The sequence below is a fragment of the Mesorhizobium sp. genome (assembly GCF_004962245.1).
Taxonomy (GTDB): domain Bacteria; phylum Pseudomonadota; class Alphaproteobacteria; order Rhizobiales; family Rhizobiaceae; genus Mesorhizobium.
On record NZ_SUHQ01000021.1, the window covers coordinates 1 to 55,727 of the forward strand.

Annotated in this window: 52 protein-coding genes, 1 tRNA gene and 2 pseudogenes (1 of these 55 running past the window's edge); 28 read left to right on the plus strand and 27 right to left on the minus strand. The window is 63.2% G+C overall.

Annotated elements, in window-relative coordinates:
* Positions 1 to 47: 47 nt before the first annotated feature.
* Both E5X88_RS21465 and E5X88_RS21470 read right to left on the minus strand, forming a co-directional pair.
* Positions 48 to 533, minus strand: coding sequence for a hypothetical protein (locus E5X88_RS21465; RefSeq protein WP_292164858.1), 486 nt, complete (start codon positions 531 to 533; stop codon positions 48 to 50).
* Positions 534 to 590: 57 nt separating this feature from the next.
* Positions 591 to 1,349, minus strand: a complete 759-nt coding sequence (locus E5X88_RS21470; protein WP_292164859.1) for an SDR family oxidoreductase — start codon at positions 1,347 to 1,349, stop codon at positions 591 to 593.
* 277 nt (positions 1,350 to 1,626) lie between these two features.
* On the opposite strand from E5X88_RS21470, the gene E5X88_RS21475 reads away from it, so the two are divergent.
* Together E5X88_RS21475 and E5X88_RS21480 are read left to right on the plus strand one after the other, a co-directional pair.
* Positions 1,627 to 1,992 (plus strand): RidA family protein, encoded by a 366-nt coding sequence (locus tag E5X88_RS21475; protein ID WP_145719799.1) that lies wholly within the window; start codon positions 1,627 to 1,629, stop codon positions 1,990 to 1,992.
* 23 nt (positions 1,993 to 2,015) lie between these two features.
* Positions 2,016 to 3,251 carry an amidohydrolase/deacetylase family metallohydrolase gene (locus tag E5X88_RS21480; RefSeq protein WP_292164860.1) on the plus strand — a complete coding sequence of 412 codons (1,236 nt, stop codon included), beginning with the start codon at positions 2,016 to 2,018 and terminating at the stop codon, positions 3,249 to 3,251.
* A 102-nt stretch (positions 3,252 to 3,353) separates the two neighbouring features.
* Here the strand turns inward: E5X88_RS21480 and E5X88_RS21485 are convergent, their stop codons facing one another.
* The 7 genes from E5X88_RS21485 to E5X88_RS21515 form a co-directional block, all read right to left on the minus strand.
* Positions 3,354 to 3,575: a hypothetical protein gene (locus tag E5X88_RS21485; protein ID WP_292164862.1), complete on the minus strand. Its 222-nt coding sequence runs from the start codon at positions 3,573 to 3,575 to the stop codon at positions 3,354 to 3,356.
* Positions 3,576 to 3,602: 27 nt separating this feature from the next.
* Positions 3,603 to 3,995: a VOC family protein gene (locus E5X88_RS21490; RefSeq protein ID WP_292164863.1), complete on the minus strand. Its 393-nt coding sequence runs from the start codon at positions 3,993 to 3,995 to the stop codon at positions 3,603 to 3,605.
* A 76-nt stretch (positions 3,996 to 4,071) separates the two neighbouring features.
* Positions 4,072 to 4,482, minus strand: a complete 411-nt coding sequence (locus tag E5X88_RS21495; protein WP_292164865.1) for an SRPBCC domain-containing protein — start codon at positions 4,480 to 4,482, stop codon at positions 4,072 to 4,074.
* Positions 4,479 to 4,802 carry a metalloregulator ArsR/SmtB family transcription factor gene (locus tag E5X88_RS21500; RefSeq protein ID WP_292164866.1) on the minus strand — a complete coding sequence of 108 codons (324 nt, stop codon included), beginning with the start codon at positions 4,800 to 4,802 and terminating at the stop codon, positions 4,479 to 4,481. Before E5X88_RS21500 ends, E5X88_RS21495 begins: the two co-directional genes overlap by 4 nt.
* A gap of 189 nt (positions 4,803 to 4,991) precedes the next feature.
* The gene (locus E5X88_RS21505; RefSeq protein ID WP_292164867.1) at positions 4,992 to 5,378 is read right to left on the minus strand and encodes an ester cyclase; all 387 of its coding nucleotides are present in this window, start codon (positions 5,376 to 5,378) and stop codon (positions 4,992 to 4,994) included.
* Positions 5,379 to 5,409: 31 nt separating this feature from the next.
* On the minus strand, positions 5,410 to 7,191 hold the full coding sequence (locus E5X88_RS21510; RefSeq protein WP_292164869.1) for an NAD(P)/FAD-dependent oxidoreductase: 1,782 nt from the start codon (positions 7,189 to 7,191) through the stop codon (positions 5,410 to 5,412).
* 202 nt (positions 7,192 to 7,393) lie between these two features.
* The gene (locus E5X88_RS21515) at positions 7,394 to 8,353 is read right to left on the minus strand and encodes a MurR/RpiR family transcriptional regulator (RefSeq protein WP_292164870.1); all 960 of its coding nucleotides are present in this window, start codon (positions 8,351 to 8,353) and stop codon (positions 7,394 to 7,396) included.
* A 272-nt stretch (positions 8,354 to 8,625) separates the two neighbouring features.
* Between E5X88_RS21515 and E5X88_RS21520 the strand changes: the two genes are divergently transcribed.
* The 5 genes from E5X88_RS21520 (at position 8,626) to E5X88_RS21540 (ending at position 14,336) form a co-directional block, all read left to right on the plus strand.
* A complete protein-coding gene (locus tag E5X88_RS21520; protein WP_292164871.1) occupies positions 8,626 to 9,453 on the plus strand; it encodes an ABC transporter ATP-binding protein in 828 nt (275 codons plus the stop codon).
* Positions 9,450 to 10,298 (plus strand): ABC transporter permease, encoded by an 849-nt coding sequence (locus tag E5X88_RS21525; protein WP_292164873.1) that lies wholly within the window; start codon positions 9,450 to 9,452, stop codon positions 10,296 to 10,298. Before E5X88_RS21520 ends, E5X88_RS21525 begins: the two co-directional genes overlap by 4 nt.
* Positions 10,299 to 10,366: 68 nt before the next feature.
* Positions 10,367 to 11,533: an ABC transporter substrate-binding protein gene (locus E5X88_RS21530; protein ID WP_292164875.1), complete on the plus strand. Its 1,167-nt coding sequence runs from the start codon at positions 10,367 to 10,369 to the stop codon at positions 11,531 to 11,533.
* A 70-nt stretch (positions 11,534 to 11,603) separates the two neighbouring features.
* A complete protein-coding gene (locus E5X88_RS21535; RefSeq protein ID WP_292164877.1) occupies positions 11,604 to 12,695 on the plus strand; it encodes a Gfo/Idh/MocA family oxidoreductase in 1,092 nt (363 codons plus the stop codon).
* 198 nt (positions 12,696 to 12,893) lie between these two features.
* On the plus strand, positions 12,894 to 14,336 hold the full coding sequence (locus E5X88_RS21540; RefSeq protein ID WP_292164879.1) for an amidase: 1,443 nt from the start codon (positions 12,894 to 12,896) through the stop codon (positions 14,334 to 14,336).
* A 58-nt stretch (positions 14,337 to 14,394) separates the two neighbouring features.
* Here the strand turns inward: E5X88_RS21540 and E5X88_RS21545 are convergent, their stop codons facing one another.
* The 5 genes from E5X88_RS21545 to E5X88_RS21565 form a co-directional block, all read right to left on the minus strand.
* The gene (locus E5X88_RS21545; RefSeq protein WP_292164881.1) at positions 14,395 to 16,425 is read right to left on the minus strand and encodes an aldo/keto reductase; all 2,031 of its coding nucleotides are present in this window, start codon (positions 16,423 to 16,425) and stop codon (positions 14,395 to 14,397) included.
* Positions 16,426 to 16,459: 34 nt separating this feature from the next.
* Complete coding sequence (gene ugpC / locus E5X88_RS21550) at positions 16,460 to 17,533, minus strand: sn-glycerol-3-phosphate ABC transporter ATP-binding protein UgpC (RefSeq protein WP_292164882.1); 1,074 nt, start codon at positions 17,531 to 17,533, stop codon at positions 16,460 to 16,462.
* Between the two features lie 13 nt (positions 17,534 to 17,546).
* A complete protein-coding gene (locus E5X88_RS21555; protein ID WP_292164884.1) occupies positions 17,547 to 18,398 on the minus strand; it encodes a carbohydrate ABC transporter permease in 852 nt (283 codons plus the stop codon).
* A complete protein-coding gene (locus E5X88_RS21560; RefSeq protein WP_292164885.1) occupies positions 18,395 to 19,255 on the minus strand; it encodes a carbohydrate ABC transporter permease in 861 nt (286 codons plus the stop codon). The genes E5X88_RS21555 and E5X88_RS21560 overlap by 4 nt, the downstream gene beginning before the upstream one ends.
* 221 nt (positions 19,256 to 19,476) lie before the next feature.
* Positions 19,477 to 20,748, minus strand: a complete 1,272-nt coding sequence (locus E5X88_RS21565) for an ABC transporter substrate-binding protein (RefSeq protein ID WP_292164886.1) — start codon at positions 20,746 to 20,748, stop codon at positions 19,477 to 19,479.
* A 106-nt stretch (positions 20,749 to 20,854) separates the two neighbouring features.
* Here E5X88_RS21565 and E5X88_RS21570 point away from each other — a divergent pair, with 106 nt between their 5' ends.
* Positions 20,855 to 21,724: a helix-turn-helix domain-containing protein gene (locus tag E5X88_RS21570; protein ID WP_292165091.1), complete on the plus strand. Its 870-nt coding sequence runs from the start codon at positions 20,855 to 20,857 to the stop codon at positions 21,722 to 21,724.
* Between the two features lie 436 nt (positions 21,725 to 22,160).
* Here E5X88_RS21570 and E5X88_RS21575 read toward each other — a convergent pair whose 3' ends face one another.
* The gene (locus tag E5X88_RS21575) at positions 22,161 to 22,526 is read right to left on the minus strand and encodes a hypothetical protein (RefSeq protein WP_292164888.1); all 366 of its coding nucleotides are present in this window, start codon (positions 22,524 to 22,526) and stop codon (positions 22,161 to 22,163) included.
* Positions 22,527 to 22,840: 314 nt separating this feature from the next.
* Positions 22,841 to 22,915: transfer RNA gene (locus tag E5X88_RS21580), tRNA-Gly, on the minus strand.
* Between the two features lie 229 nt (positions 22,916 to 23,144).
* Here E5X88_RS21580 and E5X88_RS21585 point away from each other — a divergent pair.
* The 4 genes from E5X88_RS21585 to E5X88_RS21600 all read left to right on the plus strand — a co-directional run bounded on the left by E5X88_RS21585 (position 23,145) and on the right by E5X88_RS21600 (position 25,787).
* Positions 23,145 to 23,642 (plus strand): prolyl-tRNA synthetase associated domain-containing protein, encoded by a 498-nt coding sequence (locus tag E5X88_RS21585; protein WP_292164890.1) that lies wholly within the window; start codon positions 23,145 to 23,147, stop codon positions 23,640 to 23,642.
* A 55-nt stretch (positions 23,643 to 23,697) separates the two neighbouring features.
* The gene (gene trxA / locus E5X88_RS21590) at positions 23,698 to 24,684 is read left to right on the plus strand and encodes a thioredoxin (RefSeq protein ID WP_292165093.1); all 987 of its coding nucleotides are present in this window, start codon (positions 23,698 to 23,700) and stop codon (positions 24,682 to 24,684) included.
* Positions 24,685 to 24,844: 160 nt separating this feature from the next.
* The gene (locus tag E5X88_RS21595; RefSeq protein ID WP_126036152.1) at positions 24,845 to 25,516 is read left to right on the plus strand and encodes an LON peptidase substrate-binding domain-containing protein; all 672 of its coding nucleotides are present in this window, start codon (positions 24,845 to 24,847) and stop codon (positions 25,514 to 25,516) included.
* A gap of 28 nt (positions 25,517 to 25,544) precedes the next feature.
* Entirely contained in the window at positions 25,545 to 25,787 is a 243-nt protein-coding gene (locus tag E5X88_RS21600; protein ID WP_292164893.1) for a Trm112 family protein, read from the plus strand.
* A 65-nt stretch (positions 25,788 to 25,852) separates the two neighbouring features.
* On the opposite strand, the gene E5X88_RS21605 is transcribed toward E5X88_RS21600, so the two are convergent.
* From E5X88_RS21605 to E5X88_RS21615, 3 genes are read right to left on the minus strand one after another with little or no spacing between them, the layout of a single operon-like run.
* Positions 25,853 to 29,134, minus strand: a complete 3,282-nt coding sequence (locus tag E5X88_RS21605) for an error-prone DNA polymerase (protein WP_292164895.1) — start codon at positions 29,132 to 29,134, stop codon at positions 25,853 to 25,855.
* Positions 29,131 to 30,606 (minus strand): DUF6504 family protein, encoded by a 1,476-nt coding sequence (locus E5X88_RS21610; protein WP_292164897.1) that lies wholly within the window; start codon positions 30,604 to 30,606, stop codon positions 29,131 to 29,133. Before E5X88_RS21610 ends, E5X88_RS21605 begins: the two co-directional genes overlap by 4 nt.
* Positions 30,548 to 31,564, minus strand: a complete 1,017-nt coding sequence (locus E5X88_RS21615; RefSeq protein ID WP_292164899.1) for a hypothetical protein — start codon at positions 31,562 to 31,564, stop codon at positions 30,548 to 30,550. The genes E5X88_RS21610 and E5X88_RS21615 overlap by 59 nt, the downstream gene beginning before the upstream one ends.
* A gap of 171 nt (positions 31,565 to 31,735) precedes the next feature.
* Between E5X88_RS21615 and E5X88_RS21620 the strand changes: the two genes are divergently transcribed.
* Positions 31,736 to 32,158, plus strand: a complete 423-nt coding sequence (locus tag E5X88_RS21620) for a metallopeptidase family protein (RefSeq protein ID WP_292164901.1) — start codon at positions 31,736 to 31,738, stop codon at positions 32,156 to 32,158.
* 161 nt (positions 32,159 to 32,319) lie between these two features.
* Here E5X88_RS21620 and E5X88_RS21625 read toward each other — a convergent pair whose 3' ends face one another.
* Positions 32,320 to 32,526 carry a DUF1737 domain-containing protein gene (locus E5X88_RS21625; RefSeq protein ID WP_292164902.1) on the minus strand — a complete coding sequence of 69 codons (207 nt, stop codon included), beginning with the start codon at positions 32,524 to 32,526 and terminating at the stop codon, positions 32,320 to 32,322.
* 26 nt (positions 32,527 to 32,552) lie between these two features.
* On the minus strand, positions 32,553 to 33,431 hold the full coding sequence (locus tag E5X88_RS21630; RefSeq protein WP_292164904.1) for a CoA ester lyase: 879 nt from the start codon (positions 33,429 to 33,431) through the stop codon (positions 32,553 to 32,555).
* A gap of 298 nt (positions 33,432 to 33,729) precedes the next feature.
* Between E5X88_RS21630 and E5X88_RS21635 the strand changes: the two genes are divergently transcribed.
* The 4 genes from E5X88_RS21635 to E5X88_RS21650 are packed head-to-tail and all read left to right on the plus strand — an operon-like array spanning position 33,730 to position 38,745.
* A complete protein-coding gene (locus E5X88_RS21635; protein ID WP_292164905.1) occupies positions 33,730 to 35,286 on the plus strand; it encodes a DUF4173 domain-containing protein in 1,557 nt (518 codons plus the stop codon).
* A gap of 3 nt (positions 35,287 to 35,289) precedes the next feature.
* Positions 35,290 to 35,985: a response regulator transcription factor gene (locus E5X88_RS21640; protein WP_292164907.1), complete on the plus strand. Its 696-nt coding sequence runs from the start codon at positions 35,290 to 35,292 to the stop codon at positions 35,983 to 35,985.
* Between the two features lie 59 nt (positions 35,986 to 36,044).
* Positions 36,045 to 37,541 carry a HAMP domain-containing sensor histidine kinase gene (locus E5X88_RS21645; protein WP_292165097.1) on the plus strand — a complete coding sequence of 499 codons (1,497 nt, stop codon included), beginning with the start codon at positions 36,045 to 36,047 and terminating at the stop codon, positions 37,539 to 37,541.
* A gap of 37 nt (positions 37,542 to 37,578) precedes the next feature.
* Positions 37,579 to 38,745 (plus strand): FAD-binding oxidoreductase, encoded by a 1,167-nt coding sequence (locus E5X88_RS21650; protein WP_292164909.1) that lies wholly within the window; start codon positions 37,579 to 37,581, stop codon positions 38,743 to 38,745.
* Between the two features lie 88 nt (positions 38,746 to 38,833).
* Here E5X88_RS21650 and E5X88_RS21655 read toward each other — a convergent pair whose 3' ends face one another.
* Complete coding sequence (locus E5X88_RS21655; RefSeq protein WP_292164910.1) at positions 38,834 to 39,259, minus strand: GNAT family N-acetyltransferase; 426 nt, start codon at positions 39,257 to 39,259, stop codon at positions 38,834 to 38,836.
* A gap of 152 nt (positions 39,260 to 39,411) precedes the next feature.
* Between E5X88_RS21655 and leuD the strand changes: the two genes are divergently transcribed.
* Together leuD and E5X88_RS21665 are read left to right on the plus strand one after the other, a co-directional pair.
* Entirely contained in the window at positions 39,412 to 40,017 is a 606-nt protein-coding gene (leuD, locus tag E5X88_RS21660; protein WP_292164912.1) for a 3-isopropylmalate dehydratase small subunit, read from the plus strand.
* 82 nt (positions 40,018 to 40,099) lie between these two features.
* Positions 40,100 to 41,035 (plus strand): hypothetical protein, encoded by a 936-nt coding sequence (locus E5X88_RS21665; RefSeq protein WP_292164914.1) that lies wholly within the window; start codon positions 40,100 to 40,102, stop codon positions 41,033 to 41,035.
* A 192-nt stretch (positions 41,036 to 41,227) separates the two neighbouring features.
* Here the strand turns inward: E5X88_RS21665 and E5X88_RS21670 are convergent, their stop codons facing one another.
* A complete protein-coding gene (locus E5X88_RS21670; RefSeq protein ID WP_292164916.1) occupies positions 41,228 to 45,049 on the minus strand; it encodes a tetratricopeptide repeat protein in 3,822 nt (1,273 codons plus the stop codon).
* Positions 45,050 to 45,360: 311 nt separating this feature from the next.
* On the opposite strand from E5X88_RS21670, the gene E5X88_RS21675 reads away from it, so the two are divergent.
* The 4 genes from E5X88_RS21675 to E5X88_RS21690 all read left to right on the plus strand — a co-directional run bounded on the left by E5X88_RS21675 (position 45,361) and on the right by E5X88_RS21690 (position 47,776).
* The gene (locus E5X88_RS21675) at positions 45,361 to 45,747 is read left to right on the plus strand and encodes a RidA family protein (protein ID WP_292164918.1); all 387 of its coding nucleotides are present in this window, start codon (positions 45,361 to 45,363) and stop codon (positions 45,745 to 45,747) included.
* Positions 45,744 to 46,094 carry a VOC family protein gene (locus E5X88_RS21680; protein ID WP_292164919.1) on the plus strand — a complete coding sequence of 117 codons (351 nt, stop codon included), beginning with the start codon at positions 45,744 to 45,746 and terminating at the stop codon, positions 46,092 to 46,094. The genes E5X88_RS21675 and E5X88_RS21680 overlap by 4 nt, the downstream gene beginning before the upstream one ends.
* An 85-nt stretch (positions 46,095 to 46,179) precedes the next feature.
* The gene (gene leuB, locus E5X88_RS21685; protein WP_292164920.1) at positions 46,180 to 47,283 is read left to right on the plus strand and encodes a 3-isopropylmalate dehydrogenase; all 1,104 of its coding nucleotides are present in this window, start codon (positions 46,180 to 46,182) and stop codon (positions 47,281 to 47,283) included.
* Between the two features lie 4 nt (positions 47,284 to 47,287).
* Complete coding sequence (locus E5X88_RS21690) at positions 47,288 to 47,776, plus strand: GNAT family N-acetyltransferase (RefSeq protein ID WP_292164921.1); 489 nt, start codon at positions 47,288 to 47,290, stop codon at positions 47,774 to 47,776.
* Here the strand turns inward: E5X88_RS21690 and E5X88_RS21695 are convergent.
* Together E5X88_RS21695 and E5X88_RS21700 are read right to left on the minus strand one after the other, a co-directional pair.
* Complete coding sequence (locus E5X88_RS21695) at positions 47,766 to 48,437, minus strand: DUF805 domain-containing protein (protein ID WP_292164922.1); 672 nt, start codon at positions 48,435 to 48,437, stop codon at positions 47,766 to 47,768. The genes E5X88_RS21690 and E5X88_RS21695 overlap by 11 nt on opposite strands.
* A 65-nt stretch (positions 48,438 to 48,502) precedes the next feature.
* Positions 48,503 to 49,201 (minus strand): DUF805 domain-containing protein, encoded by a 699-nt coding sequence (locus tag E5X88_RS21700; protein WP_292164923.1) that lies wholly within the window; start codon positions 49,199 to 49,201, stop codon positions 48,503 to 48,505.
* Between the two features lie 408 nt (positions 49,202 to 49,609).
* Here E5X88_RS21700 and E5X88_RS21705 point away from each other — a divergent pair, with 408 nt between their 5' ends.
* Positions 49,610 to 50,785, plus strand: a complete 1,176-nt coding sequence (locus tag E5X88_RS21705) for a glycosyltransferase (protein ID WP_292164925.1) — start codon at positions 49,610 to 49,612, stop codon at positions 50,783 to 50,785.
* A 13-nt stretch (positions 50,786 to 50,798) separates the two neighbouring features.
* Here the strand turns inward: E5X88_RS21705 and E5X88_RS21710 are convergent, their stop codons facing one another.
* A complete protein-coding gene (locus E5X88_RS21710; protein WP_292164927.1) occupies positions 50,799 to 52,673 on the minus strand; it encodes a DEAD/DEAH box helicase in 1,875 nt (624 codons plus the stop codon).
* 37 nt (positions 52,674 to 52,710) lie between these two features.
* Here E5X88_RS21710 and E5X88_RS21715 point away from each other — a divergent pair, with 37 nt between their 5' ends.
* From E5X88_RS21715 to E5X88_RS21725, 3 genes are all read left to right on the plus strand, one after another.
* Positions 52,711 to 53,022 carry a hypothetical protein gene (locus E5X88_RS21715; protein WP_292164928.1) on the plus strand — a complete coding sequence of 104 codons (312 nt, stop codon included), beginning with the start codon at positions 52,711 to 52,713 and terminating at the stop codon, positions 53,020 to 53,022.
* 105 nt (positions 53,023 to 53,127) lie between these two features.
* Complete coding sequence (locus tag E5X88_RS21720; RefSeq protein ID WP_292164930.1) at positions 53,128 to 54,162, plus strand: aspartate-semialdehyde dehydrogenase; 1,035 nt, start codon at positions 53,128 to 53,130, stop codon at positions 54,160 to 54,162.
* Between the two features lie 189 nt (positions 54,163 to 54,351).
* Positions 54,352 to 54,804 (plus strand): GNAT family N-acetyltransferase, encoded by a 453-nt coding sequence (locus tag E5X88_RS21725; RefSeq protein ID WP_292164932.1) that lies wholly within the window; start codon positions 54,352 to 54,354, stop codon positions 54,802 to 54,804.
* Positions 54,805 to 54,807: 3 nt separating this feature from the next.
* Here the strand turns inward: E5X88_RS21725 and E5X88_RS21730 are convergent.
* A pseudogene (locus E5X88_RS21730) lies at positions 54,808 to 55,214 on the minus strand (ACT domain-containing protein).
* A 236-nt stretch (positions 55,215 to 55,450) separates the two neighbouring features.
* On the opposite strand from E5X88_RS21730, the pseudogene E5X88_RS21735 reads away from it, so the two are divergent.
* Positions 55,451 to 55,727, plus strand: a pseudogene (locus E5X88_RS21735) (DoxX family protein); its annotated part runs 122 nt beyond the window's last position; the annotation flags it as partial.

Consider the following 55,727-nt stretch of genomic DNA (forward strand, 5'->3'; position numbering starts at 1 on the left):
GCGGCTTCGTTCAATCCCCCAAAGATTCAATTAATCACTGAAACGCTCTAGCTGCCAAGCGGGTGCGGCATGTAGCCGACGAAACCCGATATCTTCCAGCTTCCCTCCACCTTGGTACAGAAATAGAGGGTTTGCCATTTCAGCCTCTCGGCGTTGCCGTCGGGTTTGGCGATCGAGCCATTGAACTTCTTGTGCAGCACGGCGCGGTCGCCGTCGACATCAACGTCGCGCATGTTGGTGATGCGAAACAGCGCCTCGCGCAGCGGTTCGGCAAATGTCGTCGCCGCGGTTTCTCTGGCTTGCCGCAACCATTCGTCGCGGTAGCTGCCAAGCGTCGGGAACTGCAGCCGCCAGGCGTCCGCATCGCTGAGGAAATGGGCGTGCATGCCGAAGAAGCTCGCGGCCACGAAATCATCCTCGACCATCGACCAGTCCTGGCCGAGGAAAGCGTCGATGTCCCGGCGCACCAGCATCTCCCAGAGCGCATGGCGGTCGGCGTCGCCGGGTGGAAACGGGTTCTTGTCGAAGGTCATTTTTTGCTCCCCGGTCTTGCGATATTCTCGGTCGGCTGAAGGTTCGACTTTATCCGATCAACCGCCGATCTGGTCCAGAAACGGCAGATTGCCGGCCATCAGACCGGCGTCGACATTCAAAGTCGTGCCGGTGATGCCGCTGGCAAAAGGCGATGCCAGGAATGCCGCGGCGCGGGCGACCTCTACCGGTTCGACCAGCCTGCCGAGCGGATAGAGCTTGCCGACGGCGGCGAGGATCTCCGGCTTGTGGGCAAGGCGATGTTCCCAGGCACCGGTCCGGATCGAGCCGGGAATGACGGCGTTCGCGCGGACGCCGTTGCGGCCTTCCTCGGTTGCGATGGCGCGCATCCAGGCGTTGAGCGCCGCCTTGGCGGCGGCGTAGGCGGGGTTGCCGAAATGGGCCTGCGCGTTGACCGAGGAGACGAACACGAAGGCCGCGCCCTGCGGCTGGTTGCGCATGACGGGAAGCAGTGCCTGCGACAGCAGCGCGGCGCTGCGGAAGTTCAGATCCATCTCGTGATCGAGGACAGCCGTCGAGACGTCGGCGAGCGTTTCCGCACGCGTCCAGCCGGCGTTCGAGATGACCGCCGCCGGGGCCGCCTTCTCACTGATGCGCTTGGCAAATGCCGCCACGGCTTCGTCATCGAGCAGGTCGAAATGGTGCGATTCTTCTATCCCGGCGCCGGTCAGGTCGGTGCCTTCGCGATCGCAGGCGACCACCGTTGCCCCGCAGGCGGACAAGACGGCGACCAGCGCGCTGCCGACGCCGCCTGCCGCGCCTGTCACGACCACGCTGCGACCACCGAAATCGATCATGCGGCTCCTCGCCTGTCCCTCGTCCAATCCTCGCCTGCCGGATGAACTGACGCAATCACTCTTCGCGCAAGATGCTGATGCTCTTGTAATAAAGCAACATGAATTCCAAAAAATGTTGCTTTCCAACACGGCCTGTATGAGAATCGCGCGGACCGGCGTAGACCTTCCGGCAGGAAACGGGCAAAGCGATGCAGCGAGAGCCCGAACCGCGTTGATTTGCGGCGATTGCCGGACAGCACGGCAAGGCGCCCGTATTTTTGAACAGGAGACTTTTTCCTTGCCCAAGCAGTGTTTTGGAACATCCCATGTGCCGCTGTCGCCAGCGGTCCGGGCCGGCGATATGGTCTATGTCTCTGGCCAGGTCCCGGTCGGCAGCGACGGCGTGGTGGTCAAGGGCGGCATCACTGAGCAAACCGAGCAGGTGCTTTCCAACGTGAAGGCAGCCCTGGCACTCGCCGGCTGCACCATGGACGACGTGGTCAAGACGACGGTCTGGCTCGAGGACGCGCGCGATTTCGGCGCCTTCAATGCCGTCTATGCCAGGCATTTCCCAAAAGATCCGCCGGCGCGCACTACTGTCGAGTCGCGCCTGATGATCGACATCAAGATCGAGGTCGAGGCCGTCGCCTACAGACCGGTCTGAAAACGGAACGGAGGCGGACGCCGATGCCATTTGATCTCCTGCTGAAGGGTGGCCGCCTCATCGATCCGGCGTCCGGCCTCGACGCGCTACGCGACGTGGCCATCGCCGACGGCCGCATCGCCGCGATCGATGCAGACATTCCCTTCGACCGTGCCGCGCGCGTCATCGATGCTACGGACTCGATCGTCACGCCCGGCCTCATCGACCTGCACAGCCACGTCTATTGGGGCGGCACGTCGCTCGGCGTCGACGCCGACCGCCTTGCCGCAAAGAGCGGAACCACCACTTTCATCGACGCCGGAAGCGCCGGCGCCGGCAATTTCCTTGGCTTTCGCCGCCACGTCATCGAGCGCTCGAAAGTCCGCATCCTGGCCTATGTCAACATTTCCTTTGCCGGCATTTTCGGCTTCTCGCAGACGGTTTCGGTCGGCGAGTGCAGCGACCTCGGACTGTGTAATCCGCGCGAGGTCGTCGCAGCGGCGCGCGAGCATCGCGATGTGGTCGTCGGCGTCAAGGTCCGCTCAGGTCGCCATGCCGGCGGTACCAGCGGCATCGCGCCGGTCGATCTGGCACTCGAGGCTGCCGATCAGGCCGGCCTGCCGCTGATGGCGCATATAGACGAGCCGCCGCCGGGCCGCTCGGAAGTGCTGCCGCGGCTGCGCAAGGGTGACGTTCTCACCCACTGCTTCCGGCCGTTTCCCAACGCGCCGATCTTCGCATCGGGCGCGGTGCGGCCGGACATGCGGCTGGCGCGCGAACGCGGCGTCATTTTCGATATCGGCCACGGCATGGGTTCGTTCGACTTCGAGGTCGCCAAAGCGATGCTCCGCGAGGGGCTGGCGCCGGACGTGATCAGCAGCGACGTGCATCTCTATTGCGTCGACGGTCCAGCCTTCGACATTCTGGTCTGCATGTCGAAACTGCTGGCGCTCGGCATGCCGCTTGTCGAGGTTCTGCGCGCCGCAACACAACGGCCGGCGGAAGCGATCGCAAGGCCTGATCTTGGTGCGCTGGCGGTCGGTGCCGTCGGAGATGTCGCGGTGCTGCGGCTGCGTCCGGGCAGTTTCACCTTCGTCGATTCGGTCGGCGCATCACTCGTCGCCGACCAGCGGCTGGTCTCGGACGGCATTGTCATCGGCGGCACCTGGTGGCCGAACGAGGCGGCTAACGATCTCGGCGATACCGAGCGATTCGAAGCCAATGCCCACGGGACGCATGTCGATGTCGCGACCAGGCATTTCGGGCACAGCCACGACTAGCCGTTCAGTTCCGTCGTGAGATGGGTTGGGTCCCGTTCGAACCGATCGGGCTGTTCGATCCAGGCTTTGCGGATGAACTCTAGCCGACCATTGTGTTCACTCTTATGCGCCGGTGCGTTGTCCGCTGCGCCACTTGGCGGCATATGGTAGCACGAACAAGTACAGACCGGTGAACAACTGCAGGAAGAGCGGCGGCAGCGGCGAGTAGACCACCCAGGCCGGAGGCTGCCCCAGACCCATGGCGACGAAGTTGGCGATGACGGTCACTGTAAAGACGATCGACATCCACCGGTGAATCTGCCGAACCCACATGTTCCAATTCATCAGGACCTCCTATTGAGCGAGCCCGCCCTACCAGCGCGCCAGCTGGGTGATCTGAATGAGATTGCCGCAGGTGTCGCTCAGCTGGGTGATGGTCGAGCCGGTTACCTCGGTCGGCGGCATGGTGAACTCGGCGCCGCGCGCTTTGATGCGCTCGTAGTCGCCCTTGACGTCGTCGGTGAAGAACATGACCGCAGGCTGGCCCTGCTGGAGTATGGCTTGCTGGTAGGCCTTGGCCGCCGGGTTGTCGTCGGCCGCGAGTTGCAGTTCGGTTCCGTCCGGCTCATCGGATGAGGTCACGGTCAGCCAGCGGAACGGCCCATTGCTGAAGTCGGCCTTCTTGGTAAAGCCCAGCACGTCGGTGTAGAAGCGCAGAGCCTTTTCCTGGTCGGTCACGTACACACTGGTCAACTTGATCTTCATTGGTGTTCCTCCATCGTCGCGTTCGCGGCGTGCCGCTCCGTAAACAGGGTCTGGCTTTGAATTGTGCCGGCAGACTTCAGTCTATCCGCGCCAAGAGCTGCTCCAGGTTTTCAAAAAACCTCGGCCAGCCAACCTTGGCGCCCCGGAAGTAAGGCTGCTGATCCAGTCGGAAGCCCGACTGCTCCATACGCAAATGAGCTCCGGTGCTCGTAGGGGTGAGAGTCCAGGTGACCACGCTCTTGAGATCCTTGGTATCCCACGTGTAAGTCAGCGTTCTGTTCGGCTCGACTGTCTGGACTTGACATTCGACAGCGCCCCAGTCTGCGCGAAGATTGAAACGGTGGTTCGCAACCGGCTTGAAGTCGCTCTTCATGAGCCACTCCTCGATCAGGTGTGGTTGCGTGAGCGCGCGCCAGATCTTCTCGGGCGGATAAGCCATCTCCCGTTCGACAACGACAGAGAGCGTTTCGGTCGACGTTTCGTTCACTGGTCCATCCTTTTGAGCAGGTCTTCGAGGTCGTCGAACCGGCTCTGCCAGAACCCGGCCATCTGGCTTGTCCAGTCGATCAGCGGGGCCAGCGCGCCGAGCTGTGCACTATAGTGCGTCTGGCGGCCTTCATGGCGATCGCGTACCAGCCCGGCCTGCCTCAGAACGCCGAGATGCTTCGACACGGCCGGTTGTGAGACCCCGGACTGAGCTGTGAGGGCGCCGACCGTCTGTTCTCCTTCGCGGCACAGCCGTTCAAAGAGGGCCCGCCGAGTCGGATCGGCGAGCGTTCTGAAGAGCGCATCATGAGCGTTCGGCATATGGATCGATAACCTACGGGCTATTGATTGTCGTATAACCGCTGAGATATGTGTTGGTCAAGCGGGAACGTGACTGCCGGCCGGCTTGCTGTTTCGGCACCGTTCCTGGACTGGCCTCCCTGGATTAACCATGTCTCGTTGGTTATGCATCGGCCATGCGTGGTCGTGGAGACGAGATGCGCGATAGTTCTAAAGCTGGGCTTCGATAGTCGCCTTGTCTATGACAGACCATACCTGGATGATCTTTTCGCCGCGAAACTCATAGATCACATTCTCGGCAAAGGAGACTCTCTTCCCGTTTATGTCGAGGCCAAGGAACGCTCCCTTTGGCGTGCAGTCGAAACCTAGCCGGCTCGCGATGTAAGGCGGATCGGAGATCAGCATCTGGACGTCGAAATAAAGGTCCGGAATTTCATCGAAGTCTCTGCGCAGCATTTCGAGATAACCTGATAACCCGACCCGCCGACCATTGTGGATCGCTTCATCATGAACGAACTGTCCCAACCTCGCCCAGTCCTGCTTGTTCAGGCAGGCTATGTAGTCTCGGTAGATGGCGGAGAGGTTGGTTTTGATCACCGCGATTGCCTATCTGCTCCGGACAGGTGGCCTACTGCCCTGGCGCTCCGTAAACCGGCGTCGCAATGCCTTCCATGCGCGCCTTGATCTGCAGCGCCACGAATTTCGAATAGAAACGCGACAGTGCGAGATTGCCGCCGTGGAACCAGAGTGCTTCCTGCGCCGTCGGCTTCCACATGTTGCGCAATTCCCCCTGCCATGGACCAGGGTCGCCCCTGGTGCCGGAGCCAAGCCCCCAGCACGGGCCGACCTTGTCGGCGACCTCGCGCGAGACGATCGCTGCCACCGTCTCGTTCATCGACTGATAGCCGGTGCAGGAGATGATCGCATCGGCCGCCAATTCGGTGCCGTCGTTGAACAGGATTCCGGTCGGCGTCAGCGACTCGATCTCGACACCGCTGCGGACGCCGATCTCGCCGTCGATGATCAGATCCGAGGCGCCAACGTCGATGTAATAGCCCGAGCCGGTGCGGTAGGCCTTCATCAGAAGCCCGGTCTCGTCGTCGCCGAAATCGATGGCGAAGCCGGCGCCGCGCAAGCGGTCGTAGAATGCCGCGTCGCGGGCCTTGATGATGTCGTAGAGTGCCCGCTGGCTTTGCGGCAGCAGGGCGAACGGCGTCGAGGCGACGATCATGTCGGCCTTCTCGGTGGTGATGCCGCGCGCCAGCGCCTTTTCCGAAAAAATCTCGAAGCCGACCTCCATGAGCGTGTCCGACTTGACCACCGTCGTCGGCGAGCGTTGGACCATGGTCACCTCGGCGCCGCTCTCCCAGAGATCGACACTGACATCATGTGCCGAACTTGCCGATCCGATGACCGCGACGCGTCTGCCACGGAACTTTTCGCCGCTGGAATACTGGCTGGAGTGCAGGATCTCGCCTTGGAAGGCCTCGGCGCCCGGCAAGTCGATCCGCCTCGGCGGGCCATAGGCGCCGGTCGCAAAGACAATGTGCTTCGGCTTCAGCATAATGCGCTCGCCGGCGCGATCGACCTCGACCGACCAGACCTTTTCAGCCTCGTCATAGTTGGCGCTGACGCATTTTGTGGAGGTCCAGTAATTGAGCTCCATGACACGCGTATACATTTCCAGCCAGTCGCCCATCTTGTCCTTGGGCGTGAACACCGGCCAGTTTTCCGGAAACGGGATGTAGGGCAGATGGTCGTACCAGACCGGGTCGTGCAGCACGAGCGAGCGATAGCGGCTGCGCCAGGAATCGCCGGCTTGAGCGTTCTTTTCGATGACGATGGCCGGCACGCCGAGCTGCCGCAGCCGCGCGCCCAGCATGATGCCGCCCTGGCCGCCGCCGATGACCAGGCAATAGGGCTGCTCAATGGCACCGAGATTACGCGTCTCGCGCGCCCTCGCCTCTGCCCAAGTCTCTCGATCCGGGTCGGCCTTGTGGCGGACGCCCAGCGGCCGCGCGGGTCCCTTGCGCTCCTCAAAACCCTTGAGATCGCTCATCGCCGTGAACAGCGTTCGGCCTCGGCCGTCCGCCAAGCGCAGGACGCCTTGGCCCCACGCTGATGACGTCTCGAAGGTGAACCAGGCCTCCACGATGCCGTCGTCCGAGCTTGCTTCGCCAGTGAGCTGCCAGGCGGTCGGCTTGGTCGTCGCCAGCGTGGCTTCCAGCATGTCGCGGATCGCATCGCGGCCTTCCATGGTCTTGATGTTCCAGGTGAAGGTCAGCAGGTCGCGCCAGTAGCCGTCCTCGACGAACAGACTGGTCGCGGCCGCTGCATCGCCTGCCTCGAGTGCGCGGGCGAAAGAGGCAAGCCAGGTGGCCGCCTGTTTCGATGGTGCCATGTCGAGCATCTGTTTTTCTCTCCTTCAAGCACCCAGTCCGGATTGGGGCCGTTAATTGTCGAACTCGGCACCGGCCCTCATCGGCCTGCCGGCGCTTTCTCCCACGAACAACGGGGAGAAGGGACAAACTCCAGCGCTGACGACCTTTCTCCCGTGAAGCACGGGGAGAGGGTAAGGTGAGGAGCGGCGCAAACGCCCCATAAACCAGGTCTCAGTCCCCCAGCGGTTCCATCTCCTTGCCCGTCCTGTGGATCTGGGCGTTGTATTTGATGCGGCGAACCGTTTCGCGGGCCGCGCCGTCGAGCTTGTAGGCCGCCGCCACCGCCATCAGGTCGATGACGGCCAGGAAGGCGAACCGCGAGGCCGTCGGCTTCAGCGTGTCGGGATATTCGGGCACCGCCACCGTCAGCCTGACGTCGCAGGCGCGAGCCAGGTCGGTGTCGGGCGCGGTCACGCAGATCGCGTTGGCGCGGTAGTGCTTGGCGAGTTCGACGGCCTCGATCACTTCTCGGGTGCGCCCCGTCGCCGAAATGGCGATCACCAGATCGCTGGGCTTTAAGGTCGAGGCAGTCATCCGCATCAGATACGGGTCACACTGGGCGCTCACTGTAATGCCATAGCGGAACAGCCGGTACTGGGTTTCCTGCGCCAGCGCCGAGGAGCTGCCGCCGAGGCCGAACACTGTGACCTGACGCGCCTTGGCGATGAGCTCGGCCGCCTTCACCAGCTGTGCCGGATCAAGCTGCCGTTCGGCCTCCTGCAGCGCCCGGCGGGCCTCGCCGAACACGGCATTCCAGAACGGCATCCCGTTGTCGCTGCTGGTGGGCGGCGGCTTGCTCAGATAGAGCGCGCCGACGACAAGGCTCTGCGCCAGCTTCAGCTTGAAGTCGCGCACGCCCTCGCAGCCGATGGCGCGGCAGAACCGGGTCACGGTCGGTTCGCTGACCTGAGCTTTCTGGGCAAGCGCCGCATTGGAAGCGTCGACCGCGAACCTGACGTCGTCGAGCACGACGTCGGCGACGCGCCGCTCCGCCGGTCGGAGGTCGCCATACGAATCCTTCACCAGCGAGATGATGTCGGGTATGCGCCTGACATGATCGCGTCCATCTGGATCGCGCCCATCCGGGTCGCCGTCCGAGGTCGGCCGCCCCTGGCTGTCAGCTTCGGTCATGAGTCATTCCCTGACGTTCGTGGAACTCGACCTCTACCATGTTTGCGCACCGCTTGCCTGCTCCGCCTTACGCGGCCTATTCCGAAGTATGTAGGAAAGCAACAAGCTTTTCAAGAAATAGAAAATCTAATTTAAACAATGATGTAGGCGTGGCATAGACGATCTCACAGGCCAGAGATGCGGTCGCCGCTTGACAGCAAAGTAGGATAGTTACAGACTGATTTTTGCGGACGGATGACCCATTGGATCATCGCGCAATCTCCGAGGGGCGCATGAACGCGGGCAGTGCAAAAACCCCGAAGCTTGGCGTGCGGGACGCGACCAAGATCTATCATACGGCTTCCGGCGACCTTTTGGCCCTGGACCGCTGCAGCCTCGACGTCCATGCCAATGAGATCGTCTCGATCGTCGGGCCCTCCGGCTGTGGCAAGACGACGCTTTTATGGTCGATGTCCGGGCTGCATCGCCTGACCAGTGGCGCAATCCGGCTCGACGGCAAAGAGATCACCGGCCCGCATCCGGATATCGGCATCGTCTTCCAGGAAGCAAACCTGCTGCCCTGGCGCAATCTTGACGCCAACATCCATTTTCCTTTCGAGATCAAGGGCGAGAAGCCGGATCGTGCCTGGATCGCGCATCTCATCCACCGCGTCGGGCTCGACGGCTTCGGCGGCAAGTTTCCGCGCGAGCTTTCGGGCGGCATGCAGCAGCGCGCGGCAATCGTGCGGGCGCTGGCGCTGAAGCCCTCTGTGCTATTGATGGACGAGCCGTTCGGCGCGCTCGACAGTTTTACCCGCGAGGAGATGAACCGTCTCGTCGAGGAGATCTGGCTCGATACGAAAACCACCATCGTCTTCATCACACACAGCATCGAGGAGGCGATCTTCCTGTCCGACAGGGTGGTGGTGCTGAGCGCGCGGCCGGGGCGCGTCGCCAAGGAATACCGCGTGCCGTTCCCACGCCCGCGCTCGCTGGAGATCATGGCGACGAAGGAGGTCTTCGACCTCACCAACACGATCAAGATGGACATCGTCGGCGAACGCGTGCGGCCGAAGGCGCGGGAGCGCGTCACCGCCGAAATTGTGAGGATCAGACCGTGAGCGGAGACGACGCCATCCCGGAATTCTCCAAGACCAAGGCGGGCGAAGGGCATGACGTCAGTCTGACCAACCTCTCTGCCTTCGCCAGCGGCCCCGGCATCAGGTCGGGCGCCGAGGTCGCGGCCATCATCGCGGTCGCGGTGGTCATCATCGGCGGCATCGAGCTGGCGCTGCGGCTGTTCAATGTGCCGCACTACATCATGCCGGGGCCAAGCGCGATCGCCTACGCGCTGTACGACGAATTCCCGCTGATCGCGCCGCATCTCGGCTATACGCTGGTGGAACTTGTTTCCGGCTTCTCGATCGGCGCCATCATCGGCCTGGTGATGGCCGCGGTGATCACGCAATTTCCGTTCGCTGAGAAGATCGTCGCACCCTACATCCTGCTGCTGGTCACCACACCGATGCTGGCGCTGGTGCCGCTTCTGATCCTGCGCTTCGGTTTCGGCTACACGCCGCGCATCATCGCGGTGGCGCTCGCCGCCGGGCCGATGGTGATGATCAATGCGGCAACCGGCTTTCGCCGCGTCGACAGCGCCAAGATCGCGCTGGCGCGCTCCTATGGCGCCAGCACCTTGCAGATATTCTGGAAGATAAGGGCACCGATGGCGCTGCCGATGATCCTGGTCGGCCTGATGATCGGTGCGATCTTCGGGCTGCTGACCGCGGTCGGCGCCGAGATGGTTGGTGGTGGCTTCGGCCTCGGCAACCGGCTGACCACCTATTCGTCGATGATCCAGATGCCGCAATTCTTCGCGGTGGTGCTGATCCTCTCGACCCTCGGCATTCTGATCTACGTGCTGTTCTTCCTGATCGGCAAGAGGTGGGCGAGCTGGGAGGCATGAGCACGCGGCAATGATGGCGCCCGGGAGGCGGGCGACAGGGCAAGAGAGCCAACAAAAAGGGGAATGCCATGACCAACAACAATTACATCGGCCCCAATTGGGGGATAAGCCGCCGCACCTTCCTGCAGGTCACCGGCGCAGGCTTGGTGACGGCCACCGCGCTCGGCGTCACCGGATTCAAGGCGAAGGCCGAGCCCTATGGCAAGTTCACCTGGATTTCGCCGCGCGGCACGCTCGAAGTGCTCGACGATTATCCCTATTGGGCCGCCAAGAAAGCAGGCTATTTCGGCGATCTCGACACCGACATGCAGCCAGGCCCGTCGGACGGCACCGCAACGGTGAAGTTCGTCGATGTCGGCCAGGCCGACATGGGCTTTCCCTCGCCCGGCGTCTTCTCCTTCGCCATTCAGAACGGCATGAAGCTCAAATCCGTGTTCCACATGGGCGCGCGCGATACGTTCAGCTTCGCCTTCCGCAAAGGCGAGGGATCCAACGATCTTAAGAAGCTCGAGGGCAAGACCATCCTGCTCGGTTCCGCTGCATGGCAGTCGATCACCGATCCGTTGCTGGCGGCGCAAGGCGTCGACATCAAGAAGGTGAAATATGTCGAAGCCGGCTGGCCGACCTGGGGCACTGCATTGGCCGGCGGTCAGGGCGACGCCGCTCTGTCGTGGGAGGGCTTACGCGCCGAATGGATCGCCAAGGGCCTCGACTTCGAATACTGGCTCGGCGTGCAGAATTCGAAGCTGCCGGCGAACACTTTCGTCGTGCGCGCGGCCGATCTCGAGGATGCCGACCGCAAGGCATTCCTGGAAAAATATCTGCGCGGCTGGGCGATGGGCCTCGAATTCGGCTACCAGAATCCACGTGCCGCCGTCGAAGCGGTGTTCGAGCAGTTCCCGACGCTGGCCAAGAATCTCAGGCCCGAGCTCGGCACCACCTCGATCTTGCAGCAGATCAACGTCTTCCGCGGCGACATGGACAAGCGCGAAGGCTGGGGCTCGCACGACATGGCAAGCTGGCAAGGCTTCTTCGACGAGATCCACAAGATCGGCCAGATCACCAGTCCAGTGAAGGCCGAGGATGTCTGCACCAACGAGCTGATCGGCCCGGCCAATGATTTCGACAAGGCCAAGGTCAAGGCCGATGCCGACGGCTACAAACTGGCGGAGGGCTTTGCCGCGCTCGATGTCGACAACATCAAGGCGCATCTGTTCGACTCGGCGGTCAAGTAAGGCGCTCGGTAAACCAGATGGGCGGCGACTGGGTCGCCGCCCCAAGCAAATCAAGAAAAGGGAGGTGGCCTTGGCCGACAAGGTGAAAGTGCTGGTAGTGGGTCTCGGCAATATGGGCGCGTCGCATGCCAGCGCCTATCACAGGCTCGACGGCTTCGAGATCGTCGGCATCATGAGCCGCACGATCAAGAGCAACAAGAAGATCCCGGCGGAATTAGCCGGCTATCCGCTGTACGAGGACTTCGACCAGGCGCTGGAGGAGACGAAACCGGACGCCGTTTCCATCAACAGCTGGCCCAACACCCATGCCGAATACGCGCTGAAGGCGATCGACGCGGGCTGCCATGTGTTCATGGAAAAGCCGCTCGCCACCAACATCGAGGACGCCGAAAAGGTCGTCGCCGCGGCGCGGGCGAAGAACCGCAAGCTGGTGCTCGGCTATATCCTGCGCGTCCACCCGTCATGGATCAAGTTCATCGAGGTGGGTAAGACGCTAGGCAAGCCGCTGGTCATGCGGCTCAATCTCAATCAGCAGAGCAGCGGCAGCGCCTGGCACTGGCACAAGAACCTGATCGATTCGTTGATCCCGATCGTCGATTGCGGCGTCCACTATGTCGACGTCATGTGCCAGCTGACCGGCGCCAAGCCGGTGCGCGTCCACGGCATCGGTGCGAAATTGTGGGCGGATGCCGCCAAGCAGAACTATGGCCATCTGCACGTCACCTTCGATGACGGTTCGGTCGGCTGGTACGAGGCGGGCTGGGGGCCGATGATGAGCGAAACGGCCTATTTCGTGAAGGACGTGGTCGGTCCCAGGGGCGCGGTCTCGATCGTCGCCGGCCAGCAGGCGAGCAGTGCAGATGAACTGGCCGAGGTGTCCGATTCCGCCGACATCGATCGCCATACCAAGACCGATGCGCTTAAGATCCACTACGCCCAGGTCGACGGCGACAAGAATTTCAGCAAGCCGGACGAGATCGTCAGCATGGAGGACGAACCCGGCCATCAGGAGCTTTGCGACCGCGAGCAGGCGTTCTTCCTGCGCGCCATTCGCGAGAATCTCGATTTGTCCGAGCAGATGAATGCAGCGGTCAACAGCCTGCGCATCGTGCTTGCCGCCGAGCAGAGTATCGAGGAAGGGCGGACCGTCGAGCTGGCCTGACAAAGACCGGCTGCTGGCGCGAAGAGGAGGGGCCGACCAGACCGTAGTGTGATCCGGAGGCTGGGAATTTCCACAGCCAATCGCTCAGGTTTGCGCTGCCCCTCATTAGCCTGCCGCCGGGCGGCGCGACGATTGGCAATTGGCCTGAAGCGATGCCACCGGACGTCGTTCCGGGATGGCACAATGAGGGAGAGAGACATGGCCGAAATCACCGACAGTTTCCTGGAAACCTACACCGAGTCCGACGCGCTGGATCTGGCCGGATTGGTGCAGCGCGGCGAAGTCTCGCCGGTTGAGCTCGTCGAGGCGGCCATCATCATGATCGAGCGGCTCAACCCGGCGCTGAACGCGGTGATCCACCGCCTCTACGACATGGCGCGCGCCTCGGCTGAAATGGTCGACAGAAGCGCGCCCTTCGCCGGCGTGCCGTTCCTGCTCAAGGAACTGGCCTCGTCCTGGACCGGGGCTCCGAATACCAACTCCTGCTCTTTCCTGAGGGATGTCGTCGCCGATTTCGATACCGAGGTCGTCCGCCGCATGAAGGCGGCCGGCCTGGTGCTTGTCGGCAAATCCAACGCGCCCGAAAACGGGTGGTCGATCACGACAGAACCGAAGCTTTACGGCGCGACGAAAAATCCGTGGAAGGACGGCATCACGCCCGGTGGCTCAAGTGGCGGCGCGGCGGTGGCCATCGCGTCGCGCATGGTGCCGATCGCCGAGGCCAGTGATGGTGCCGGCTCGATCCGCATCCCGGCGTCCTGCTGCGGCATCGTCGGCCTGAAACCGTCGCGCGGCCGCGTCAGCCTGGCGCCCTTCGGCGACTATTGGTATGGCGGCGCCTATTTCCTGTGCTGCTCGCGGACGGTGCGCGACACATCGGCCTATCTCGATGCCGTGGCCGGCGCGCTGCCGGGCGATCCCTATACGCCGCCGGTCCCGGACGGCAGCTGGCTCAGCCTCTCATTGCGTGCGCCGGAAAGGCTGCGCATCGGCTTCACCGTCACGCCGCCAAACGGCACGGCCATCGACCCCGAGGTCAAGGCCACGGTGCTGGCGACGGTGGCTGCGCTCGAGCGTCTCGGCCACGACGTCGAGGAGCACGACATGCCACTCGACGCCAACGCGGTGTGGGACACCTACACCAACATGACCTGCGTGCAGACGGCGGCAACCTTCGGTTACTATGAAACGGTCATCGGCAGACCGGTGACGCAGGCCGACGTCGAGCCGGTGACTTGGGCGATCATCGAGCGCGGCCGCGCGACAAGCGGCATTCGCCACATCTCCGATGTCGAGACGATCCGTCAGGTCGGCCGCGACATTGTCGGCGATCTCACGTCCTATGATCTGTTCATTACTCCGACACTCACTCAGCTGCCGAGGCCCTTGGGCTATTACGACATGTCGGAACCGGACATCGACCGCTACAATGCGAAGTGGACTGATGCCGTTTTCGCTTTCCCCTTCAACATCTCCGGGCAACCGGCGATCTCGCTGCCGCTCGGCTGGTCCGACGGCGGCGTGCCGATCGGCGTGCAACTGGTCGGCCGCTATGGCGACGAAGCGACCGTGCTCGCCGTCTCGACGCAGCTGGAACGAGAGTTGCCGTGGAAGCATCGCCGACCGAAAGCGAGCGCGTGAGTTCGCCTCCTTCTTCCTTCTTCCACGAGAAGGAAAGAAGGGGCAGCGCCGACCCCTGTTAACCCCGCGCGCGCTTCCGATCCAAGCCACCGTCCAGCCACGCTAGATCGTCGGGCGAAAGCGCGATGTCGAGCGCCTGCAGACTGTCCTCTAGTTCGTCGAGCGTGCGCGGTCCAATCAGCGGAACAGACGGGAATGGCTGCGCCAGGACATAAGCGAGCGCGACATGGATCGGGCTCTTGCCCAGCCTGTTTGCGAGCTCGATCGCCCGGTCGCGACGTCCGAAATTCTTCTCCGAGTACCAGACCCGCACCAGTTCTTCATTGTCGCGCTGGTCGCGCCCGGCGCGACCGGTGAAGAAACCCCGCCCCTGGCTCGACCAGGCGAAATTCGGCATCTGCCGGGCGGTCAGCCAGGCCTTCCATTCATCGCTCGATGATGTGACGCAGCCCGCCCAGATCGGCTCCAGCATTTCGGCCAGCGAGAAATTGTTGGAAAGCGCGCCAGGCTTCTGCTTGCCGGTGCGTTCGGCATAGGCAATAGCCTCGTCCATGCGTGCCATCGTCCAGTTCGAGCCGCCGAACGGCCCGCGAATGCGGCCCGCCCTGACCTCACGGTCCATCGCGTCGACGAATTCGCCGACCGGCACATCCGGATTGTCGCGGTGCATGAAATAGACATCGACATGATCGCTCTGCAGCCGCTCGAGCGACTGGGTGAGCTGCTTGCCGATCATATCGGGATAGCAGAGCGGGGTGTGCGCGCCCTTGCCGATGACCACCGATTGCTCACGCACGCCGCGGTTCGCCAGCCATTGGCCGAGCAGCGTCTCGGTGTAGCCCGCGCCATAGATATAGGCCGTGTCGAAGACGTTGCCGCCGGCTTCGAAATAGGCATCGAGCAGGATCGCGCCCGAGGAGAAGGTGCGGAAATCCTCGAAGCCGAGCGCGAGACATGAGGCCGGCCGCGGCAGGCCCGGAATCTCGCGCTTCGTGATGGTGGTGCCGCTGGAACGCAGCCGCCGGCCAGAGATCGTGTTGACGCGTTTTGTGGGCTTCTCGATCTCGTATTCGAGCCCAATGGCCGCACGCCATCTGTCGAGCACGCGCAGATTGCCGAGGCTGTCGGCCCAACCCATGCCCGGCCAGGCAAACTCCCTTTTTCCGGCAAGGATCGCCTCGCCGGCGGCGTCGACCTCGAAAGCGTAAAGCCAGCGGTCTTCCGTGACCTCGATCACCTCGTCCCCGTCCGGACGGATGATGCGGATTTTGCCGGTGCCGCCTTCCTTGCCGCTCGCATACCAGAAATCCGCGACCTCGATGCGGCCCTTGGTGCCGAGGATGCGCAAGACATTGTCCTGCGCCAGCGAGATGCCGCAGGAGACTTCGGCGACGATGCCGCCTGGAAAATGCAGCAGCGCCGAGGCCCATTCGTCGACGCCGGACTGGCCGAGATGTGCAGCACCAGCCACCTTGTCCGGCTCAACGAAAGGTTCTCCCGCTGCTGCCCCGGCAATCAGCCGCGCCATCGAGACCGGATAGCCACCGACATCCAGAATGCCGCCGCCGGCGAGATCGTTCGCATAGAGCCGGTGCTCCGGCATGAAACCCGGCATGGCGAAGCCGAAGCTCGACTTGATCACTCGCACCTCGCCGATCGCGCCGGACCTGACCAGCTCGACCAGCTTTGCCGTCTGCGGATGCAGCCGGTACATGAAGGCTTCGCCCAGAAAGGTGCCGGCCTTGCGCGCCGCATGGATCATCGCGTCGGCCTCGAAGGCGGTCAGCCCCATCGGCTTTTCGCAAAGCACATGCTTTCCCGCCTTGGCCGCCTTGATCGCCCATTCGGCGTGGCTCGGATGCGGCGTCGAAATGTAGATCGCATCAACGTTCGGGTCCGCGAGCAGAGCCGCGTAACCCTCGAGGATGCGAGCACCCGGGAAGTTTTCGGCGAGGCCTGATTTGCCGGGATTGCGTGCGCCGACCGCAACCAGCGTGCCGGTGCGCGAATGGGCCACGCCGCCGGCAAAGGCCTTGGCGATGGTGCCTGGCCCGAGAATGCCCCAGCGAATGGGCGCGATTGAGGTCATTGTCATTCTCCTGAGGTTTGAGACGAACTGGCCGTCAGCGCAGCCGCCGTCCTTTGTCGTCGAATAAGTAAGATTTGCGGACGGAAACGGTGATCTCTGGGGCGTCGGATACCTCGGCCGCGTCGCGCTGGATGACGATATCGTCGCCAGCCGCGGTACTGGCGTAGAGGAAGCTCGTGCCGCCCAGGTGCTCGACCACGTCGATGGTCACAGAAAGGTCGGCATCGCCCTTTCCGGCATGACCGAAATGTTCTGGGCGAACGCCCACCACAACCTTGCTTCCCGGTTCGGGCGCCGGCCCCTTCAGCGGCTGTGTAAGACGCGTCCCGCCTGCCAATTCGACCGTCACACCGGAGGCGCCGCGCTCCAGGACCCGGGCGGTGATGAAGTTCATCTTCGGCGATCCGACGAAGCCCGCGACGAACTGATTGTCGGGGTCACTGTAAAGATCGAGCGGCCTGCCGATCTGCTCCACATGGCCGCCGCGCAGCACCACGATCCTGTCGGCCAGCGTCATCGCCTCGATCTGGTCGTGCGTGACGTAGATCATCGTCGTGCCGAGCTCCTTGTGAAGACGCGAGATCTCGACACGCATCTGCACCCTGAGCTCGGCATCGAGATTGCTGAGCGGCTCGTCGAACAGGAACACCTGCGGTTCGCGCACGATGGCGCGACCGATGGCGACACGCTGGCGCTGGCCGCCGGAAAGCTGTCGCGGGCGGCGCGCCATCAGCTCGGTGATGCGGAGGATTTCGGAGGCCCGCTTCACCCGCCGGTCGGTGTCGGCCTTCGGGTTGCCGTTCATCCTCAGCCCGAAGCTCAGATTCTGCTCGACGCTCATATGCGGGTAGAGCGCGTAGGACTGGAACACCATGGCGATGCCGCGGTCGGCCGGCTCGACGTCGTTCATCACCTTGCCGCCGATGGCGATTTCGCCGCCGCTGATGTCCTCCAGCCCGGCGATCATCCTCAGCAGCGTCGACTTTCCGCAGCCCGAGGGGCCGACGAAAACGACGAACTCGCCGTCGGTGATATCGAGGCTGGCGCCGTGAATGATCTCGAAATCACCAAAGCGCTTGACGACGTTGTTGAGCGAGACACCCGCCATGCAATTCCCCTGATTATTTGATGGCGCCGGCGGCGATACCGGCGATGAAATGACGCTGCAAGAGCACGAACACGACGAGCATCGGCGCGGTCAGCAAGACAGCACCAGCCATGATGCCGCCCCACGACACTTTGGTGAGGCCGATCAGCGTGCCGAGCGCCACCGGCGCCGTCATCGCGCCGGGTTTGGAATTGATCAGTAGCGGCCAGAGATAGTTGTTCCAGGAGGCAAGGAACAGGATGATGGCGAGCGCCGCCAGCATCGGCCGCGCCAGCGGCAGCGCGACGAACAGGAATATCCGCCATTCCTTGACCCCCTCGACCCGAGCGGCGTCGAACAGCTCATGCGGCATCATCGAGAAGGCTTGCCGCATGAACAGCACGCCAAGCGAGTTGAAGAGTGGCGGCACGATCAGCGCCACCCAGGTGTTGGCGAGCTTGAAGTCGCGCGCCACCATGATGAATTGCGGGATCAGCACCACCGCATAGGGAAGCGTGATGGTGCCGAGGATGATGGCGGCGACAATGCCCTTGCCGAAAAACTGGTAACGCGCCAGCGCCCAACCGGCCATCGAGGTGAGCAGCACCGACAGGAACGTATACGTCACCGCCACCGAAACAGAGATGCCGATGGCGCCGATGAAATTCGTGCCGCGCTGCAAATTGGTGACATTGTCGAGGAAATTGCCGTGCGGCAAAAGCTCGATGCTGGGGCTGAATATGCCTCTGTCGGGCATGGTCGAGAAAATCACCATCATCCACAGCGGAAACAGCCAGATCAGCGCCAATGGCGTCAGGAAGAGATGCAGCGCGATGCTGCGTCCCAATCTGGCCGAGGAACGGCTGGAAGAGGAACGCGAGCTCATTTCGGTTCCCTCGTCAGCCACAGTTGCACCAGCGAGATGGCGATCGCCAGCCCGGCCATGGTGTAGGCGATGGCCGAGGCGTAGCCGAAATTGAGCGACCTGAAGCCCTGGCGGTAAAGCAGCAGCCCGAGCGTTTCGGTGCCGCCGCCCGGTCCGCCGCGCTCGGTGATCAGGAACGGCTCGGTGAACAGCTGCATGGTGCCGATGATCGACAGCACGGCGCAGAACACGATGATTGGCTTGAGCAGCGGCAAGGTGATGTAGAAGAACTGCTTGACCTTGCTGACGCGGTCCAGCGTCGCCGCCTCGTAGACATCCTGGGGGATGGACTGAAGGCCGGCGAGCAGGATGATGGCGTTGTAGCCGGCCCAGCGCCAGGTCACCGCGATCATGATGACCGCCATCGCCGGCGTGACGTTGGAAAACCAGTCGATACTGGGCAGGCCGACGCTGTTCAGCAGCTTGTTGATGATGCCGTAATCGAGGTTGAACATCAGACGGAAGACCGCCGAATAGGCGACTTCGCCGACCACGACCGGGGCGAAGAAAGCGAAGCGGAACAGACCTCTCGCTTTCAGCAGCGGCGAGTTCAAAAGCACGGCCATCACGATCGCCAAAGTGATCATCACCGGCACCTGGATGACGAGGATGAGCAAAGTGTTCTTCAACGCATTGAAGAAAGCGGGGTCGCCGATCAAGCGACCCCAGTTGAAGCCGGGCGCGAACCGCCACGGCACGGTGCGCGTCGCCTGGAAGGAGATCAGGAAGGAGTCGATGATCGGCCACAGCCAGAAGATCGAGAAGATCAGCAGATAGGGCGCGAGGAAGCGATATGCCGTGGCGTTCTGATAGCGCATCGTTGCCTCCTTCCCGTTTCTAGCCTTACCGGCCTACTGTCGAGTTCGGCGCCGGCCCGTGTTTCCTTCTCCCCTTGTGGGAGAAGGTGGATTGGCGCGCAGCGCCAAGACGGATGAGGGGTGCTGGACGGAGCGATGTCGTTGCCAAGCTGGAACACCCCTCATCCGACCGAGCTTCGCTCGGCCACCTTCTCCCACAAGGGGAGAAGGGAGAGCAGCGCTCACTCTTCGATCGGCAGGCCGGTCGCCGAGGCGATCTGGTTCGCGGCATCGTCGAGCGCCGCCTTGGCGTCCGGAGAGCCGCCGCCCAGATACTTGGTCTGCACCGAACGGACGATGATTTCCGCGTCGCTCTGGAACGGCGTGCCGCGGCTGGGGACGACCTTGGGCAAGGTGCCGAGGATGTCTTTCCACACCGCCTGGCCGCCCCAATAGGGCAGGCCTTCGGAGACATAGGGGTCATCGAGCGCCGAGATCAGCGACGGCACGAGGCCGAAGCCCTTCAGCATCGCTATCTGGCCCTCGTTGGTCGCGAGCGAGTATTTCAGGTAGGCGTAGGCGGCTTCCTTGTTGTTGGACACCGAGGTGATGGCGAGCGACGAACCGCCGAGATTGGCGGCGCGCGGGCCGTCGGCAGTGAGGCTCGGCATCAGGTAGACGCCCCATTTGCCGCTCCCGTCGGGCGATTCGGTGCGTATGGTGCCCTCGTACCAGCCACCGTACATCTGGCTGGCGACCTTGCCGGCCGTGTTGTTGGTGATCTTGGTGCTCCAATCGGCCGAGGAAATGATCCCGGCGTCCTTCATCTCCTTGATCTTGGTCATCGACGCCACGCAGGCTGGCTGGTTGACGGTGATCGACTGCCCGTCGGCGGCGAAATAGGCGCAGCCCTGCTCGTTGGAGATCATGCGGAAGAATTCCGAGTCGCCGTTGAAATCGGCATTGGTCATCGTCACGCCGGGATTGGCGTCCTGGATCTTCTTGCCGGCGGCAATGAAATCGTCCCAGGTCTTGATCGAGGTGGGGTCGACGCCGGCCTTCTCGTAGAAGTCGCGGCGGTAGAACATCGCCACCGGGCCCGAATCCCACGGCATCGCATAGGCCTTGTCTTCCACTTCGAGCTCGGTGCGCTTGAAATCGGGGAATTTTGCCTGGTCTTCGGCCGTATAGCCCAGCGTGTGAAGGTCGACGAAGCAGTCCGGGAACTGGCTCCAGTAGTTCTCGGCCTCGCCGTTCTCGACCGTCACGATATCAGGCAGCCCCTCGCCGCCGGCGGCGCAGCCGGCAATCGACTTGTCGTAGGTCGGTTGGTTGCCGAGATCCTGGACCGTGACCTTGACGTCGGGGAATTGCTTGTTGAAGCCTTCTATGGTGGCCTTCAGCGATGAAGCGGCGACGTTCCAGCTCCAGATCGTGATTTCGCCGGATTGCGCAAAAGCTGGGGCTGAGCCCAGGGCAAGCGCGAGCGCGGCGCAAGTCAATGTGGTGCGCATCGAAATCCTCCCATTTCATTTGCTCTCTCTTCGCGAGCGTGCCTAGACTAGGCAGTGGGGAAGGCCTGTCCGCGACAAAGGGAATAAAAAATTGGCAGAAAGTAAGATGCCGCAAAGGCCGTTTTACCAGCCCGGCGCCAGCAGCGTGGAGGGCCTGCCGCTGCTCCTGCAGACGTTTCACAATCACCCCCTGGTTATGCTCAAGCCGCATTGGCATGCCCAGGTCGAGGTGAACTTCATCATGTGCGGCGCCGTGCACTACCGCATGAACGATCACGAGATCGCGCTTTCGGCCGGCGACATGTGCCTGTTCTGGGGCGGCTTGCCGCATCAGATGGACGATGCGTCGGACGATGCCGTCTTTGCCGGCGCGCATCTGCCGCTGGTGCATTTCTTCCGGCTGCACCTGCCCGCGGACGTTCGCAACCGGCTGATGACGGGCGCGACATTGGTGACCGGCTCCACCGACCAGTCCGACAACGACAATTTCGAGCGCTGGAACCGCTACGTCCGGTCAGGCGATCCAGCCAAGGCCGAGCATGCCGTCAACGAACTGCTGCTGCGGCTGGAGCGGATGCGGTTCGAACCCTACCGGCTCGCACCCGAAACCCCGATCGAGCAGGAAGCAGGCAGTCCCTTCGATCAGCAATCCCTGCGCAATGTCGGGCGCATGTGCGACTTCATCGCGGAAAATTTCCTCTACGACATCGACTGCGTGGACATCGCGGCGGCGGCCGACATCCATCCTAAATACGCCATGAGCATTTTTAAGAAATCGACCGGCATGACGCTCAACGAATATGTCAGCCTGTTGCGGCTCAGCTATGCGCAGGCGCTGCTGATGCACCAGGACGCCAACGTGCTGCGCGTCGCCATGGACTCAGGCTTCGGCTCGCTCAGCGCCTTCAACAAGTCGTTCCGCAAGCTGGCCGGCATGTCGCCGTCGGACTTCCGCAGAGGCGCGGGCGTCAGATAGTCTCAGTCTAAGGAGACACTCCGGTCGATGCCGGCACTACAGCGACGAGGTTCTTTGCCGACAAGGGTTACGACGTCCACCTGGCTGCGCCGACAGCGCTGTTCGGTCCGAAGCTCACTGAAACGACCTCGGCAGGAAGAAGAATTTCGACATGTTCGCGGTTCCCCGGAATTAGCGGCGGCGCCGTTCCTTCCAGCACGTCGCGGCTTCGGGCATAGGGGCGGTGCACGGCGCCAGTTGAGCGCCCATGCAAACGCACCACCGGCCGAAGCCGGTGGTGCTCTGGACAGTCTGTAGGGGCAGGACCGTCCAGCGACCCGAGAGGATCGGGCTCAATGTCGGCCCCCCTTTGACCCGGCCGAACAGATGAGGGAGCCCGTCAGTCGGGCAAGAATTTCAAGTGCGGTGCGCCGCTCGCAGCGCACGATTTGCAATTTTATTCAGCTGCGTCGGGAATTTCCCCGGAGGTGTCGTCGGAAGACTCAGCCGGGTCATCATCCTCGGCCTTTCTTGCCAGGAACTTGTCCAAGGCTGCCTGCAAGGACAGGGTGGCCTGCGGTGAGGCCGGCGTCGTCGCAACGACAGCCATTGCATGAGCAATTCCCTTCGTGGACTTATCCTTGGCGGCCGCAGAAGTGGCGGCGCCGTGTCCCTGCGATCCGGCCCCGGCCGAGTTTCCGCCGTTGCCGTTGCTTGCGCCATTACCCTGCCCGCCGCCATTGCCGCCGGGTCCGGCGAGGACCGGAGACGCGACAAGGGCGAGGACGGCGACCGCTGCGAGCAGACTGGTTCGAATTTTCATGATTCCCTCCTTCGAGTCGCCCCTACCGCCAGGATGGTTTTAGACTACGAATATAAGGACTTTCTAATATGAAAGATCCGCTACTAGTCAGTTTCGTCCAAATACACATGTCCGCAAGACGGACCTTGGTCCGAGATCGGAAGGCAAAGGTCCTAGACTCTATCGGAGCGTATTTCCGCGCGGCGAACAAAGCGCCTGCTGGCCAAAGGGATGTGGCAAGCTCGCTCCGTCTGCCGGGTTTGCCGTGCAAAAAACGAAAAAGGCCGGAAGGGATCCGGCCTACTTCGCAATTGCTTGATTCCCTGGAAGGAAACTGGAGCGGGTGAAGCGATTCGAACGCTCGACCCCAACCTTGGCAAGGTTGTGCTCTACCCCTGAGCTACACCCGCTCGCGCGGCTTTTGGGCCGCAAGCCGCGCCTATATGGCTGAAGAGCGCGGCGATTGCAACAGGGAAATCGCAGGCTTTTTGGCCGCACCCGGCGACGCTTGGACGCTCCCTTGCGGCGCATGGGAACGGGAATCATTGCTTCGCTGCACGGCGGTCTTGTCTCGACCTCCTCATTGGCCGTAAACGGCATGATCCAACCGCGACAACAAGAAGTCCCACAAGAAACAACATGCCGAAAACCGAAGCCGAGCTTTTCGCCTTTCTCATCGACCTCGGGATCGAAGTCTCGACCCTGCGTCATCCGCCGCTGTTCACGGTCGCCGATTCGCAGGCGCTGCGTGGAGAAATTGCCGGCGGGCACACCAAGAACCTGTTCCTCAAGGACAAGAAGGACAATTTTTTCCTGGTCAGCGTCGGCGAGGAGGCGGTGGTCGATCTCAAGCAGATCCACCATGTGATCGGCGCTGCCGGCCGCGTGTCTTTCGGCAAGCCGGAGATGCTGATGGAGCTTCTCGGCGTCGTTCCGGGCGCGGTCACGGTGTTCGGCGTGATCAACGATACGGAGCGGCGGGTCAAGGTCGTTCTCGATCAGGAGTTGATGGGCCATGCCATCATCAACGCCCATCCGCTGACCAACGAGGCAACGACGTCGATCGCCGCCGCCGACCTCGTCAAATTCGTCGAGGCAACCGGGCATGATGCTGTTATCTTGAAAGTCACGGCATGATCGCCACATGGATGGCGATAAAACCGATGGCCGGCGCGACCGAAAGGGTGACGAGATGAGCGAGAACAATCCATTTGTGGGCATTGGCGGGCAGTATGCCACGTCAGTACAGTATGGCGGCACCGAGCCCACCCCTGCGAAAGTCGCGCTTGGCGAGCCGCCTGTCGCCGTCGACGTCATCAAGGATACGACGACCGCCACATTTGCCGCCGACGTCATCCAGGAATCGCGCCGTCAGCCGGTGCTGGTCGATTTCTGGGCGCCATGGTGCGGACCTTGCAAGCAACTGACGCCATTGCTGGAAAAGGCGGTCACGGCCGCCGGCGGCAAGGTCAAGCTGGTCAAGATGAACATCGATGATCATCCTTCGATCGCCGGCCAGCTCGGCATCCAGTCGATACCGGCGGTCATCGCCTTCAAGGACGGCCAGCCGGTCGATGGCTTCATGGGTGCCATTCCCGAGAGCCAGATCGCCGAGTTCATCCGGAAGGTCGGCGGCAAGACCAATGGTGCGCCGCAGGTGGCCGAGGCGCTTGCCGCGGCCGCGGAGGCGCGCGACGCCGGCGACGCGCAGACGGCGGCCGATATCTACGACGCGATCCTGGAACAGGCACCAGAGACGATCGAGGCGATTGCCGGGCTGGGCGATCTGCTGTTCGAGGCTGGCGATGCCGAGGGCGCCGAAGCCATGCTGGCCCGGGCGCCGGAAGCAAGGAAGGATGCGCCGCCGCTCGCCGCGGTGCGCGCCAAGATGGCGCTTGCCGCGCAGGCATCCGCGCTTGGCAATCCGGCGGAGTTCGAGCGGCGCCTGGCTGACAACCCCGGGGACCACCAGGCACGTTTCGATCTTGCCATGATCCAGAACGCCAACGGCGAGCGCATGGCCGCAGCGGACAATCTGCTGGCGATCGTCAAGGCCGATCGCTCGTGGAACGACGATGGCGCCAAGACGCAATTGCTGCAGTTCTTCGAGGCCTGGGGCATGACTGACGAAGCAACGCTAGCGGCGCGGCGCAAATTATCGTCGCTGCTGTTTTCCTGAGCGCGGCATAAGCTGTTTTTGCTTGATGGCCTTGCGGTCGGCGACTGCTGCGCCAGATTAGGGGGCCAGTCCGTTTTTCGCTTTGTGACGACTTACGCGTCAAGTTGTGAAGGGTGGGCGGATTTAACGCGCTTCTCGAGGAAGCGAGCGGAGGATTGAAGTGCAGGCGGGAAACGCGCATTACCGGCTCGATACGGATTTGCCGTCGACGGTGCCGATCTTCCCGCTTGAAGGCGCACTGCTGCTGCCGGGAGGCCGCATGCCGCTCAACATCTTCGAGCCGCGCTATCTGGAGATGGTGGATGAGGCGATCGCCGGATCGCGGCTGATCGGCATCATTCAGCCCAGCCTCGACGGCGCGCGGCGTGCTGATGGCGAGCCGGAGCTTTGCAATGTCGGCTGCGCCGGACGCATCATCGCGCTTTCCGAGAGCGGCGACGGCCGTTACCTGATTTCGCTGCAAGGCGTGTGCCGGTTCCGCATCGTGCAGGAACTCACGGTCAAGACGCCCTTCCGCCAGTGCCGATTTGCGCCCTTTCTCACCGATCTCGATGAAGATCAGGCGGAGGCTGGGATCGACCGGCCGGCGCTGCTCAAAGCGTTTCGCGCCTATTTGCAGGCCAACGATCTTGAAGCCGACTGGGAAAGCGTCAGCCGCGCCGAAAATGCCATGTTGGTCAATGCGTTGTCGATGATGGCTCCATACGGACCCGCCGAGAAACAGGCGTTGCTCGAAGCGGCGGACCTGAAGACACGCGCCGAAACGCTGATCGCCATCACCGAAATGGCGCTGGCGCGCGAAAACGAGGATTTTGGTTCGAGTCTGCAATAGGTTAGGCCTGCAAGGTCGAGGGAATCCGATGGCGACGGATGGGCGTGAGGGAAAGAAGAGCAATGTCGATCCCAGGCTGCTGGAATTGCTGGCCTGTCCGCTGACCAAGGGTCCGCTTACTTGGGATCCGGAGCGCGGCGAGCTCATCTCGAGGCTTGCACGGCTCGCCTATCCGGTGCGTGACGGCATCCCGATCATGCTGCCCTCGGAGGCGCGTGCGCTCCCCTTCGAGGGCGGATTGCCCCCGCCGCGCCTGGGTGGGCCGTCCTGAATGGCGGTGATCCTTCGCGGCCTCGTCTATGCCTAAGCGGTCGGCTTTCGTCCGCCGCAGCGTGCCTATTGAAAATTGCGTCCCTTGGGCATGACTTTCTCCGCCTTCCCCGACAGTGTCGCGACATCCTGCCGATTGTCTTGCACGACAGGGGCATCGGCCTCCTCCAAAAGCACGGACAGCCAGGGCGTCAAATCCTCGACCTTCTCGGCAACGATATGGATGACGTCCGATTCCGACTGCAGTTTGCCGGTGACACGGACAAACCGCGCGCCCATGACAATGGGCCGGTAGCGGTTGAAGGTCCTTTCCCAGAAAATGACGTTGGCGACGGCCTGCTCGTCCTCCAGCGTCAGGAAAATGGCATTGCCCTTGCCCGGCCGCTGCCGCACGAGGACAAGGCCGGCCACCGAAACGCGCTTGCCGTCTCGAACCTGACCGAGGCGCGCATTGGGCGTGACACCGGAACGATTCAGCCGCTGGCGCAGGAAGGCGATCGGATGCGCCTTCAGCGAGAGGCCGAGCGAACGGTAGTCGTGGATGACGTGTTCGCCGAGCGGCATTGTGGGGAGCTTGGTCTCGGGCTCGAGGTCGCGCAAGCGGATCGCCGGCTGGTCGAACAGCGGCAGGGTCTCGGCGGCACTCTTGCCGTCGAGCGCGCGGACCGCCCACAGTGCGTCGCGGCGGTCGAGGCCGAGTGAACGGAACGCGTCGGCTTGCGCCAGCCTCTCGATCTCATCGACGTCGAGGCCTGAGCGCAGCCAGACATCGCGGACGGATTCGTAGCCGTCGCCGCGTCTGGCGACGAGCACCTCCATGCGCTCCTTCGAAAGCCCCTTGATCTGGCGGAAACCCAGCCGGACGGCATGACTGGTCTGGATGATGCCGCGCATCTGGGCGTGGCGTTCGAGGATGCGGGTCGGATCGAAAGGCGATTCCTCCAATGCGCAATCCCAACCGGAAAAATTGATGTCGACATCGCGGATCTCGACGCCATGGTCGCGCGCGTCGCGGACAAGCTGAGCCGGCTGATAAAATCCCATCGGCTGGGAATTCAGGATCGCCGCGCAGAACACGTCGGGATAGAAGGTCTTGAACCAGCAGGAGGCATAGACCAGCAGGGCAAAGGAGGCGGCATGGCTTTCGGGAAAGCCATATTCGCCGAACCCCTCGATCTGCTTGAAACAGCGCTCGGCGAAGTCCTTTTCATAACCTCGCAAAACCATGCCGTCGACCATCCTCTTGCGATAGTTGCCGATCGTGCCGGTGCGCTTGAAAGTGGCCATGGCGCGGCGCAATTCATCGGCCTCGCCCGGCCTGAACCCGCCGGCGACGATGGCGATCTTCATCGCCTGTTCCTGGAACAGCGGCACGCCCAGCGTCTTGCCGAGAATCTCTTCCAGTTCCGGCTTAGGGTATTCGGCCTTCTCCTTGTCCTGCCGCCGGCGCAGATAGGGGTGGACCATGTCACCCTGGATCGGACCGGGCCGTACGATCGCCACCTCGATGACGAGATCATAGAAGGTACGCGGCCTGAGCCTGGGCAGCATGGACATCTGCGCGCGGGATTCGATCTGGAAGACGCCGAGCGTGTCGGCACGGCAGATCATGTTGTAGACATGTTTGTCTTCAGGTGGGAGGGTGGCCAGCACATAGGGCCGGCCATACGCATCCCGCGCATCATAATGGTCTTGCAGAAGCGTGAAGGCGCGCTGCAGGCAGGTCAGCATGCCGAGCGCCAGGACATCGACCTTGAGGATTTTCACCGCGTCGAGATCGTCCTTGTCCCACTCGACCATCTTGCGCTCGTCCATCGCCGTCTTGACGATGGGAACGATTTCGTCGAGCCGATCCCTGGTGATGACGAAGCCGCCGACATGCTGGGACAGATGGCGGGGAAAGCCCATGATCTCGTTGGCGCGTTCGATCACGTGCCTTGTCGTCGGATCGGTCCGGTCGAGGCCGCCGGCCCTGGTCTCCTTTTCGCCGAGCTCCGAAGTCGACCAGCCCCAGATCGAGCTGGACAACGCGCCCCTGACATCGTCCGACAGGCTCATCGCCTTGGCCACTTCGCGCAACGCCGACCGGCCGCGATAGCTGATGACGGCCGCGGCAAGCGCGGTGCGCTTGGCGCTGTATTTGTCGTAGATATACTGGATGACCACTTCGCGCTTTTCATGCTCGAAATCGACATCGATATCGGGCGGCTCGTTTCTTTCCTCGGAAATGAAGCGCTCGAAAAGCGTGTCGATCTTGTCGGGCCCGACTTCAGTGATGCCGATGCAGAAGCAGACGATTGAGTTGGCGGCGGAGCCGCGTCCCTGGCAGAGTATGTCCTGGCTGCGGGCGAATTTGACGATGTCGTAGACAGTCAAAAAATAGCGCGCGTAGTTCAGGCGCTCGATCAAGGCGAGCTCTTCCTGGATGCGCTTCGTCACATCGGCGGGAACGCCCGAGGGGTATCGTATCGCGGCTCCCTCTCGAGCCAGCCTTTCCAGTTCGGCTTGTGGCCCGAGGCCCGATTCCGTCGGTTCGTCGGGATAATTGTATTGGAGATCACTGAGAGAGAAGGTCAATTCTCCGGCAAAGCGCAGCGTTTCCGCCAGCGCTTGCGGATGCCTGCGGAAAAGCCGCGCCATCTCCATTGGCGGCTTCAAATGGCGTTCGGCATTGGCCGCCAGCTCCAGCCCCACTTCGGCGACAGGCACGTTGAGGCGGATCGCCGTCAGCACGTCCTGCAGCGGACGCCGCTCGGACGTGTGGTAAAGAACATCGTTGGTCGCCATCATCGGAATGCCTGATACCTCAGCCATGGAAGCTGCCTGCTCGATACGGAAGCGGTCGTTGCCGTGATACTCCGGCGAAACAGCAAGCCGCAGGTTCATGCCGAAGCGATCCTTGAGCCGGCTAATCAGCCTGAGATCATCCTCCGCCGGCGCCGACAGATCCGGCAGGACCGCCAGCGACATGAGATCGCCCCATTCGAAAAGGTCGTCGCGATAGAGAAGCGGTGCGCCCTTTTCGCTTTCGTCGCGCATATTGGCTTGCGTCAGCATGCGGCACAGATGGCCCCAGCCCTTGCGGTCCTGCGGGTAGGCGAGAACATCAGGGGTGCCGTCGGCAAAGACCAGGCGGCAGCCGGGATGATAGGAAAGACCTTCAACCTTGGCCTGCTGCCAGGCGCGCACGACACCGGCCACCGTGTTGCGGTCGGCAAGCCCGATCGACGAAAAGCCCAGGAACTTTGCCGCGACCACCAGCTCCTCCGGCTTCGAGGCGCCGCGCAGGAACGAGAAATTCGACTGGATGCCGAATTCGGCATAGGGAACGACCGTCAGCGCGTTCATGCAAAGACCCCATGCATGAACCAGCGCGGCGCGGCCTGCGAGGCGCCGTAGAGACCCTGGCGGTAGAGCCAGTAACGGCGGCCGTCGCTATCCTCGATGCGGAAATAATCCCGGGTCGGCGCCTCTTCCTGCCCCGGTGCCTCCCGCCACCATTCCGGGGCGATGCGTTCCGGCCCTTCGGCGCGCGCGACCCGGTATAGCGCCCGCCGCCAGCGGAAGTTCATGGGCGGTCCCTCAGGCATTTCGGTGGCCGGCACCTCGATCGGCTCGGGCGAACGGAACAGCCGGATCGGCCGTTCCGGCCGGAAGACAGGCTTGGTGTCTTGTATCTTGTCCGGCTTCTTCGGCGGAGAGATCCTTTGCGGCGCTTCCGCGAAGGGGAGCATGGCGATGGCGCGCTCGGGCAGATGGCTCTCGACGGCAACCGGCTTCAAAACCGCGCTGTCGCCGAGCCGGGCGCGGATGCGATCGGCGAAAAGCGCGATATCGGCGCCGTCGTCGTTCGTCTCGCCGGTGAGATCAGCCTGCTGCATGTCGAAGGCGGCGGCCGACAGCACCGAAAGACGCACGAGATCGAAGCCATAGCCGGCATCGATATCCTGTTCGAGCGCGGCCAGCCTTTCGTGGAACAGTCTCTGGATCAGCAGCGGCGCGCGCAGGGGCCGCGAGGTGCCGACGGCGATGCGGCTGACGGCGCCGTCGACGCGAAAAAGCAGCAGCGCCAGCCTTCTTGCGCCCTCGCCCCGGCGCTCGAGATCTGCCTTCAGCGTCGTCGCCAGCAATCGCACCAGCCGCTCTATGTCGTCGGTCAGCATGATGGGCTCGGAGAGGTGGCGTTCGACCGAAAGCGGCGCAACCGGCAGACGCGGCGACACGGCTTCGTCGAGGCGGCCGAGCGCCTGGTCGAGACGCAAAAGCAGGGATGCGCCGAAGCGGCGGGCGAGCGGCGCGCGGGGTGCTGCCATGACGGCGCCCGCCGTGCGCAGACCAACGCTTTCCAGGCTGGCGCGGACATCAGGCTCGATGCGCAGCGCCGCCAGCGGCAAGGGCGCGAGAAGTGCTTCCTCCTCGCCAGCGGGGACGATGCGGTCACTGGCAAACCGTGCCGCCGCCCAGGCAGCACCTGGTGTGGCGGCAAGGCCGGCGCGGACATCGAAACCCTGATGGAAAAAGCGCGAGAGGATGTCGTCCAGCATCGATCGTTCGCCGCCGAAAAGATGGGTGCAGCCGGTGACGTCGAGGAACAGGCCGTCGGCTGCGTCGAGCGCCACCAGCGGGGTGTAGCGGTCGCACCAGTCGGCGAGGCTTTCGAGCAGACGTCGGTCGGCCTCGGGGTCGGCTTCCAAGACGTCGATCGACGGATGCATGGCGCGCGCGTCGGCTATGCCCATGCCGCGCTTCAGGTGAAGCGCCTCAGCCCGCTCGTCGAGGGCGGCGATGCGTTGCGCGTTTCCTTGGCGATGGCTGATCACCAGGGGCAGGTGATGCGACGGCCGGGAACGCCAGGACCGCCCCAGACGCTGGCGCAGGATCCTTTCCGCGGCGAGGTGCGGAAACCACAGGGACAGGATTCTTTGCCCGTTCTTCCTCGCCCCGTCTTTCTTCGAAAACGTGTTCATGGGGGTTCCACTCCAGTGTGAATTGTCCTGGCAAGGCGGTGCGACTCTTGCCGATGCTGACGGTGAAGGCGGGACGGCCGATCGAGCCGGCGAGCGGCCCGGCGATCGTCTGGCGGGATGCCGACGGCGCTGCCGACAGGATAAGGCGGACGGGTGCCGCCGTCGGTTCGGGTTCGCCGGCCTGGCGCAGCAGGAAGACCGGCCGGCCGGCATTCTGTGCCCGGGCGTGCAGCCGCCGCGTCGCGGTAAGGTCCAACCGCTGCGGACTGCCGCGGATTTCGAGGATGACGGCGGCGAGCGCCGTCATCCGGGCGGCCTCCTCGGCGACCCACAGCGCGTCGAGGAGCCCTGGCGCCTCGGAAAACAGCAATTGCTCCGGCTCGATACCGAACAAGGCGTGAAGCCCTCTGGCATAGGGGAAGCCCGCTTCCCGGAAGATCTCCGCGGTGCCGATCCACAGGACCGGCAGTGGCGGCCCCTGTTTGAGGATCAGGCTGACGAGCGACAGGGCGAAACCGGCGACGGCCCCGGCATCGCGGGTCGCGGCGCCATGGATCTCACTCAGCGCCGCCTTCGGCAGGCCGCCGCTGAGCGCAGTATCTAAACCTTCGGCACCGGTGCACAGAAACGCATCGGGCGGCGCAACGGTGAGGCCACGGCGGATGATCGTTAGATTGTGGGGCGTGACATTCGCATCAACGGAGGCCGCGCCGGTCGGCGCCTCCAGGCGCTCGGGCAGCGTTCCCTCGATCTTCGCGATCTGGCGGCGCAGGGCAAAAACAGTCTCCCGCGCCACGGCGCTTGTCGCCATGACGGTCGGCTTCCACTCACAATTGTTCCTGTTATGTTCTTATAGATTCCAGAGGACGCTAAAAGAGTCAAGCAGAGTCATGGGGAATTTATTCCTGCCTACGCGCGTGACGGCAGCTCCATTTGCCGTTTCCGGCTCGGAAGCCTATATGCCGGGATCAAAGGACAAAGCATGGCTCGCATCTACAAGACCCGCATTTGGCACGACCAGCTTTCGCCGTCGATGGAGGAAATGGAGTTCCTGGCGCTGGAGGCTTACGCCCATCTGCCGGAGGATTTTCGCAAGCTGACCGGCGAGATCGTCATCCAGATCGCCGAGTTCCCGACCGACGAGATCATGGACGATCTGTCGCTGGAAACGCCTTTCGACCTGCTCGGCCTGTTCGAGGGGCGGGGCATCGCCGAGCGCTGGAATCCGCAGACCGGCGAGGGTCCGAACCGCATCACGCTCTACCGCCGTGCCATCCTCGACTACTGGGCCGAGAACGAGGAGACGCTGGGTGACATCGTCACCCATGTGCTGATCCACGAAATCGGCCATCATTTCGGCCTGTCGGACGACGATATGGAGCGGATCGAAGAGGCGGCGGAGTAGGCTGCGCTGAGATTCAGGTGATGCCGGCCTGCGAACGGCAGTTCCCTGCGCTTCCGGTGCTCACGTACCCAAAAGTACGCTGCGCTCCGGTTCTCGGAACCCACCATTCTCGGCGCGGCCTGACCTGAATCTCAACACCCTGCGTCGGAGCTATACAAGCTCTACCAGTCGCTGAGCTTGGTGTTGGGCCCGTATTCCTGGCCCTCGATATCCTTCACCACGGCCTGGCCGCAGCGCATGCTCTTGGTCTGCTTATCGTAGGCATAGGTCGGCGAGCCGAACAGGTGCCAGCCCTTGTTCAGCGCCGCCGTCACCTTGTGGCAGAAGCTGGAATCGTCCGGACCGGACAGAAAGCGGTAGAGTTTCATTTTTCATTCCTGTGGTGAATTGCCGATCATGCCCCGATGGCGGCCGCCTTCGCCAGCAGTTTTTCGGCCTGCGCCAGATGCAGCCGCTCGACCATTTTTCCATCCAGCGCAATGACGCCCTTACCGGTATTTTCGGCAAGCGCGAAGGCCTCCTTCACCGAGCGCGCCTCGGCCATCGCTTCGGCAGATGGCGCAAAGGCCCGGTTCGCGGCCTCGATCTGGGCCGGGTGGATAAGCGACTTGCCGTCAAACCCCATGTCGGCCGCTTCTTCGCATTCGCGCGCAAAGCTATCCAGATCGCGAAAATCATTGAAGACACCGTCGAGCAGATCGAGGCCACCGGCGCGCGCAGCAAGCACCATCTGCATGAGCCACGGCGCGAGATAGCGCCGGTCGGGCGTCGCGAGAATGCCGGTCTCCTTGACAAGATCGTTCGTTCCGGCAACGAAACAGACCAGCCGCGAGGCCGGGTCGCGGCCCAGCTCGGCAATCGGTCCGATGTTGAGCAGAGCCTTGGGCGTTTCGATCATCGCCCATAGCTTCACCGCGTCCGGTGCAAGATTGTCGTCAAGCACGTCGCCAGCCTCGAGGACGTTGCGCGGCGTGTCGACCTTGGGGAGCAGGATGGCGTCGGGTTCGCAACTTGCCGCAGCCAGTAAGTCGTCGGCGCCCCATTCGCTGGAGAGCGGGTTGATGCGCACGACCATCTCGCAGCGCCGGCCGGGGCGTTTGGCGAAAATATCAGTCAGCCTTTCCCGCGCGGAAATCTTGTCGGCCGGGGCGACGGCATCTTCGAGATCGATGATGACGGCATCGCAGGCCAGCGAGGCAAGCTTGGCCAGCGCCTTATCGTTCGAAGCCGGGGCGTAAAGCACTGAGCGGCGCGGGCGGTAGGTTTCGGTCATGCCCGATCTATGCCGCCTGCGGCCGGTCGAGGCAAGCCGCCTTCGCTTGCATAAAAACTGCATAAAAGTCCCGAAAATCTCCTCAGATCCGCCCCGCCGCCTGCATGTCGATCGGCGATATAGACGGTATGCAAGAGCGAGAAAAACCCCGTTGGTCCCTGCCTTACCGGCTCCGCAGTGAGGGTTGGTGGCTCGTCGATCCACCCCGGACGCACGGTTCGGCAACCTTGCTTCCCTTTATCCGCAAATCACCGCCCAGATATCCCGGCCGGGCCGAGGCGAACAGGAAAGTCCGACCATGACAACGTTCATCACGACCGCGCCGAGCTATTGCGCGCGATTCGGCGTCGCGATCCTGCTTGCCGCATTGGCCGATTTCTTCTTTTACGGCCAGCCCGTCGGCATCACACTTTTCCTGTTCGGCATTACGCTTGCCGCCGCAGCCGCGGCTATCCAGCCTTCGGCGCTCAGCGCCCGCGGTCTATGGCCCGGACTCGGTGCCTTGCTTGTGGCGCTGCTGCCGCTGGTCGAAAATGTCAGTGCGCTGTCCATCGCTATCGGGCTGGCGGCGCTGGCCGTCTTCACGCTTTTGCTGGTCGGCCGGCTGCGGCACGGGCTTGCTCGTATTGCTGGCCAGGTCGCGCTCTTCCTGCTCGCAGCGCCCTTTCGGTTCGTCCACGACTTCTTCCGCTGGCGCAAGGTGGCACGGCGGTTCGGTGGGCGGCGCATCCGCCTCGGTGCTATCGCAGTCTGGATCATGCCCCTGACCCTGGGTGCGGTGTTCCTCACGCTGTTCGGCGCCGCCAATCCGGTCATCGAACACTGGTTGTCGCTGATCGATCTGTTTGCTTTGCTCGACTTCATCCAGCTGCCGCGGCTGGCCTTCTGGTTGTTCGTGCTTGTCGGCGTCTGGGCCTTCCTGCGCCCGCGCCTGCCGCGCTCTTTCCGCCGCACCGCGCATCGGGCGTCGCCCGTCCTTGTCGTTGGTGAGGTGCCAACCACAAGACCTGCCGCCGTGATCGAGGACATTATCTTCGGCAAGGCAGCGATCCTTCGCGCGCTGGTCGTCTTCAACATCCTGTTTGCGGTGCAGACCGCGCTCGACGCCACCTATTTGTGGGGCGGCATCGCCCTTCCCGACGGGTTGACCTACGCCGCCTACGCGCATCGCGGCGCCTATCCGCTTGTTGTCACGGCGCTGCTCGCCGCCGGCTTCGTCCTGGCGGCGCTGCGGCCGGGAAGTGCGCCCTCCAGCGATCCGTTCATCCGCCGGCTGGTCTATGTCTGGGTGGCGCAGAACATCGTGCTGGTCATCTCGTCGATCCTGCGGCTCGACCTCTATATCGGCGTCTTTGCGCTGACCTACTGGCGCGTCGCCGCTTTCGTCTGGATGGGGCTGGTGGCGGCGGGCCTTGCCCTGATCATCACCCGTATCGCGCTTGAAAAGTCTAACGAATGGCTGCTTTCCGCCAATCTTCTGACGTTATCAGTGACGCTCTATGCCTGCTCCTTCATCAACTTCGCCGCGCTGATCGCCAACTACAACGTCGAGCACTCATTCGAAATGACTGGCCAGGGCACCCGCCTCGATTTCTGGTACCTGCGTTCGCTCGGCCCCGATGCCTTGCCGGCACTAGACCGTTTCTTCGAGCACCAGAGCAGGGCGGTTGCCGCCAACGATCCCCCCTGGCGCGAACTCGCCGGCCTGCACGAGCGGGACAAGGCCAGTTACCACGCCGGCCAAGAAAACTGGCGCGCCTGGAGCTTTCGCGATTGGCGGCTCCTTCGCACTCTCGACACACATATCCCGTTCGTGGTTCCTCAGGGCTCCGAACCCTTCGTGCCGGGCCGCTGATCCATGCCGTATAATATCCTGATCGCCGACGATGATCCGCACATCCGCGAAATCATCTGCTTTGCGCTCGAAAAGGCAGGGATGAAGACGGTTGCCGTGTCCGACGGTGCCGCCGCATTGCAGGCGGTCGAGCGTCGCGCGCCGGATCTCGTCGTGCTCGACATCGGCATGCCGGAGATGGACGGGCTGGAGGTCTGTCGGCGGCTGCGGCACATATCGGATGTGCCGGTGCTGTTCCTGTCCGCGCGTGACGAAGAAATCGACCGCATCCTCGGGCTCGAAATGGGCGGCGACGACTATGTCACCAAGCCGTTCAGCCCGCGTGAGCTGGTCGCCCGGGTCAACGTCATCCTGCGACGCGCCCGCCAGGCGGCGCCGGACCAGGCCGACGACAGGCAATTCTCGCATGGCAGGCTGGCTTTGGTGCCGGCCAGCCACACGGCCAGCTTCGACGGCAGGCCGCTGGTGCTGACTTCCATCGAATTCGCGATCCTCAAAGGGTTTATGGCGCGCCCGGCGCATGTGCTCGGCCGCGAGATGGTGATGGCCAATGCCTATGCTGCCAACATTCATGTCGCCGACCGCACCGTCGACAGCCATATCCGCAACATCCGCGCCAAGCTGGCGGCGGCCGGCTGCACGGATGCGATCGAGACCGTGCATGGCGTCGGCTTCCGGCTGGGCCGGTGCGGCGCGTGACCGCGCAGAAATGGCGGCCGCGCCTCGCCACGGTCGTTGTTGCCATCCTGATCATGGTGATGGCGCTGCCGCTGGTCGGCCTGTTCTTCTTCCGGCTCTATGAGAACCAGCTGATCCGCCAGACCGAGGCCGAACTGATCGCGCAAGGTGCGGCCCTCGCCGCCATCTACGCACAAGAGGTTCGTGACGCCGGCATCGCCACCGAAAAGCTTGGCGCGCCCGTGCCGGCCGACAGAGACAATCCGGACTCTCCCTACCGGCCGATCGAGCCAAGCCTCGATCTTGCCTCCGACACCGTTCTCCCGACCCGGCCTGTGGCGACGGCCGCCGCCATCGATCCTGCCTTTGCGCCGATCGGCGCGCGGCTGTCGGGCATCCTTGCCGACACCCAGAAGACCACACTTGCCGGCTTCCGGCTGCTCGACCCCAAGGGCGCCGTCATCGCCGGGCGCGAAGAGGTCGGCCTGTCGCTCGGCGCTGTTGCAGAGGTTCGCGAGGCGCTGGCCGGCCGCTATGCCAGCGCGCTCAGGCTGAGGATCTCGGACGAGCCGCCGCCGCCGCTCTATTCGGTCAGCCGCGGCACGAAAGTCCGCGTCTTCGTTGCCATGCCGGTTGCCGTCGACCGCAAGATCGCCGGCGTGGTCTATCTGTCGCGGACGCCGAACAACATCGTCAAGCATCTCTATGGCGAGCGCGGCAAGGTGGTGCTGGCGGCGATCGCCATCCTCGGCGGCACGTTGCTTATCGCGCTTATCTTCCTGCGCACCGTCAGCCGGCCGATCTATGCGCTGATGGAACGCACGAAACGCATCGCCGCGGGCGACCGCGGAGCGATCAGGCCGCTCGACCATCACGGCACGCGCGAGATGGCCGCACTTTCCGACGCTTTTCTCGACATGGCCGAAAAGCTGCATGCGCGCTCGGACAGTATCCAGACCTTCGCCAGCCATGTCTCGCACGAGCTCAAATCGCCGCTGACGGCGATCCAGGGTGCGGCCGAACTGCTGCGCGATTCGGGTAACGCAATGGACGAGGCCGAGCGGCGGCGCTTTTCGGGCAACATCGTCACCGACGCCGGGCGGCTCAATTTGCTGGTGCGCCGTCTGCTCGACCTGGCGCGCGCCGAAAATCTCGCGCCCAGCGGCGAAAGCACGTCGATCGGCGCCGCACTGGCGCTGCTGCCGACCGAGAGCAGACTGGCGGTGCACGTCGACGCCGGCAGCGATATCGGCCTGCGCATGTCGGCCGAGAACGCGGCCATCGTGCTGACCAATCTCATTGACAATTCGGCTAGGCATGGCGCGACGCTCGTTTCGATCGCGGCGGCGAGCGCGGACGGCAAGGCGACGGTCCTGGTGAGTGATGACGGCGCCGGCATTTCGCCCAGCAACCGCGGGCGGGTCTTCGAGCCGTTTTTCACCACGCGCCGCGATTCGGGCGGCACCGGCATGGGTCTCGGCATCGTGCTGGCCCTCCTGAAAGCGCATGATGGCACGATCAGGCTGGTTGACTCCGACAGCGGCACGCGCTTCGAGATCATCCTGCCGGCCGCGTGATCGACACGGGCGGTTTGAACCGGAAAGGCGACAAAAAATGCGTTACGACGTCGTTATCATTGGTGGAGCCATCGTCGGCTCCTCGATCGCCTATTATCTGCGCGAGGAAGGGTTCTCGGGCTCGATTGCGCTGGTCGAGCGCGACCCGCAATTCGCCCATGCGGCGACGACGCTGTCCTGCGCTTCCATCCGCCAGCAATTCTCTATCCCCGAGAACATCCGCCTGTCGCAGTTCACGCTGAAACTGTTCCGGCGGCTGAAGGAAGAGTTCGGCGCCGACGCCGATATCGGCTTTCGCGAAGGCGGCTATCTCATCCTTGCCGGCGAGAACGGCCTGCCGATCCTCAAAGCCAACCACGAGGCGCAGATGGCCGAAGGCGCCGATATCGTGCTTGAGGATGCGGAGGCACTTGTCCGCCGGTTTCCCTGGCTGTCGGCGGAGGGCATCACCGCCGGCGCCTATGGCCGCAGCGGCGAGGGCTGGTTCGACGCGCATGCCATGCTGATGCTGTTCCGCAAGGCGCTGCGGGCAAAAAACATCGATTTCATCACCGCTGATGTGACCGGTATCGAGCGGCAGGGCGACCGTGTCACCGGCGTCAGCATCGACAATGGCGAGCGGCTCGAGGCCGGCATCGTCGTCAACGCCGCCGGACCGAATGCCGGCAAGGTTTCCGCAATGGCCGGACTGGCGCTGCCGGTGGAACCGCGCAAGCGCAACGTCTTTATCTTCGAGGCGCGCGAGAAATATGACGATATGCCGCTGCTGGTCGATCCCTCAGGCATCTATGTCCGGCCGGAAGGCTCGGTCTACATCAGCGGCGGCGCCGAGCCGGAAGAGGGCGACGGCCCCGCCGATCCTGCTGATTTCGAGCCGGACTGGCCGTTGTTCGAAGAGGTGATCTGGCCGGTGCTGGCGATCCGCATTCCCGCCTTCGAGGCGATCAAGCCGACGCGCGCCTGGGCCGGCCATTACGACTACAACACGCTCGACCAGAACGCGGTGATCGGCCCGCATCCGCAGGTCAAGAATTTCCTCTTCGCCAACGGCTTTTCCGGCCACGGCCTGCAGCAGGCGCCGGCGGTCGGCAAGGCGCTGGCCGAGCTGATCGTGCATGGCGGCTATCGAACGGTGGACTGCTCGGCGTTTGGGTACAGCCGTGTCGCCGAAGGGCGGGCGTTCAGGGAATTGAATGTGATTTGAGCAGGAAGGGCTGGCGCGCCGCGGCGGTCCTTTTTTGATGCCGGAGGGGGCGCGAAGGAACGCCACGGACCGGCTTCATTCCTCGCCGTCAATGCTCGCGGCCGAACCAGAATGCGTCGGCCATGCGCGTCATGCCGATCCGCTCATAGAAGCCGACGGCGTCGGTTATGGAAATCAGGGCGATGGCGACCGTCGGCCCGAGCTGCCGCCGCGCTTCGTCGAGCAGGCCCTTGCCGATGCCGAGCCCTTGCGCCGATTGGGAAACGGCGAGTTCGGAAATGTAGCACACCCACGAAAAGTCGGTGACGCCGCGCGCGACACCGACCAGCGGCCTGCCCGGCGCATCGCGGCGCGCCGTCAACACCAGATCAGCGCTGGCAAGCATCGCCTTCAAGCGAGCCTCGTCATTGACGGGGCGGTTGGCGCCGAGGCCAGATTCCACCAGCACGCGGCGGAACTCGGCTGCGTCGAGGGCCGGTTCGCCGGCGTAGAGGATTTTGGATCGCGTCGTCATGCCGGCCAAGGTGCACCATAGGCCGCCGGTTTTGAAGCCGCTCTATGCCGGTCTCGTGCGCCATGGACCAAAACAGCCGCCTTTTATTTGCCCGCAGCTTTGTGTAAACCGAGCGCCAACACATTCCGCAGCGAAAAGAAGACGGCAGACCCATGGAAAAATTCACCAAGCTCACCGGCGTCGCCGCGCCGATGCCGATCGTCAATGTCGATACCGACATGATCATCCCCAAGGACTATCTCAAGACGATCAAGCGCACCGGGCTCGGCAGCGGGCTGTTCGCCGAAATGCGTTACAAGGATGACGGCTCGGAAAATCCGGACTTCGTGCTCAACAAGCCGGCCTACCGCAAGGCGCAGATTCTGGTGGCCGGCGACAATTTCGGCTGCGGCTCCTCGCGCGAACACGCGCCGTGGGCACTGCTCGATTTCGGCATACGCTGCGTCATCTCGACGTCGTTCGCCGACATCTTCTACAACAACTGCTTCAAGAACGGCATCTTGCCGATCACCGTCAGCCCCGAGGATCTGGAGAAGCTGATGGACGACGCCTCGCGCGGCTCCAACGCGACGTTGACGGTCGACCTCGAGGCCAAGGAAATCCGTGGGCCCGACGGCGGCGTGGTCACGTTCGATCTCGACGACTTCAAGCGGCACTGCCTGCTCAACGGGCTCGACGACATCGGGCTGACCATGGAGAAGGCCGACGCCATCGCCGCGTTCGAGAAGCGGAATGCCGAGCAGCGCCCCTGGGCCTGAACAACGGGAATTGAGATAGGGGCCGAGCGGCGAAGCGTCGTCGCCGGCGGGTCTCGTGTGGCGGCTGAACGGAGGGACAGTCATGACACGTTCGCTTCTTGCCAGCGCCTGCGCCCTGGCGTGGATTCTGATGCTGGTGGTTGGCGCGCATGCACAGACCGACATGGTGCTCGTGCCGGCTGACGATCCGTCGGGCGGGGCCGCCGACCAGGACGCGTCGAGGACCGCAAATGCGGCCCTAACCGACAATGACAGCCAAGCACCGATCCCGTTCGAGGGTGGGCAGCTGACCATCACCCAGCAGGAAGAGTATGGTGAGAAAGTGCTGGCCTATGATGGCAAGCAGCTGGCGAGCAATTACGATGTGTTCTTCGACAGAATCGTCAAGATCGGCGGCGTCAATGCGGCGCTGGTCGATGTCGGCGACGGCGGCAACCAATGCGGCCCGGCCAAGGTGATCGTGTGGAAGCCAGAAGGCGGCACGATCCAAACCACCACTGTCGAGCAGGACGAATGCGGCGCGCCGCCGGCGGCAGTCTCCGACAACGCCATCTATTTCGTGCCTTATCTGCTGCCGGGCGATTCGAAGCCGGCGTTGCAATGGTCGCCTACCGGCGGCTTGTCGACCTCGGGCAGCCTGACCTATACGCCAGAACCCGGCACCGACTGGAAGGATGTCGATCCTTCGAAATACGACAACGTCATCGATGCCTTCCACAATGAGGCCGTCTACAAGGAGGCTGAAAAGCTGCTCGGCAAGGAGATGTCCGACATGGCGACCAGCCTGCTGGTCGGCGGCGGCACCGAGAAGACCGCGTCGGGCGCCTTCTACGCCAGCGGCTGCGTGCCGCATGATTGCGGCGGCAATGACGGCTTCATGGCGGTCGACCCGGTGAAGCACGCGCTCTATTTCGCTCGCCGCGGCGACAATGGCGAGCCGCAGGCGTGGCCCGCGGTGAAGACATGGCCGGCTGATATCAAGGAGGCGCTGGACAAGGCGCTGGGGTCGGGGAATTAGCTTGGCGACGGAGCAATCGCACACCTTCGTCACCCCTGGGCTTGACCCAAGATCCATATCGCGACCTCGGCCCAATTTAGTGGCACGGCTGCTGGAAAAAGCAGTTTGTCGTGGTCCTTTCCACCGCCTCCAACCTGCCGGCCTCAGCCCTTCGCTGCCGCTCCGGGCGTTCGTCGTTCGGAAAGCCAAGCCTTACTTCGCTCCGAGGCTCAATGCCTTTTTGCGGTCGGCCTCGGCACGCTTGTGGTTGCCCTTGGCGTCCCACGCTCTGCTTCGCACTTTATAGGCGGCGGCGAAATCCGGTTTGAGCTTTATCGTCTGGCTTAAATCGGCGATGGCCCCGTCATAGTCCGCTTTGCTGGTCCGAATCACGCCCCGGCCCAAATAGGCAAAGGGGTTTTTGCGATCGAGGCTGAGCGCCCTTTCGAAATCGCGCAGTGCTGCGGCGTCCTCATGTCTGCCCATCCATATGAGACCCCGATCGGCATAGACCCTTGCGTCCTTGGTATTGAGAGTGATGGCCTTCTCGTAATCCGCAAGCGCCCCGTCGTAATCTCCCTGGAAACCGCGGTTCTGGCCGCGGTCATAATAGGTATCGGCAAAATTCGGGTTGAGCGCGATCGCTTGGCTGTAATCAGCCACGGCATGAGCGTAATCGCCCTTGGCCTCCCATGACATGGCGCGGGCCAGATAGGCATCATGGAATGCCGGAAAGAGCGCAATCGCCTTGTCGTAAAGGGCTATGGCGCCGTCATAGTCGTCCTTTCCATACAGCGCTCGACCCTTGTTGAACGTCTGCGCGGCCAGCGAAGTCCAACTCGGTCTGGTCGCTTGCTCGCCAGCCCGGCCAGCGGCCTTGCCCGGCATCTTCGATGCGTTCGCTTCGTCTCTTGCCACCATCGCCAACTTGCGGCCCTTGCGGGCGGGGGCGATCTTTGGATCGAGTTTCAGCGCCTGGTCGAAGTCGGCAATCGCCGGGTCGTAGTCGCCCTTGGTGAACCAGACGCTGCCACGCGCAAAATAAGCAGGCGCATATTGCGGTTTGAGTTCGATCACGAGGCTGTAGTCGGTGATGGCGCGATCCAGTTCGTTCTTGTTGGTCCACGCGACGGCGCGGCCGAGATAAGCGTCCAGATAGCCGGGATAGAGTTCGATCACCTTGCCGAAGTCGCTGATGGCTGCATCATACATGCCCTTCCCGACAAGCGACGTGCCGCGGCCGACATAGGCCGAGGCTTTTCTCGGATCGAGCGCAATCGCCTTGCTGTATTCGGCGATGGCGCGATCGTATTTGCCTTTGTCGTAGAAGGCATCGCCGCGATCGATGAAAGCCTTGAGGTTTTTCGGGTCCGAGCCGACGGCGTCCGGCGCGCCACCACCTTTTGCCAGCGCAGCCACCGTCGCCTTGCGGGCGACCGCATAGTCTGGATTGCCAGGGTTGAGCTTTATGGCCTGGTCGAAGTCGGCGATGGCGCCGTCATAGTCCTTCTGGTCGGCCCGCGCCATGCCGCGCGCGTAATAGCTGGCGTCATCCTTCGCATCGATCCCGATTGCCACCGAATAGGCGGCGATTGCGCGCCCTGCGTCGCCCTTGGCGTGCCACGCCATGCCCCGGCAATAGTGAGCGTCGCGCACCTTCGGCTCGAGCGTTGCGGCCCGGTCGCAATCGGCGAGAGCGCCATCGGCGTCGTCGGAAGTCACCTTGGCGAGACCGCGGCGAAAATAGGCCGCGGCGAAATTGGGAGCGAGCTGGATGACCTTGTCGTAATCGGCGATCCCTCTGCTGTAGTCGAGTTTGGCGGTCCAGGCCCTGCCGCGGCCGAAATAGCCGAAGCGGTTGTTGGGATCGAGCGCGATCACCTGATCATATGCGCCGATCGCCTCGTCGTATTTGCCCATGTCCAGGAAGGCATCACCGCCAAGCACCGCTTCCAGCGCGCGCGGGTCCTTCGCCTCCAAGGCCTTTGCCGCCAGCGTGTCGTCCGTGGCCATGATAACTGGAGTGGGCGCTTGTGGCTTCGCCTGTTGCCTGTCCGGCTGCGGGGTCAGTCCGCGCTCACCGCCGGCAACCTGTTCGCCGCAGGCTCCCGCCCGCTTCGGATCGAGTTCGATGGTGCGCCGGCAATCCGCTGCGGCCCCGGCCTCGTCGCCATTCAACGCCCGCGCGCGGCTGCGGACGAGATAGGCATCGGCATTGTCCGGGTCGAGGCTGATGGCCTTTGCCAGATCGAGAAGCGCGCCGCCGCTGCTAAATTCTGCAAGTCGCGCCTCGGCGCGCTCGATCAGGACTTTTGCAGCCGCTGGGTCCCTTATCTTCCCGGCGGCCGACTGGGCTGGTTCGTCCGGCGCGTGTTCGTTGCAGGAACCCGCCCGCTTCGGGTCGAGGTCGACGGCGCGCCTGCAGTCGGCGGCGGCAAGGGCGTCGTTCCCTTGTGACGCTTCGGCAAGCGCCCGGTTGTAAAAGGCTTCGGCGTTGTAGGGGTCGAGCTGGATCGCAAAGCTGAAGGTATCGATTGCGCCGCCGACGTCCCCCTGGACCTGTTGCTCCAACCCTCGTTTCAGATTCCAGGCAACGAGATCGGAATGATCCTCCTTCTTGGGGTAGAGTTGCAGCGGCTCGTATGCGGGAGGTGCGGCTGGCTTGGCCGCTTGTGGCGCGGCCGGCGCGTCGGCGGCTCCGCCTGCACCATAAGCCGGGCTGGCCGCAGGGTCGGTAGCTTGCGCGGTTTTCGGACTTACCCTGCGCTTGTCGAGTTGGACGCTTAGCCTTTCCTTGCGGTAATCTGCGTTGCTTGGATCGAGCGCGATGGCTTGGTCCAGATCGGCGATTGCTTTGTCCGGATCGCTCGCCTCCCAGACAAGGGCCCGGACAAAGTACGACCTTGGATCGGTCGGCTTCAAAGAGATAGCTTTGTCGAGATCGGCAAATGCCTCCTTTGAATTGCCGATCCGGGCCATCGTCATGCCGCGTACTCGGTAAGCCTGGGCGTCGGCCGGGTCGCGGCGGACGACTTCATCCAGATCGGCAAGAGCGCGCGCATAGTCTTTCTTTAAGCCCCAGCTCTTGGCGCGGTTAAAGTAGAAAGTGGAATTTGCCGGGTCAAGCCGGATCGCCTCGTCGAACGCGGCAATGGCGCGGGTATGGTCACCCTTATTCTGCCATTCCACTCCGCCCGCATTTTGAGCGGAAGCGGCGCTTGAGCCGCCACCGCGGATGCCGCCGTTCGGCTTACCCAAAGCCTCGACAATCAGACGCGCGCAATCGCGCCCCTTGTCTACGTCGACCCCGGCAATATGCTTGCAGTCGGCTTCGGCGCGCTTGCGCTCGCCCTTGGCGATCCATGACAGGGCGCGGTCATGGTAAGGCATGACAGGGTCCGTTCGCACGCTCTCTGCCTTGTCGTAATCGGCCTGGGCCCGCACCGCATCGCCCTTGTCTTCCCAGGCAATGCCGCGCACGCCATAGGCCATCTCGTTGGCAGGGTCGATGTCGATCGCCTTGTCGCAATCGACAATGGCGCGATCGTGCTCGCCTTTCTTGCCGAGTGCCCTGGCGCGATTGACGTAGAGGCCGGCATCGTCCGGTGTGAGCGCGATCGCGCGCGTATAGTCCGCAACGGCTCGATCGAAGTCCCCTTTGTCCTCCCAGGCAATGGCGCGATTGGTAAAAGCGCGCATGTAAGTCGGATCGAGCGCGACCACCTCGGTCATATCGGCGATGACATGGTCGATATCGTTCTTCTGGGTGTAGGCCAGGCCGCGCACGAAATAAGCATTCACGCGCAGATCGGGGATCTCCTTGCTGTCCTCGGCAATAGCGGTGCAAGCGGCGATCTGCTGGTCGGCACCGACCTTGCCCTCGCTGAAACAGGCAGCATAATCCTTGCCGGCGGCGTATACCGAACTGCTCATTCCGCCAAGCACCACAATCCCCGCGAGGACCAGCGCCAACAGCGGCACGCGCAAAACCCCTGCAACAAATGCGCGCGCCAGCGCGTCGGTGCGGCATGACATGGTTCTGATCCTCCCCCCGGAGTTACTGCGACTGCCCTCGCGGATACCTATCCTATATAGTTCTGTTTTTGTTCCTTAATGCAAGCAGAAATTGCAGTGGCCGTCGAAGCTGCCGACCTCCCCCTTGCGGGGCTAAGGAGTGGTCCGTGTAGCGAAGGGGAAGTCAATTGCCTGGCTTTCCGAACGACGAACGCCCGGCAGAGGGGCCGTCCCGCCGACATCAAAGATATTGCACCGCCTATCCATCTGTGTTGGCCCATGGCGGGACCGGCGTCTTCCCTGCAAAATACTCACAACCACTGCGAGGCACCATGCGTAAACTCATCTCCACCGGTTCGCCTTTCGAAAAAACCGCCGGCTATTCGCGCGCCGTAGTGCAGGGCGACTGGTGTTTCGTTTCCGGAACGACCGGCTACGACTATGCGACGATGACCATGCCGGAGACGGTCGAGGCGCAGACGCGCAATTGCCTGGCCACCATCGGCAAGGCATTGCAGGATGGCGGTTTCGAGATGGCCGATGTGGTGCGGGCGCATTACTACATCACCGACCAGGCTTTCGTGGATATCGTCTTTCCGATCCTCGGCGAGGCCTTTGGCGAGATCAGGCCGGCGGCGACGATGATCGTATGCCAGTTGAACAAACTGGAAATGAAGATCGAGATCGAAGTCACGGCGCTGCGGCGGGCGGCCCGATGAAAGTCCGGCGCATCGTTGCAAACATAGACACGCAGGACGTTGCAGCGGCCAAGCGCTTCTATCAGGATGTGCTCGGCCTCGATCTCAAGATGGATCTTGGCTGGATCGCCACCTATGGCTCGCAAGAGACAATGACCGTGCAGGTCAGCTTCATGGCCGAGGGCGGCTCCGGCACGCCGGTGCCGGATCTGTCGATCGAAGTCGATGACGTCGATGCGGCGCTCAAAGCGATGAAGACCGCCGGCTTTGCCATCGAATATGGGCCGGCCGACGAACCCTGGGGCGTACGGCGATTCTTTGTGCGCGATCCGTACGGACGGCTGGTCAACATTCTCTCGCACAGATGATAGCGGTCATGACGCGCAGGCTTGCGCAGAAATCGCTTGGCGTTTAGCAAGGCCGCGGTTCAAAACATTTTCCGGGACGGTTCTGATGGCTTCGAAAAATCTTCTCCTGCTCGCCGGCGACGGCATCGGCCCCGAGGCCATGGCCGAGGTGAAGAAGCTGATATCAGCCATGAACGACAAGCTCGGCAGCGATTTCGTCACCGACGAGGGGCTGGTCGGCGGCTGCGCCTATGACGTGCATGGCGCGGCGATTTCCGATGCCGACATGGCCAAGGCGATGGCCGCCGACGCGGTGCTGTTCGGCGCCGTCGGCGGGCCGAAATGGGATGCGGTGCCTTATGAAGTGCGCCCGGAAGCCGGACTGCTGCGGCTGCGCAAGGACATGGAGCTGTTCGCCAATCTCAGACCCGCCATCTGCTATCCGGCGCTGGCGGCGTCCTCCTCGCTCAAGCAGGAGGTGGTCGAGGGGCTCGACATTCTGATCGTGCGCGAGCTCACCGGCGGCGTCTATTTTGGCGAGCCGAAGCAGATCATCGATCTTGGCAATGGCCAGAAGCGCGGCATCGACACGCAGGTCTACGATACGTTCGAGATCGAGCGCATCTCGGGCGTCGCCTTCGAGCTGGCGCGGACACGCCGCAACCATGTGACCTCCATGGAAAAGCGCAACGTCATGAAGTCAGGCGTGTTGTGGAATGAGGTCGTCACACAGACCCACAAGGCTAGATATGCCGACGTCAAGCTCGACCACATGCTGGCCGATGCCGGCGGCATGCAGCTGGTCCGCTGGCCCAAGCAGTTCGACGTCATCGTCACCGACAATCTGTTCGGCGACATGCTCTCCGACATCGCCGCCATGCTGACCGGCTCGATCGGCATGCTGCCTTCAGCGTCTCTCGGCGCGCCGGATGTGAAGACCAAGAAGCGCAAGGCGCTTTACGAGCCGGTGCACGGCTCGGCGCCCGACATCGCCGACAAGGGCATCGCCAACCCGATCGCCATGATCGCCTCCTTCGCCATGTGCCTGCGCTATTCCTTCGGCATGGTGGCTGAAGCTGACCGTCTGGAAAGCGCCATCGCCGCCGTGCTCGACGAGGGTCTGCGTACCAGGGACATCCTGTCCGATGGGATGATCGAGGTTGGCACGGTTCAGATGGGTGACGCGATCATCGCGAAGTTCCTGGGCTGAGCTTGTGGCGGTCGACGTCCGCTGGGCGACGGCCGGGGATGCGGCAGCGCTTGCCGTCATGCTGCGCGAGATGGCCGTACACTACCGGCAGCCGCCTCTCGAAGCGGATCGGGCTCTGTCGGCGGCGGAGAAATGGCTTGGCCAGGAAAGCCCGGCCTATCCGCATTTTGCGCTCGCTTTCGCCAAAGGCGAGGTTTGCGGGCTTGCCTCGGTTGCGATCGCACATCCCGGCATTGATCTTGAGCGGCTGCTGTTTCTCAAGGACCTGTTCGTGCGCGAGAATGCCCGCAACGCCGGTGTCGGCCGGGCGCTGATGGCGTTCCTCGCCAGCCATTGCCCGCGCGAAGGCATCGGCCGCATCGACCTGACCACCGAGGACTGGAACGAGGGTGCGCTGCGATTCTACGACGGGCTTGGTGCCGAGCGCCACGACCAGAAGGTCTTTCTCAGGCTTTCGGGCGAAGCCCTGAAGGCGATCCCAGCTAGATCTTGACGCCGGCCGGCACCGCACCCCAAGGGTTTTCGCCTACCTGAGACGGGATAAGCCCGAAGACCAGAACGGCCAAGCCACCAACAGCCGGAGCGTAGCAGAACAGGACAAGCCAGCCGCTCAGGCCGATATCGTGCAGGCGCCGTACCGTGAGCGCAATCGACGGCAGGATGGTTAGCAGCACAAAAAAGAGGGCGGGAACGAACCCTATCTCCGTCCTGCCCGCGTCGTAGCCGAAACCGTTGATGGCTAGGTTGAGCAGTATGCCAAAGCCAAAAAGCGCGACAAACATGATGGCCCAAAACAGCCAAAAGGCCCAGAATTCCTTGCGGCGGGCGCGTCCGCTGAAATTGTGATAGTCCTCGCTTACCGCGCGCTGGAAGTAAGCCCACAGTCCTGTAGAACCGGCGGCGGGCCGATCTTCGGCGAAACGCACAGGCTGCCGTAGCTGACCGGCGCGTGACGGCGACATATCGCCAGCCGGTGAGGCCGCGACGATGTCGCGCGCCGTTCCATCGTCCGGCCGGAACTCGACGAGCGCGCCCCTGACCAGCGCCACGTCCTGGCTCAGGTCTTCACGCGCGAAGATATAGCGCTTGCCGTCCACTCCGTTGATGTAACCGAAGTCTTGACCCTCGTCGTAGTGGAACTCTGTGCCGCGCATTGGTTTCCCCTAAATCGCACCGCCTATATGCTATCTAGAGTTGTATCACGTTGCAAGATACACTTTTAAGATAGATGGTTGACACCTGCCGGCACCGGACCCCACTGATTTTCACGGGCCTGCGTCGGGACCAGCGCGAAGACCAGGATGATCAGCCAGCCGATGGTCGGGATAAGCACCACCAGAAAAAGCCAGCCGGTCAAGCCGATGTCGTGCAAGCGACGCACGTTCAGTCCGATCCATGGCGGGATTGTCGCCAATACAAACACACCGCAAAGGCCGACCGTCACTGTCGGCAATTCGTCAAAATTGCTCATGGCGTCGTCGATGAAGAAGCCAATGCCGACGACTACGATCAGCGCGATCGTCCAGAACAGGCAATAGCCCCAATATTCTTTGCGGCGGGCACGGTGGGCGAAGTTGAAGTAATTCCCGGTCAGGCCGCGCCAAAAATAATCCCACAATCCGGTAGCAGCCGTGACGGGACTCCTTTCCGCGGAACGGCCGAAATGTTGCGGCTGACGTGCCCCGGGTACATTGCTGGCTTGAGACGGGGCGTCGGCCGGCGGACTGGCGGTTTGGGCGCGGGCTGGAAAAACGTCGCGTCCCCGTCCGCCAGCCGGCTGGAACTCGACGAGCGTGCCCTTGGTCATCGACACTTCCCGGCGCAGATCCTCGCGCGCGAACGTGTAGTGGTTGCCGTCGGCTCCGGCGATGAAACCGAAGCCCTGGTCCTCGTCGTAGTGAAGCACTTCGCCGCGCATCCGCCACCCCGCTCGCCACGTACCGGCCAAGGTGTGACACAGGAGCGATCCCGCGGGCAAGGCCGTGCAACGTGGCTACCGTCTTCGCAACAAATGAAGGATAAGGCATAAGGAGCAACCGCCTTCGCCCCAAAGCAGACAATGACAATCGAGCGATCTGATGCCAGGACCGAGGATGGCGAGATCACAAGGCCCCCGACGCTGGTCCCTGTAGTTCCCCCGATACTGGCCATCGACGCCACCGGCCTTATGTACTGGCCACCCGGCAAGGGTCTGGCAGGCGTTCCGCGGGTAGAGAGCTTTCTCATCAACGCGGCGTTGGCGGATCCCGACCCTTGCGTGGAGGTGGTGGCGTTCAGGTCCGGCCGGTTTCGACCTCTTGCCCCATTTGAACAGGAGCATGTCGCGATGGGTGAAGTTCCACCTCATCGCGCCAAACGATGGTCGGGAAGAAGCACGGCGCTGGCGCAGTCCTTCGAGGCGGTGAGGCAACATCCGTGGGGCAAGCGCGACGCCGACTGCCACCTTGCCAGGACGGTGACCAACGGCAAAGGCGGGTTCAATTTTCATGCGGTCAGGCTGCTGATCCGCGCCTATCGTCTGTACCAGCGGGCGCGGGCTCGGTTGGGCTTGCGCCAGGGTGTTCCGAGCCAAGCCGCTGGGGCTGAACGGAGCCTTGTGCTGATCAGCCAGCGCATCCTCACGCAGGACGACCGGTCGGCGGTCTCGGGAGTCGCCGGTGACCTCGCCTTCCTCTGCCATGATCTTATCCCGGTATTGCGTCCTGACCTCCTCGGTGTGGACACCGGCGAGGGCCGCTACGGGTCCTATCTCGAGCAGCTCGTACGCTCGGGCGCGCCAGCGTTCTGCGCCTCCGACGCGGTCGGTGCCACGCTCACCGATCATATGCGTGAGGCCGGCATCGCCCCGCCGGTGGTGTATCGGTTTCCGATGCCATCCATCCTGCACGAGACCGCTTCCCGTATGGGCGCGACCTTTCGCATCGAGGCTGGCGAGCCGTTCGTGCTCTATTGCTCGACCATTGAAGTGCGCAAGAACCACATCCTGCTGGCGCGGATATGGCAGCAGGCACTCGAAGAAGGCGTCAAGCTGCCGAAACTTGTCTGCGCCGGGCGCTGGGGCTGGATGATCGAGCCGTTGCGCGCCTATCTCAAGGCTCATCCAGGCCTGCTCCAGTCGATCACGTTCACCGGGCTGGTCAGCGATGAGGAGCTCATCCAATACTATCGCAGTGCTTCCTTCGGCGTCTTCCCGTCGCATATCGAGGGATGGGGCTACGGAGCCTCGGAATGTCTCGATTTCGGTATTCCGGTCATCGTCTCGACAACGCCATCGCTGATCGAGGCGACCGGAGGTCTGATGCCGGCGATCGATTCCAATGATCAGGCGGGTTGGTACGCCGCCATCCGCAGGATGGCGGAAGATATGGCGTGGCGTTCCTCGCTGGTGGACCGCATCGCGAAGCAACATCGGCCGACGCCGACTTCGGCAAGCTGGGCCACCATCAAGGCCGGCCTGCAGACCAGCGCGGCGAGCTGCCGCTCCAAAAATCGAGCGCCGTGACCGCAAGGCCGCTCTACGAAGGCCGCGTCTTCACCTTCTTGTGCTTCGGCGCGCCACCGGCTTCGAATTTCGGCTTGCCCGGCTTTTTCGCCCAAGGCTTTGCCTCGAATGCCCCGGCGGGACGCTGGTCGCCTGGGGATGGCGGGCGCTTTTCGAATTTCGGCTTGGGCGCGTTCTGGTCGAACGTCCGCTTGCCACGATGCGGCTTCTTGTCCGGCCGTGGCTCCTGATAGCCCGCCCGCGACAGGTCGGGCGTGCCGTCCAGCCGCTTCACCGCGATGTTGTTCTGCAGCTTGCGGTCGGGGCCGATCGCGGCGAGGAAGCGATCGGCCCAATCGGCTGATATCTGCACGAAGGTTTCTTCCGGCTGCATCTTGATGGCGCCGATCTCGAGCTTGGTGATGCCGCCGGTGCGGCACAGCATCGGGATCAGCCAGCGCGGCTCGGCATTCTGCCGGCGTCCCACCGACAGCGAGAACCAGACGCTGTCGCCGAAATCATCGCGGCGGCTTGGCGCCTCGTCGCGACGGGCGGATCTATCGCCAGAGGGCCTGTCGCCCGACGGCGTGAACGGAGCGACGTCGAGGAGATCCTCGGGCGCCGAGCGGCTGGAGCGGCAGAGACGCACGAAGGCCGCCGCCACCAGTTCGGCGCCACGTTGGTCGAGAAGCGTGCTTACGAAGTCGCGCTCCTCGTCCGTCACAGGTTCGCTGAAGACCGGGTCGGCAAGAATACGCTCGTCGTCGCGCCGCAGGACGTCGTCGGCCGAAGGCGGGCTTGCCCATGTCGCCGCAAGGCCGGCACTTTGCAGCAGCCGTTCGGTGCGCCTGCGGGCGTTGTTGGGCACGATCAGCGCGCTGACGCCTTTGCGTCCCGCGCGTCCGGTCCGACCGCTCCGGTGCAGAAGCGTCTCAGGATTGGTCGGCAGGTCGGCGTGGATCACCAGTTCGAGGTTGGGCAGGTCGATGCCGCGTGCCGCCACGTCGGTGGCGATGCAGACTTTTGCGCGGCCGTCGCGCATCGCCTGCAGCGCGTGGCTGCGCTCGTTCTGGCTCAGCTCACCCGAGAGCGCCACGACGGAAAAATTGCGGTTGTTGAAGCGCGCGGTCAGGTGGTTGACGGCAGCGCGGGTGTTGCAGAACACCAGCGCGTTCTTCGCCTCGTAATAGCGCAGCACGTTGATGATGGCGTTTTCCCGGTCGGCCTGGGCTACGCTCAGCGCCCGGTATTCGATGTCGAGATGCTGCTTCTCCTCGCCAGCGGCCGAGATGCGCACGGCGTTGCGCTGGTAGCCCTGGGCCAGAGTGGCGATGGAGCGCGGCACGGTGGCCGAAAACATCAAGGTGCGGCGCTCGGCCGGAGCGGCGTCGAGAATGAATTCCAGATCCTCGCGAAAGCCGAGGTCGAGCATCTCGTCGGCCTCGTCGAGCACGACTGCCTTCAGTTCAGACATGTCGAGCGAGTGCCGAGTGATGTGGTCGCGCAGCCGGCCGGGCGTGCCGACGACGATATGGGCGCCGCGTTCCAGCGCGCGCCGCTCGGTGCGCATGTCCATGCCGCCGACGCAGGACGCCACGGTCGCGCCGGTCAGTTCGTAAAGCCATTCCAGCTCGCGTGTCACCTGCAGGGCGAGTTCCCGCGTTGGCGCCACGGCCAGCGCCAGGGGTGCCGCGGCGTGAGAAAAGCGCTCCGCGCCATCGAGAAGGGTCGGCGCCAAGGCTAGGCCGAAGGCGACTGTCTTGCCTGAGCCGGTCTGCGCCGAAACCAGTGCATCGGCCTGGCCGAGCCCAGGGGCCAGAACCGCCTTCTGCACCGGCGTCAGATCGACATAGCCGCGTTTTTCCAGCGCCTTTGCCAGCGCAGGAACGATAGCTTCGAAATTGGACATATTACTCTTTCGGAATTCGGATACTTTATGCCCGGCAATGGGTCATCCGTCGGCGAGCGCCAGGAGCGCCACGAGCCAAACGATCCTGTCGTTCGTACTTCGCGCCGCCGCCATTGTACAGGGCAAGCCGTCTCGCCTCGTCGCGATTGACTCTTTACGCAAAGCGCGTAAAAGCCGGCACCGAACGGGACAGTTTTCGATGCGCGGCCTTTTGATGGCGCTTCTTGCATTCGACTACCCTGGCCGCAATGCAAACCATTGGGCCGGGCGCGTCGGCGCGTCTCCTCGTTTCAGCAAAACCCCATTCTTGGTCAAAGAAACCGGCAAAACGACCACTAAAACGGTCTGATTCCCTTGGCCTAACCACCCTCTCCCGGGTCCGGCCCGGGGGTTGAAACCCGCTTCGGCCAGCGGGTTTTCTCCAAAAACCGAGCGGAGAGGACAGGAGATTTCGATGAGTTTCAAAGTTGCAGTCGTCGGCGCCACGGGCAATGTGGGCCGGGAAATGCTCAATATACTGGAAGAGCGCGGCTTTCCGGTGAGCGAGGTGGTGGCGCTGGCCTCGCGGCGCAGCCAGGGCACGGAAGTGTCGTTCGGCGACCGCACACTGAAGGTCAGGGCGCTCGACCAATATGATTTTTCCGACACCGACATCTGCATCATGTCGGCCGGCGGCAACGTCTCGAAGGAATGGTCGCCGAAGATCGGAAAGCAGGGCTGCGTCGTCATCGATAATTCATCGGCCTTCCGCTACGACCAGGACGTGCCGCTGATCGTGCCGGAAGTGAACCCGGACGCGATTTCCCTGTTCACGCGCAAGAACATCATCGCCAATCCGAATTGCTCGACGGCCCAGCTCGTCGTGGCGCTGAAGCCGCTGCATGACTTCGCCACCATCAAGCGTGTCGTCGTCGCCACCTACCAGTCGGTGTCGGGCGCCGGCAAGGAAGGCATGGACGAACTGTTCACGCAGACGCGGGCCGTGTTCGTCGCCGACCAGGTCGACGTCAAGAAGTTCACCAAGCGCATCGCCTTCAACGTCATCCCGCATATCGACGTCTTCCTCGACGACGGCTTCACCAAGGAAGAGTGGAAGATGGTGGCCGAGACCAAGAAGATGCTCGATCCCAAGATCAAGCTGACGGCGACCTGCGTGCGCGTGCCGGTGTTCATCGGCCATTCGGAAGCCGTCAACATCGAGTTCGAAAAGCCGATCACAGCCGACGAGGCGCGGGATATTCTTCGGGACGCCCCTGGCTGCCAGGTGCTCGACAAGCGCGAGGACGGCGGCTACATCACGCCGCTGGAATCGGCCGGCGAGGATGCCACCTTCATCTCGCGCATCCGTGAGGATTCGACCATCGACAACGGCCTGTCGATGTGGATCGTCTCCGATAATCTGCGCAAGGGCGCCGCACTCAACGCCGTGCAGATCGCCGAATTGCTGATCGAGCGCGGGCTGATCCAGCCGAAGAAGAAGGCGGCATAATTTTCGCTCACGGGCCGCACCGCCGCTACCGCGGCTGGCCCTCCGCGGGGGCGCCGGACGACCGGCGGCCCGCAGTCGCGAGCTTGGCCTTTGGCCGTGGTTTCGCTCCCGGGCCACACCGCCGCTATCGCGGCTGGCTCTCCGCAGGGGCGCCGGCGACCGGCGGCCCGCAGTCGCGGGGCTTATAGTATGAGCATTGACGCCAAAGTCGTGCTGCGTCCGGCCATGAGTTCGGATGCAGGCGTCATTGCGAATATCATGCGGGCGGCGCTTGCGTCGTTCGACTGGATGCCGGTCATGCACACGCCGCCTGAGGACCTGGCTTTCATCAGCGGTGTGGTGTTGCAGCAGCAACACGTCACGGTCGCCGAGGCTGGCGGGAATATTGCCGGCTTCATCGCCGTCAGCGGCGAGTGGGTGGAACAGCTCTATCTCGACCCCGCCTGGACAGGGCGAGGCATCGGCAGCCGGCTGCTGACGGAGGCGACAGTCGGTTTGCCGGTCGTGAAACTGTACTGTTTTCAGTCCAACACCGGTGCCCGGCGCTTCTATGAGCGCCATGGCTTTCGCGTGGGAGCTCTCCGCAGCGGCACGAACAATGAAGAGGGCCTGCCGGATATTTTTTATGTCCGAAGGCGCTGACCTTCAGTCGGTGCTCTCCACCGCGAGTTTCCGCAGCACATCCATCGCCTCCTCCGCCCGGTCGGCGGGGACGAACAGATGGTCATGATAGAAGGCCGAGACCGGATTGACGCCCATGCCGGCAGCGGCCAGACGCGTGGTGATGGCGGCGAGGAAGCCCACCGCTTCCAGCGACGAATGGATGTTCAGCGTCACCATCCGGCAGGGAACACGGCTTCCAGGCCAGTGGCCCTGGCTTCCTCTTCACGCACGATCAGCGTCGTGCCCTCGCGCTCGCGAAACAGCATCACCGGATCGAGAGAGTGAGGCGCCAGCGCGTCAGGCGGCAGCGTGACGAAGACATGGACGCCGGGATGCAATTCCGGCGTCATCATTGCCAGAAGTTTCTTCAGATCGGTCTCGCCGGCCATTGCTTGGTTCCGGATGTTACGCGGGTCAGACGGTGATTGTGGCGAGCGCCTATGCTCTTCGGCCGCACGAACCTTCGATACCGCGCTCAACCCTTTCCCTGCAAGGCAACGGATGGATCGGCATTCCACCAGCGTGAAAAACAAACCGGACGTGTCGGATAGTCGCCTTACGCTGCGTCCTTGGTTCGGGTCCTGGCGAAGAGAGCCAGTGCTCGAAACAGCCGAAGGGAACACCAATGACCATTTCTCAAGCATCCATCACGCCAGGCGCGCTGTGGGCAGGCCGTGGGCTCAGCGCCCTCATCGTGCTGTTCATGATCTTCGACGGCGTCATAAAGCTGCCGCCGCTCGATATCGTTACCCAGACCATGGTGCAGCTCGGCTGGCCGGCCGATGCCGATGTCTCGCGCATGCTCGGTATCATCGGGCTGGTCTCGACCGCGCTCTATGCGGTCCCGCGCACCTCGGTGCTCGGCGCCATCCTGCTCACCTTCTATCTCGGTGGCGCCATCG

Excerpts from the sequence above, each read along its gene's own strand:
- E5X88_RS21465 (WP_292164858.1), bottom strand. The coding sequence starts at position 533 with ATGACCTTCGACAAGAACCCGTTTCCACCCGGCGACGCCGACCGCCAT.
- E5X88_RS21470 (WP_292164859.1), bottom strand. The coding sequence starts at position 1,349 with ATGATCGATTTCGGTGGTCGCAGCGTGGTCGTGACAGGCGCGGCAGGC.
- E5X88_RS21480 (WP_292164860.1), top strand. The coding sequence starts at position 2,016 with ATGCCATTTGATCTCCTGCTGAAGGGTGGCCGCCTCATCGATCCGGCG.
- E5X88_RS21485 (WP_292164862.1), bottom strand. The coding sequence starts at position 3,575 with ATGAATTGGAACATGTGGGTTCGGCAGATTCACCGGTGGATGTCGATC.
- E5X88_RS21490 (WP_292164863.1), bottom strand. The coding sequence starts at position 3,995 with ATGAAGATCAAGTTGACCAGTGTGTACGTGACCGACCAGGAAAAGGCT.
- E5X88_RS21500 (WP_292164866.1), bottom strand. The coding sequence starts at position 4,802 with ATGCCGAACGCTCATGATGCGCTCTTCAGAACGCTCGCCGATCCGACT.
- E5X88_RS21510 (WP_292164869.1), bottom strand. The coding sequence starts at position 7,191 with ATGCTCGACATGGCACCATCGAAACAGGCGGCCACCTGGCTTGCCTCT.
- E5X88_RS21515 (WP_292164870.1), bottom strand. The coding sequence starts at position 8,353 with ATGACCGAAGCTGACAGCCAGGGGCGGCCGACCTCGGACGGCGACCCG.
- E5X88_RS21520 (WP_292164871.1), top strand. The coding sequence starts at position 8,626 with ATGAACGCGGGCAGTGCAAAAACCCCGAAGCTTGGCGTGCGGGACGCG.
- E5X88_RS21530 (WP_292164875.1), top strand. The coding sequence starts at position 10,367 with ATGACCAACAACAATTACATCGGCCCCAATTGGGGGATAAGCCGCCGC.
- E5X88_RS21540 (WP_292164879.1), top strand. The coding sequence starts at position 12,894 with ATGGCCGAAATCACCGACAGTTTCCTGGAAACCTACACCGAGTCCGAC.
- E5X88_RS21545 (WP_292164881.1), bottom strand. The coding sequence starts at position 16,425 with ATGACCTCAATCGCGCCCATTCGCTGGGGCATTCTCGGGCCAGGCACC.
- ugpC (WP_292164882.1), bottom strand. The coding sequence starts at position 17,533 with ATGGCGGGTGTCTCGCTCAACAACGTCGTCAAGCGCTTTGGTGATTTC.
- E5X88_RS21555 (WP_292164884.1), bottom strand. The coding sequence starts at position 18,398 with ATGAGCTCGCGTTCCTCTTCCAGCCGTTCCTCGGCCAGATTGGGACGC.
- E5X88_RS21560 (WP_292164885.1), bottom strand. The coding sequence starts at position 19,255 with ATGCGCTATCAGAACGCCACGGCATATCGCTTCCTCGCGCCCTATCTG.
- E5X88_RS21565 (WP_292164886.1), bottom strand. The coding sequence starts at position 20,748 with ATGCGCACCACATTGACTTGCGCCGCGCTCGCGCTTGCCCTGGGCTCA.
- E5X88_RS21570 (WP_292165091.1), top strand. The coding sequence starts at position 20,855 with ATGCCGCAAAGGCCGTTTTACCAGCCCGGCGCCAGCAGCGTGGAGGGC.
- E5X88_RS21575 (WP_292164888.1), bottom strand. The coding sequence starts at position 22,526 with ATGAAAATTCGAACCAGTCTGCTCGCAGCGGTCGCCGTCCTCGCCCTT.
- E5X88_RS21585 (WP_292164890.1), top strand. The coding sequence starts at position 23,145 with ATGCCGAAAACCGAAGCCGAGCTTTTCGCCTTTCTCATCGACCTCGGG.
- trxA (WP_292165093.1), top strand. The coding sequence starts at position 23,698 with ATGAGCGAGAACAATCCATTTGTGGGCATTGGCGGGCAGTATGCCACG.
- E5X88_RS21600 (WP_292164893.1), top strand. The coding sequence starts at position 25,545 with ATGGCGACGGATGGGCGTGAGGGAAAGAAGAGCAATGTCGATCCCAGG.
- E5X88_RS21605 (WP_292164895.1), bottom strand. The coding sequence starts at position 29,134 with ATGAACGCGCTGACGGTCGTTCCCTATGCCGAATTCGGCATCCAGTCG.
- E5X88_RS21615 (WP_292164899.1), bottom strand. The coding sequence starts at position 31,564 with ATGGCGACAAGCGCCGTGGCGCGGGAGACTGTTTTTGCCCTGCGCCGC.
- E5X88_RS21620 (WP_292164901.1), top strand. The coding sequence starts at position 31,736 with ATGGCTCGCATCTACAAGACCCGCATTTGGCACGACCAGCTTTCGCCG.
- E5X88_RS21625 (WP_292164902.1), bottom strand. The coding sequence starts at position 32,526 with ATGAAACTCTACCGCTTTCTGTCCGGTCCGGACGATTCCAGCTTCTGC.
- E5X88_RS21630 (WP_292164904.1), bottom strand. The coding sequence starts at position 33,431 with ATGACCGAAACCTACCGCCCGCGCCGCTCAGTGCTTTACGCCCCGGCT.
- E5X88_RS21635 (WP_292164905.1), top strand. The coding sequence starts at position 33,730 with ATGACAACGTTCATCACGACCGCGCCGAGCTATTGCGCGCGATTCGGC.
- E5X88_RS21640 (WP_292164907.1), top strand. The coding sequence starts at position 35,290 with ATGCCGTATAATATCCTGATCGCCGACGATGATCCGCACATCCGCGAA.
- E5X88_RS21645 (WP_292165097.1), top strand. The coding sequence starts at position 36,045 with ATGGCGCTGCCGCTGGTCGGCCTGTTCTTCTTCCGGCTCTATGAGAAC.
- E5X88_RS21650 (WP_292164909.1), top strand. The coding sequence starts at position 37,579 with ATGCGTTACGACGTCGTTATCATTGGTGGAGCCATCGTCGGCTCCTCG.
- E5X88_RS21655 (WP_292164910.1), bottom strand. The coding sequence starts at position 39,259 with ATGACGACGCGATCCAAAATCCTCTACGCCGGCGAACCGGCCCTCGAC.
- leuD (WP_292164912.1), top strand. The coding sequence starts at position 39,412 with ATGGAAAAATTCACCAAGCTCACCGGCGTCGCCGCGCCGATGCCGATC.
- E5X88_RS21665 (WP_292164914.1), top strand. The coding sequence starts at position 40,100 with ATGACACGTTCGCTTCTTGCCAGCGCCTGCGCCCTGGCGTGGATTCTG.
- E5X88_RS21670 (WP_292164916.1), bottom strand. The coding sequence starts at position 45,049 with ATGTCATGCCGCACCGACGCGCTGGCGCGCGCATTTGTTGCAGGGGTT.
- E5X88_RS21675 (WP_292164918.1), top strand. The coding sequence starts at position 45,361 with ATGCGTAAACTCATCTCCACCGGTTCGCCTTTCGAAAAAACCGCCGGC.
- E5X88_RS21680 (WP_292164919.1), top strand. The coding sequence starts at position 45,744 with ATGAAAGTCCGGCGCATCGTTGCAAACATAGACACGCAGGACGTTGCA.
- leuB (WP_292164920.1), top strand. The coding sequence starts at position 46,180 with ATGGCTTCGAAAAATCTTCTCCTGCTCGCCGGCGACGGCATCGGCCCC.
- E5X88_RS21695 (WP_292164922.1), bottom strand. The coding sequence starts at position 48,437 with ATGCGCGGCACAGAGTTCCACTACGACGAGGGTCAAGACTTCGGTTAC.
- E5X88_RS21700 (WP_292164923.1), bottom strand. The coding sequence starts at position 49,201 with ATGCGCGGCGAAGTGCTTCACTACGACGAGGACCAGGGCTTCGGTTTC.
- E5X88_RS21705 (WP_292164925.1), top strand. The coding sequence starts at position 49,610 with ATGGGTGAAGTTCCACCTCATCGCGCCAAACGATGGTCGGGAAGAAGC.
- E5X88_RS21710 (WP_292164927.1), bottom strand. The coding sequence starts at position 52,673 with ATGTCCAATTTCGAAGCTATCGTTCCTGCGCTGGCAAAGGCGCTGGAA.
- E5X88_RS21715 (WP_292164928.1), top strand. The coding sequence starts at position 52,711 with ATGGGTCATCCGTCGGCGAGCGCCAGGAGCGCCACGAGCCAAACGATC.
- E5X88_RS21720 (WP_292164930.1), top strand. The coding sequence starts at position 53,128 with ATGAGTTTCAAAGTTGCAGTCGTCGGCGCCACGGGCAATGTGGGCCGG.
- E5X88_RS21725 (WP_292164932.1), top strand. The coding sequence starts at position 54,352 with ATGAGCATTGACGCCAAAGTCGTGCTGCGTCCGGCCATGAGTTCGGAT.